Below are 47414 nucleotides of genomic sequence, written 5' to 3'. Positions count from 1 at the left end.
TGAACGCCAACGATATCGATCAGGCGGCCAAGATCATCGCCGGAACCGCGCGCTCGATGGGTATCACTGTCGACGGCTGAGGATCGATGATCCTGCATTCGGTGGGAGGGCCGGCCAGGCCCGATAACCACAGCTGGCCCGCCGCTTCGGCGCCGGGCGTGAGCCGGGAGAGTTCGAACTCCTGCTGGGCCAGGGCCGCATTGTGCGACCTCCCGTCGGCGCGTTTGCGGTCGTGGTAGCCGCGACTTGGGGGTCGCCCCGGCGGCGAAGGCGGACAGGAACCGGCATATTTGAACTTGCGGTTGCCGTATCGCGCGGGGGGTTCACCGTGGATGGACGAGCCGGATCGGTGGGTGACCGGGGCAAGGCCGGCTAACGCGACGAGATGTTCAGCGGTACACCGTTTTCGTGGACGGTCAGCATATGTCCCTCTTTCACTGGTCGCCCAGTACAGCGTCGAATAGACCGAGAGGTGGCGCCGGGCATCACCCCGAGGCCAGGTTAGCCTTGCCTATTCCACGGGTGTCAAGCGGGTTCGTTTCACTTGTCCGCGAGCGCGTTCGGCCACCACACCTTCGGGCCGGCAACGGTGAACAACGCCGGAATGACCACGGTGCGCACCAGGAACGTATCCAGCACGATGCCGATACCGACGATGATCCCGAGCTGGGTGAGCGTGATCAGCGGCAGCACGCCGAGAACACAGAACACCGCCGCGAGGACGATACCCGCACTGGTGATCACCGCACCCGTCGCCGAAACCGCGCGCACCATACCGCCGACGGTGCCGTGGTCCGGGGTTTCCTCGCGCGCCCGGGTCACCAGGAAGATGGTGTAGTCGACGCCCAGCGCCACCAGGAAGAGGAAGGCGAAAAGCGGTGTCGTGGTGTCCAATGCCGGGAAACCGAACAGATGGGTGCCGACCAGGCTGCCGAGCCCGAGCGCCGCGAGAGCGCTCAGCACGGTGACCGCGATCAGCAGCACCGCGGCGGGGACGGCGCGCAGCAACACCAGCAGCACCGCGAAAACCACCACCAGGATGAGCGGGATGACCAGGAACTGATCACCGCGGGCGGCATCGCGGGTATCGAGGGCTTGGGCGTCGCTGCCGCCGACCAGCGCTTCCGCCGCGGGCACCTCGGCCAGCGCCGCGCGCATCTGCTCGATCGTGTCGAAGGCCTGCGCGGATTCCGGCGCGGCCTCGAGTGTGACCATCCACCGGTCGGTACCCGCATGGCTACCGGCGGGGTTCACCGCCGAGATCGCCGGAACAGCCGACAAGGCCCCGCGCACCTCGTCGGCGGTGCCCGCGCGGGCCAGCACGATCGTCGGATCGGACGATCCGGACGGGAAATGCGCGGCCAAGGTATCGAAACCGTCGACCGATTCCGCCTCGACCCGGAATTGCTCGGTCTGCGACAACCCGATGGACACACCGAAAAGACCGGCGCAGCAGCCGAGCAGGACCACGATCGCGGCCGACGAGACGGCCACCGGCCGGGCCACCACCCAGGTCGCGATCCGATGCCAGAGGCCGCGCTCGGTGATATCGTCCTCGCGCAACCGGGGAACGAACGGCCAGAACACGTTCCGGCCGCACAGCGCGAGCGCGGGTGGCAGCGCCACCAGGACGAACACCACGGCGACCAGCAGACCGGCCGCTGCCATCAAACCCAGTGACCGGGTGTTCGGCAGGGTCGCCAGCAGGAGGGTGCACAGTGCGAGGACCACGGTGATATTGCTGGCCAGGATTGCCGGGCCGGCGCGGCGCACCGCTTCGTACAGCGCCTGCCGGTGGTCGCGGTAGCGGTGCAGTTCGTCGCGATACCGGGAGATCAGCAGCAACGCATAGTTCGTACCGGCGCCGAAGACGAGAACGCTGGTGACGCCCGAGGTGGAGCCGTCGAAACTCAGGCCGGTGAGCCGCGCCAGCGCGGTGCCGACCCCGATGGCGGTCCGGTCGGCGACACCGATCACCAGCAGCGGGAGCAGCCACAACACCGGGGACCGGTAGGTGATGATCAGCAGCAGCGCGACCACCAGCGCGGTGACCGCCAGCAAGGTGATGTCCGCGCCGGCGAACGAATCGGCGATATCGGCGCCGAAGGCCGGGCCGCCGGTGATCTGCATGATCAGTCCGGGTGGGGTCTGCTGCGCCGCCACTTCACGGAGCCGGTCGATCTCCGCGGTGAGGGTTTCGCCGCTGAGTTCCGCCGAGACGCTCGCCCGTCCCAGGGCGGCCGCACCGTCGGGCGAGGGGACGAGCCCGGGGCCGCCCTGCTCTGTACCGGCGACCTTGCCGACAGCCGACTCGGCCGCCGCGAGGTCGGCTTCGGATAGCCGGCCACCGTCGGCCCGGCTGATCACGATGATGACCGGGGCGTCCGCACCCCCGGGGAATTCGGCCACCGCAGACTTCACCCGCGCGGATTCCGACGATTCCGGTAGCGAGGTCGGCGCGCGGCCGGCGTCGTCGTTGCTACCGGCCCCGAGAATCGCCGCGCAGGCTGCCAGGACGACGGCGACGAGTAGCCACCACGAACGGCGGCCGGTGACCAGTTCGGCATAGCGCTCCCACGCATTCACCCGGCCGACTATTTCAGAAACTTAAATAATGCGCAAAACGCCGATACACTCGGTGCGCCGATCAGAACAGGGAGGACCACCGAGCGTGACACCAGCAGGCGAACCGGCCGATGTCGCGGCGCGCAACTCCGCCGAAACCGATATCGCCACCGATATTCGCGCGCTCACCGCGATCTCCGAGCAGATCGCCCACCTCTTCGCCCGTTCGCATGCCCTGCGCAGCACCGATTTCCGCGCGCTCATGCATATCGCCACCGCCGACGCCGAAGGGCGCCCGCTCACCGCGGGGCAACTGCGCGAACTCATGGGGCTGTCCGCCGCCGCCATCACCTACCTGGTGGAACGGATGATCGCCTCCGGCCATATCGAGCGCGAGGTCGATTCCCGCGACCGCCGGCGCGTCCTGCTGCACTACGCCGAACACGGGATGGCGGTGGCCGGCGATTTCTTCGGCCCGCTCGGCAGACGTACCCGCGCCGCCATGACCGCCCTGCCGACCGACGATCTGCGCGCCGCCCACCGGGTCCTCCAGGCGGTGGTCGCCGCCATGCGTGAACACCACACCGCGCTGACCGACGAGCGGCGGCCCGGCTGAACCCGCGATGGTCCCGAACTCCCTGCGTATACCGCGGTAGACGGGGTACAGCACTCCTATGAGGCACTTCAGGAGATGGGGGGGCCGTATATCTGCTGGCACTGTTGTTCGCGGGTTCGTGGGCCGCGCAGTTCGTCACCCAGTACTTCGATTACCGCAGCACGCAGCAAGCGCTCGGACAGCCGTTCGAATGGCCGGGGTATCTGCATGACTTCCTGTCCAGCACCTTCGAGAACTGGCAGAGCGAATGGCTGCAACTGATATTCCAGGCCATTCTGCTGCTCGGCGCCAAACACTGGTTGTTCGCGGTGGACGCGGAAGATCTCGAACGAATCGAGAAGAAGATCGATGGGGTGGCCGCGTCCCTCGCACGGTACGGCTGATTGCGACGGCAACGGCCGGGTATACGCCGACCGACAGGAGGTGTGTCATGCCGAAGGAATGGACCGGTAAACAGGAACGGCAGTACGAGCACATCAAGGATTCCGAGCAGGATCGCGGCGCGGGAACGAAACGGGCGAAGGAGATCGCCGCACGCACGGTCAACAAGAACCGGGCGCAATCCGGCCAGTCGAAAACCGCCAGTCGCTCGTCCACCCGGGATATGTCGCCGCAGCGCCGCGGTGGGAAACGGTCGCACAGCAGCGGACCGAAGGGCCAGACCCGCGATCAGCTGTACAACGAAGCACGGCGCCGCGGGATACAAGGCCGCTCGAAGATGAGCAAGGACGAACTCGCCGACGCGCTGGGCCGGTCGTAACGGCGATGGGTACCACCGCGAAACCGGTCGGTGCCGCCGAGTTCGTCCCCGCCGACGCCGATCTGGACACCGTCCGGGCGGCGGCCGCGGGCTGCCGCGGCTGCGATCTGTACCGCAACGCCACCCAGACCGTGTTCGGCGAAGGCCCCGCGGACGCCTCGGTGGTGATGGTGGGCGAACAGCCCGGTGATCAGGAGGATACGCAGGGCCAGCCGTTCGTCGGCCCGGCCGGCCGGCTCCTGGACCGGGCACTCGGCGAGGCGGGTTTCGACCGCGAGACGGTGTATCTGACCAACGCGGTCAAACATTTCAAATTCGCCGAACGCGGTAAACGCCGTATCCACAAGCAGCCCAGCCGTACCGAGGTGGTGGCGTGCTCGGCCTGGCTGGCGACCGAACTCGAGCTGGTGGCGCCGGAGCTGGTGGTATGCCTGGGTGCGGTCGCCGCCAAGGCAGTGCTCGGACCGTCCGCCACCGTCGGCGAACTCCGCGGGCAGATGGTGCAGCGGCCGGATTACCGGATCACTGCCACCGTGCACCCGTCGTCTGTACTGCGCGCACCCGACCGCAAGACCGCCTATGCGGATTTCCTCGACGATCTGGCGTATATCCGCGACACCACGCGGCAGTGATCGCTCAGCGGCCGGTTCCCAGATCCAGTCGCCGGGTGACCCGGTCCACCAGATCGGGGGGCATCCCCGGTTCGCGGCGCGCAGCCAAGGCCTCGCGCCGGCCTGCTTCGGCGAGTTCGGTCCTGATCCGCTTGACGGTGGCGGCCATTCGCGCCTCGCGTTCGGCCAGGGCCCGCGCCTGCTCGCCGGCGGCTTCGGGATCGGCCCGGGCCATCCGTTTGCGGACGCCTTCCCGTAACCGTTCGTAGAGTTCGACGGGAACATCCTCGGATTCGGCGAGTTCCTCGAGGCGGGCCAGCTCCGCGTCGACGACGCGTTCCCACAGTTGCCGTTCCAGCCGGCGTTCGGCGCGGGTATCGGCGTGGACACCGGTGAGCCGCACGATCAGCGGCAGCGTCGGCCCCTGAACGAGCAGGGTGAACAGCACCACCGCGAACGCGATGAACAGGATCTGGGTGCGGCCGGGGAAATCGGCGCCCGCTTCGGTGGACAAGGGAATGGCCAATGCCAGCGCGACGGTCGCCACACCGCGCATACCGGTCCACCAGGTGACCACGGTTTCTCGCCAGGTGTAGGGCTCGTCGGCGTCTTCGTCGTGCCACCAGGCACCTCGCAGCCACCAGGTCACCGTCAGCCAGATGAGCCGCAGGACCACGACCACGGCCACCACCGCGGCGGCGACGGCCACCAATTGCGGCCACTCGTCGCCGGTGGCGGCCAGGACCGCGCTCAGTTCGAGGCCGATCAGACCGAAGGCGAAACCGCTGATCAGCAGCTCGGTGATATCCCAGAACGATTCACCCGCCATGCGATAGGCGGTATCGCCGAATTCGGTCGCCGCGTCGGTCAGATACAGGGCGCACACCAGGACCGCCAGGACGCCGGATCCACCCCACGATTCGGCGAGCCCGTAGGCCGCGAACGGCAGCAGCAGGGTCAACGCCACCTGCCAGCTCGCCTCCGCGAGATATCGCGTGAGTTTGCTGCCCAGCATGCCGAGCAGCAGCCCGACGGCCACCGCCACCACCGCGGAGACGACGAATTCGAGGCCGGCGTGCGCTGCCGAGAAACGACCAGTGACCACCGCCTCGATCGCGACCGAATAGATCACGATCGCGGTGACGTCGTTGAACAGTCCTTCGCCGCCGAGTACGACCACCAGCCGCCGCGGGAGCCCGAGCCGGCCGGCCAAGGCGGTCGCGGCCACGGGATCCGGCGGCGCGACCACGGCCCCCAGCACAATGGCCGCGGCCAGCGGCAGACCGGGGTACCAGGCATGGAACACCGCGGCGACCGCCGCGACGGTGGCGATCACCAACCCCACCGCACGCAACACGATCGGTTCCCAGTTCTCCGCGAACTGCCGCCAGGAAGTGCGGCGGGCGGCGGCGTAGAGCAGGGGTGGCAGCACCAGCGGCAGGATCAGCTCCGGTGGGATCCGGATCTCGGGGACGAACGGCAGCAGCGCCAGCACGCAGCCGAACAGCGTCATCAGCACTGCGGAGGCCACGCCGATCCGGCGGCCCAGGGCCTCGGCGAGGACCGCGGCGAACAGCAGCGTGAACGTCAGCACCAACTGGTCCATAACGGTCCAGTCTGCGATGTGCGGGGCCTCCCGGCGTGGTGCAATGCCGGGGGCGCGGCGAAATCGGCCTCCGGGTGCGGATTTCCGGCCGGCGGCCGTTCGGGCAGCACACTCGTCCTCGTCGTCGGTACCAGGTCATACGATGCTGCGGTGACCGAATACGACCACCTCGACACCTCCGTCCTGCCCGACCGTCAGCGCCGTATCCTCGCGGCCATCCAGGAGTGGGTGATCCGGCACGGTTATCCGCCGAGTACCCGCCAGCTCGGCGACGCGGTGGGTCTGCGGTCGGGATCCTCGGTGTCCAGGCATCTGAAAAGTTTGGAGGAGAAGGGTTTCCTGCGGCGCGGTGACGGTATGGCGCGGCCCATGGACGTGCGGTTGTTCCTGAACACCGGGCAGGGCGGCGCGGCGGAGCGGGAGGATGCCGTCTCGGTGCCCGTGGTCGGCGATATCGCCGCGGGTACCCCGATCACCGCCGAGGAACATATCGACGATGTGCTGTCGCTGCCGCGGGAACTGGTCGGGCGGGGCACCGTATTCGGGTTGCGGGTGCGCGGGGATTCCATGGTGGAGGCCGCCATCTGCGACGGCGATATGGTGGTGGTGCGGCAGCAATCCGAGGCGCAGTCCGGTGAGATCGTCGCCGCGATGCTGGACGGGGAGGCCACGGTGAAGGTGTTGCGCCGCCGCGGCGGGCATATCTATCTCGAACCCCGTAATCCCGCCTATCCGGTCCTCGACGGCGACCACGCCGTGGTGCTGGGCAAGGTGGTTTCGGTGATGCGGCGGATGTGACGGCGCCGGAGGCGGCGACCGGCGCTTCCCGCCGATGGGGCATGATCGAATTCATGGCCGCCGACCCGGGACCTCGGGTCCCCGACAGTATCGACGAATTCCGCACGCTCGCCCGCGCCCGGCTGAACACGTTCGACCGCATCGCTGTTCCGGACGATCTGGCGACCCGGCGGGCGGCCGTGGCACTGTGCGTGGTGGACAACGGCACCGGGCCGGCGGTGATCGTCATCAAACGGGCCTACCGGGGTCGCAATGCCGGGCAGTGGGGTCTGCCGGGTGGCCGGGTGGAGCGTGGGGAAACCCTCGAACGCGCCGCCGCCCGCGAACTGCACGAGGAGCTCGGTCTCGTCGCCGATCCCGCCGATGTACTCGGCGTCCTCGACGATTTCCCGGCCGCCTCCGGGTTCGCCATCACGCCGATCGTCACGACACTGAGCGATATCGCGGATCTGGATCCCAGCGCCGACGAAGTGCACTCCGTACATTTCGTCGACCTGCACAGTCTGGCCGCCGAAGGAACACCGCACTGGGTACGCCGCGGTGATACCGATACCCCGGCGACCCCGGAGACCGGCCTGTTGCAGATGCGATTGGCCCCCGATATGACCATCCACGCGCCGACAGGCGCGATGCTCTGGCAGTTCCGGGAGGTCGTCCTGCTCGGGCGGCGGTCCGCGGCGGCCCGGGTCGCGCATTTCCTGCAGCCCGATTGGACCCATCACTGAGCTGGAACCGGATCACTCGCGGCCGCGGTCCCTGTCGGGGGCGGTCCCCGAACGCTCCCCCTCCGCGACGATATCCGGACGTTCCTCGGCCAGCCGGTCGCCCAGGGATTCCCCCTCGCGCTGTTCGCGGGGCGTGGTCGCGTAGCGGTCGGCCGCGGACCAGTCGTCGGGCGGGTCCATCCCCTCTTCCAGCGGGTCGGCGGCCAGTTCGTCCTCGTCCAGTTGTTCCTCGGTCGGCGGGACGCTCGCCCATTCGGAGACCTCGGCGGATTCCTGACCGGTGTCATCGGTTCCGTTCATGGTCGCCGGATTGCCCGGTGTGCCCGGTCGAAACAGGTTGTCACCGAATCACCGGCTCAGCCGGGGATCGTTCCGGTGGCCCGCCCGGTCTCGCGGTCCTCGGCGCCGCGGCCACGCCGGCTACCGGTGTAGGCGGCCTCGCGGAGGCGCTGCACCACCTGGGGTACCGGTTGCACGTCCTCGGGATGGTTGAGCATCGGATCGAAGAAATCCGTCCGGTGTTCCTCCGGGTCCGCCAGCCGCAGGGCCAGCTCACCGACCGTCCGCGGACGTGAGCGCAAACCCGCCGCGGTGATCTCGAAATCGAACGGATGCTCCTGCAGATGCTGTTCGAGTTCGCCGAGCGCGGCACTGCCGGGCTGCGGCCCGACCGGGTCGGCGAAGATCCAGCGCAGGCTCGAATCGGGGAAACGATACGGCAGCAGGGATCCGTAGCGGGCGTGCGACCACCCGCGCGCGGGGGTCACCACGAACCGGCCGGCCATACCGCGGCCGGTGGTGGCGAGGGCGAAATCCCAGGGGTGTTCGTCGCGGGCGAGGACGCGGAAGCCGATCCCGAGAATATCCGGCACGGTGCCGGGAGTGCCCGTGCCCTTGGACAGGCGGGCGATCACCGCACGGTCACCGCTGCCGAACAACTCCTCGAATTCGGGTTCGGCCCGGAACCGCCCGGCCAGACGGATGCCGCGGGGGTGGAAGAAGCGGGCGTGCCGCAACCGCGCGCCGGTATCGAAGGCGGTCCGCACCACAGGGGTGATCGGATCAAACATCGGCCACCTCCTGGGCCGCGCCCGGACGACGCCAGCTCTCGTCGCCGACCAGCTGACTGGTTTGCGGACCCATGAGCAGCATCCCGCCGTCGACGACGTAGGAAGCGCCGGTGACATAGCCGGCGGCCGGGGTGGCGAGGAACGCGACCACCGAGGCCACCTCGTCGGCGTGACCGGGCCGGCCCAGCGGTAGGCCCGGCCGGGGGTGCTCGCGCGGGTCGGCATCGTCCTGGCCGGTCATCGGCGTGGAGATCTCGCCCGGCGCCACGGAGTTCACGGTGATGTCGTGCTCGGCCAGCTCCAGCGCCAGCACTTTGGTGAGCGCACCCAGACCCGCTTTGGCGGCGCAGTAGGGTGCCGCCCCGACCTTCGGCGCATGCTCGTGCACGCTGGTGATATTGATGACCCGGCCGCCACGACCGGCGTCGATCATATGACGCACGGCACGCTGGGTGCACAGGAACGCCCCGTCGAGATCGACGGAGAGCACATGTCGCCAGGTGTCGAAATCCATATCCATTGCCTTCTGCGAGGATCCGGTGCCCGCGCAGTTCACCAGCACATCCAGCCCGCCCAGTTCGCCTGCGAGTTCGTCGATCGCGGCCGTGCTGGTCGGCAGATCGTCCAGGTCGAGCTGCCGGACGACGGCCTGGGCACCCCGCTCACGGGCCAGGCCGGCGGTATGCGCGGCCCCGGCTTCATCCGTGTGATACGTGATGCCCACATCGACGCCGCCACCGGCCAATGCCACCGCGACGGCCCGGCCGATACCCGAATCGGAACCGGTCACCACCGCGCGCAACGGCGCGCCGATACGTTCTTTCGGTAAGGGAGCGATAGTAGCCATGCGCGGCGGCTACCCGGTCCGGGCGCGGTGACACAGCTATTCGTCGACCGGATCGTGGCCGCCGACGCCGGAGCCGAATTCGCGGTGCCGGGCCGGGCCGCCGGCGTCCGGTGCCAGCGGCGGGGTCGGTCCGCCGGTGCCGCGCCGGAACGCGTCGAGGAAAAGCCGCAGGGTATCGGTGGCGGCGGTGCGGGGTGTCCAGCCGAGTTCGGTGCGTGCCCGGGTCGTATCCAGTACCGGGAGGTGCATGAGGGCGTCGAACAGGCCGGGGGTCGCGGGGGCCAGATGCAGATGCCACGCACCGGCCAGGGCGGTGCGGACCAGGCGCGGGGGCACCGATAGGGCACGAACACCCAGGGTGCGTTCGATTTCGACGCGGTCGAGGACCGGTTCGGCGGCCAGATTGAACGCACCCCGCACATCGGCCACCACCGCGGCCGCGTAGGCGGTGGCCACGTCGGCGCTGTGCAGAGTCTGGAAACGCAACCCGCGCGGGTACGGCAGCGCCGGAAGCAGTTCGGGGCGCACCAGCCGGTTGGGCACCAGTGGCCCGGCGAACAGGCGGCGCTGTTCGCTCGCCGAGGCGCGCTGGAAGATGAACGCCGGTCGCATCCGGACCACCCGGCATTCGCCGTGCTGCCGTTCGAACAGGTCGAGGACCCGCTCGACATAGGCCTTCTCGACCATGTAGGACGCCTCGGGCCAGCCTTCGGTGGGCCAGGTCTCGTCGACCGGTGTATCGCCGGCACCCGGCGAGTACGCGCCGATCGACGACGCGTAGACGAGGGCCGGCACCCCGGCGGCCGCCACGGCGTCGAGGACGCGTTCGGTACCACCCACGTTGGTGCGCCAGGTGTCCAGTGGCCGCCGGGTGGGCTGGAACGCCCACGCCAGATGGATCACCGCATCCGCACCGCGGAAGATCGCCGCGAGATCACTCGACCGGACATCCGCGGCCACCCATTCCACCCCCGGCCGTTCCGCGGCGGGTTTGCGCCGGGCCAGGCCGGTGATCGAGGTCACCTCGGGTGTGGTGGACAGGGCGTCGAGCACCGCGGTCCCCACGTTGCCGGTCGCCCCCGTGACGACTACGCGCATCGGTTCTCCTCGCCGTATCAGGTGGAGCTACCGGCTTACCCCGATCCGGCCGCGCAACACCCGCCGATCACGGCAAACTCCTACGGCACCGGTCGGTACCATCTGTTCCGGCACGATAGCGCGGCCTCGGCGCCCGAGAACGCCGCTCCGACGACCGGCGGCACCACGACCCGCAGGAGCCCGGCGCACGCCCCGCCGGCACTCATGCGAGTAGGGATGGATTCGACCAACCGACTCCGTAACCACGGTCCCTGCGGTGAACAGGACAAAAGTCGACGTCACCGACGAACATGCGGTGCGTGCCCTCTTCGACCCGCCCGTTCCATCGCCGGTTTGGGACCGGCGCACGTCGAGTCGGTCCAGCCGGTGCAGTGGGGACCGACGGGGCAGAGCGGCGCGCTCGGCTCAGCCACCTGCAGTGCGGACAAGGGTTTCGCTGCCGGCCTGTGCGGGCGCTCCCCCGGCTGTCCGCTGCACCGAATCGTCCAGCGGCGCCGAGGCCGTGTTGGTCGGCGCGGGGGCCGGGCCGGTACCGCGGTCGAGACGACGCAAGGCGGCCGCGGCGGTCTTGTACAGCGGTTGTTTGGACACCGGGTCCCAGTTGGTGATCGTGAGTTCGTTGGCCGCACGGTCGTGACCCCGGCCGTCGGCGTCCCAGTACCCGTAGTGGAACGGTACGAACAGCACACCGGGGCGGACCCCGCTCACCCGGGCGCGCCCGCGGAGCACACCGCGTGCCGTGCTGACCTCCACCTGATCGCCTTCGGCGATACCGTCCCGTTCGGCGTCGGCACCGGAGATCTCCACCCACACCTCGGGTGCGGCGGCCTGCAGTTGCGGGACTCGGCCGGTTTTGGTCCGGGTGTGGAAGTGGTACAGCGTACGGCCGGTGATCAGCGCGAAGGGTCGCCGGTCGTCGGGCTGCTCGGCGGGTGGCAGGTAGCCGGCGGATCTGATGATCGCCTTGCCGTCCGGATTCAGCGCCCGGTATTCGCCGGGTTTCAGCGGTGTGCCGGTGATCAGGTCTTTGCCGTAGGACTCGCAGTAATCGGGGGCGCTCCAGAATTTGCCGTCGGTATACAACCGTTCGGTCCCGTCGGGTGCGGTCGCGGTGCACGGCCATTGGATCCCCGAATCGCCGCGTAGTTTCTCGTAGGTGAGGCCCGTGTAGTCGCAGGGGCGGCCCGCCGAGCACTGTTTCCATGCGTCGAACGCGGATTCGGCGTCGCGCCAGCCGGGCAGGGGTCCGCCGTCGCGGTCGCGGAAATCCATTCGCCGGGCGTAATCCAGCAGGATGTCCAGGTCGGCGCGGGCTTCGCCGGGCGGGTCGACCGCACGTTCGGACAGGTGCACGGTGCGGTCGACGTTGGTGAACGTGCCGGTCTTCTCACCCCAGCCCGCAGCGGGTAGCACGATATCGGCCAGTTCGGCGGTTTCGGTGCGGAACATGTCCTGCACCACGAGAAACAGCCCCGCACTGGACAGGATGTCGCGGATGCGGGCGAGTTCGGGCAGCGAAACCGCGGGGTTCGTCGCGCTCACCCACAACATTCGCAGGCTGCCCTCTTCGGCGAGGTCCATCATCTTCATCACATGGGTCGGTGGCCGGTCGTGCGGAAGCTGCTCGGGGTCCAGGTTCCAGATCCGGGCCAGGTCGGCGATATGGGTGTCGTTGGCCCAGTTGCGGAATCCGGCGATATCGCCGTCGGCGCCGCATTCGCGGGTGTTCTGGGCGGTCGGCTGGCCGTTCATCTGCAGCACGCCGCAGCCGGGGCGGCCGAGCATGCCGCGCAGTAGATGGATGTTGTTGACCTGCACCGCGGCGGCCGTCGCCTGGTGGGACTGATAGAAGCCCTGCAGCACGGTGGACAGCAGGCGGCGCGCGGAGCCCAGCAGGCGGGCGGCGGCACGGATATCGGCGGCGGGGATATCGCAGATCCGTTCCGCCACTTCGGGCGGGTACTCCGCGACCTGCTCGCGGAGGCGGTCGAAACCGACGGTATGTGCGTCGATATAGGCCATGTCGATCCAGTTGTTGACGACGATCTCGTGCAGCAACGCGTTCATGAGGGCGAGGTTGGTGCCGGGCAGCGGCGCCAGATGCATCGTGGCGTATTCGGCGACCTGCGTGCGCCGCGGATCCACGCACAACAGTGCCGGCGGATCGTCGCCCGCGAGCCGGTCGAGCATGCGCGACCAGAGCACCGTCTGGGTTTCGGCGACATTGTGACCGAACAGGGCGATCGTATCGGCGTGGTCGATATCGGTGTAGGAACCGGGCTGGCCGTCACAGCCGAAGGATTCCTTCAACGCGGCCGCGGCCGTCGCCGTGCACAGGCGGGTGTTGCCGTCCAGATGGTTGGTGCCGAGGGCACCGTGCGCGATCACGCCGAGCGTGTAGTACTCCTCGAGGAACAACTGCCCGGAGGTGTAGAAACCGATCGAGGCGGGGCCGTGCTCGGCGAGCAGATCCGAGCTGTGCCGCACCACGCGCTGCATCGCGGTATCCCAATCGGTTTCCACCAGTTCGCCGTCGACCCGGATCAACGGCCGGGTGAGCCGGTCGGCCGCGGAATTGGCCTGCCAGCCGAACAGATCCTTGGGGCCGAGCCGGCCGCGGTTCACCCGGTCGGTGCCCCGGCCCCGGACCCCGACGATGCGGTCGTCACGGACCGCGATATCCAGGGCGTCGCCGTTGGAGTGCAGCACCGACGCCGACGGCACCCAGCGCACGGTCGCCGGGTCCACGCCGTCGGCCAGATAACTGTCCACCCGGGCCGGCCAGGTGTCTCCCGGGGCGTACGGGGTCCGGTCGCCCCAGGGATCGGCGATACGGTCGCGTTTCTCCATACCCCGCGCGTACCCAGCGCGGGCGAATTCAACAGTGCCGGGTCAGGCACCGGGCCGGGCGCCCGCAGCGCCGCCGGAATGCCCTGGTAGTACACAGACCGCGTCGAGTCCGAGCACATGATTGAGCCGGCCGAACGCGAGCCACGAACCCAGGCACATGCTGAGTTCCACGATTTCGGCCTGGCTGTAGTGCGCGGTCATCCGGGACCAGAAATCCTCGTCCAGATTGTGGTGATCGAGGGCGTAGCGTTCGGCGTATTCGGCGGCCAGCCGGGTCCGGTCGTCGAGTTCGGCGGAGACGCGCCAGTCGGTCACGGCGTCGGCGAAACCCTCCTCCACCTTCTGCCCGTCGCGTTCGGTACGCCAGTCCAGGCAGAAGATGCAGCCGTTGATCTGGGCGATCCGCAGCCGCGCCGCCTCGAATTCGCGCAGTCCGAGCGTGGTGTGCTCATAGACCGCCAGCGAGAACTTCGAGGCGGCGGTCCCGATACCCGGCACCATCTCGCCCCACACATAGCCGATGGGATCCTTACCTTCGGGGATATCAACTCGCATGGCTGTTCCTTCCCAGCTTGCCGGCCGCCGGCCGCAGCGGTATGTCGAGTGCGTCGTAGAGGCCGGGCGCGGCGCCGACGAGCCAGTCGATGGCGCCGACGAGGCGCCCGACTGCGGTGGCGTTACCACCGGCCGCGTAGTTGCCGCCCTCGTCGGTGGCTTCGACGGTGACCTCGATACGCGGTCGCCCTTCGATGATCACCCGGTGCGCGCCCGACCCGTTGGGCGGAGCAGGCCATTCGGCGGCGCAGGACGGGTGGATACGGGTGATGTGCTCGACGATGATGCGCGGCTCCCCCGCCACGATGCCCTGGACCTCGAAGCGCATCGCGCCTTGCGTCCCGGCCGCGAAACTGCCCATCGTCGCGGTCTCGACCGTGGATTCGAGCGGCAGTCGCTGTACGTCTTCGCGGATCTCGTCCAGGTCGACCCCGAGCGCGCGAGCCATGAGCCGCACCTGCCCGCCCCACACCATGGTCGGCACACCGGGCGCCACCATGGGTGGCAGCTGGTCCATGGGCTGCCCCATACCCACCAGGTAGCGGACGGAATCGGGCTGGTCGTAGGTCGAATAGTCGAAGATCTCCTGGCAGCGCACCACATCGACCACGCTGCCGAGACCGCTGATCAGCACCGGCAGGACGTCGTTGCCCCAGCCGGGGTCTATGCCGGACACGAACAGGGATCCGCCACCGGATTCGATGGCGGCCAGTACCGGTTCGCGGATTTCCGGCGGTGCGCCGCGCTGGTCGTAGAGGGCATACAGGGCCGGTGTCACCACCACGGCACCGGCGCCCACCGCGCGGACGATATCGGCGAGGGCCTCGGCGGGCCGGATATCGCCGGACGCGGCATAGACCACGGCATCGGGGCTGTCCGCGAGCACGGCCTCGATATCGGTGGTGGCGGCGATGCCGAGCTGCCGGTCCAGCGCAGCGAGTTCACCGGCGTCACGCCCGTGCTTGGCCGGATCGTGGACGACCACGGCCTTCAGTACGAGCTCCGGATGGGCGTCGACCGCGCGTATTGCGGCGCGACCTACATTGCCGGTCCCCCAGACGACCGTCGAGATCATCGACGAATCGTAGCAAGCGCTTGGTTGCGGAGGGCCCGGAATCGTCGGTTTCCGCGCGAACGGAATCGCCCGCTGTGCAGGCCCGGGCAAGGCGGTGGCCGATTCCGCCGGAATCCTTACCGAACCCTCACCGATGCCAGGCTGTTCTGTCAAAAAGCAGCCGTACTGTCCGTTCCGTGATCAGAACCCACGCCCGGGCGGCATCCGTGAGTCTCGTAGTCCTCATCGGTGCGGCCGCCGGCGTCACCGCATGTACCCGTGTCTCCGCGGCGCCGACCGGCATCGCCCTCGTGAACGCCGATACCGGGCCGACGGGCGACCGGGTTCTCGAATCGGTTCAGCAGGCCGGCGGCTACGACTGGCACATCCTGCCCGCCGAGGCCGCGGATACCGGCGATTACGCGGCGGTGATCACCCTGCCCGCGGACCTGTCCGACGCCATGACGACCCTGGCCGGTAACTCGCCGCGCCGCGCCCGGCTCACCGTCGAAATCCACGACGACGCCGAGAACGCCACTGTCGAGGGCGCGATCACGACCGTCACCCGGCAGATCGGCGCCGCCGGGATCGCGACCGCGCTGGAGGCCACCGCCCGCGCCCGGACGCATATCTCGTCGGCACAGTTCACCGCCCAACTGCTGGGTACCGGGTTGGACGCGGCGGTGGCGGGCACCGAACAGTTCGACGCCGGTTCGGAACAGCTGCTGGATCTCGTCGAGGTCACCGAAACCGGTGTGGCCCAGCTGTCCTCGGCGATCGACTCCCTGACCGCCACGCTGGACGGTGTGGCCGGGCAAGCCGGGATGCTCGCCACGGCCCTCGACACCACGGAGATCACGCTGGGCGAGGCGCGGCAGGCGGCGGCCGCGACGACCACCGGACTCGACCGGATACTCCCGTTGCTGCGCGGCCTGCCCGGCGCGGGCGCCGCGCCGATCGCCGATATCATCGCGAAACTGCAGGCTGTCCGTGACGTATCCGGGCAGGTCACCGCACAATTGGACGATCCCGCCGAACAGCTCGGCCCCGGCACGGACCCGGATGCGGGGCTGGGCACCACCCTGCACGACCTGGCCGGCCGCCTCGCCGCGATCTCCGATCAGCTCGATCAGGGCGGCGCAATGGCCGCGGATATACCCGCGCGCGCCGACGAGGGCGTCGCCCAGCTCCTCGACGCCGCCGAACTCCTGGAAAGCGGGATCGGCCGGCTCCAGCACATGGTGTCGCTACTCGGCACCCATACGGCAGCGGCCTCCGCCGCGATCGCACCCGCCGGTGCCGCGCAACAGGCGGCGCTGGCCCAGGCACTCAGCGACCCGGTGGAGGTCATCCGCGAATAACGCGCTACCGCTCGATGATGCGCAGCTCTCCCCCGATCCGGGTGAATGCCGTGGGGGTGAGCCCGAACATCGCCCGGAAGGTATCGCTGAAATGCGACGGTGACGCGAACCCGGCGTCCGCTGCCGCCCGGGTCAGGTCGTGGCCGGCGGCGTAGGACCGGGCGATATGCACCATTCGTGCCCACTGGACGTAGCGGCGGAAGCTGGTCCCGGTCTGCCCGGCGAAGGTGCGCAGGAAATATGAGGTGGAAAGCCCTGCGGCGCGGGCTGTTTCCCCGGCCCGGTGCGGATGCGCGGGATCGGCGCGGATCCGGGTCGCAGCGGCGGCGATCCGGGCATCGCTGATGGTGGGCAGCGGGATACTGGCCAGGTCGAGCAGGCGCTCGATATCCGGCTCCGGTTCCCGGCACAGTGCCACGAGATCGGCTTCGCGGCGGTGCGCGTAGGGATAGTCCCCGGCCAGGCGGGTCATTCCGCCGAGGCAGCGAGCCAGGGCGGTGCTGGTCGGGTCGAAGAAACAGAACAGCATGCGGCCCCGGGTCTGCACCACGTGATGCGTGATCCGGGCGCGGAACAGGAAGCTGCGGGCGGTGATATCGGGCCGCCCGTCCACACGGACCCGAAACGGCGCGTCGATCCCGATACCGAGCGATGGGATGGCGGTCGAATGCGCGTCCAGCCCCAGCCCCGGCCCGAGATAAACGGCGTGACCGAGCCGCACCCACAGCCGGGCGGTGGCCGGTGTAGCGCACGTTTCCGGAAGTGCCACCTGGGTCATATGCGCGACGATACCGGCGCGGGATCGAGTAGCGGCAGGGTTCCGGTGCCGGTGACGAGTCGGCACCCTGGCCGCCGGGATTCTTTCGGCACAGTCTGCCCCGGGAACGAGAAAGGCATGCAGCGATGACCATGAACCGGATCGATCGGACAGCAGCACCGGAACTGAAGGAGACGACCGTCGACGGTGCCCGGTTGTGCTACGCCGAGGCCGGTACCGGCGACCCACTTGTGCTGTTGCACGGCTGGCCGGAATCGCATCGGGCCTGGCAGCATCAGATCGGCCCGCTGTCGGCGCGGCGACGAGTACTGGCACCCGACTGGCTCGGCTGGGGCGACTCCGCCCGCGATACCGCCCTGTCCTGCGATTACGACAGCGAGGTCGACCGGATCGCGCGGATGTTCGATGCTCTGGGAGTCGACCAGGTCGATCTGGCCTGTCACGATTACGGCGGCTTCCTCGGACTCGGTTTCGTGCAGCGCCATCCCGATCGGGTCCGAAGGCTGGCGCTCCTGAATTCGCGAGCGCACCGCACGTTCACGCCACCGTATCGATTGTTGTTCGGCGCGTTCACCGTCGGCTCCCGGCACCGCCCGACCCGGCGTCTGCTGGCCACACCGCCGGTGTACCTGGTCCACCGGATCGGGTTGGCGCGCTATCTGCGCAACGGCAGCTTCGACCGGGAACAGCTGGCGCGCTACCTCGAGGTACTGCGCACCCCCGAGGGCCGCCGCTGGTACACGCATTTCTGGTCAGGTTACGAGGTCCGCGTGCGCCCCGAACTAGGTGCGCGGCTGACCGCGATCACCTGCCCCACCACCGTCATCTGGGGTAGCCGCGACCCCGCCATCCCGATGCGCACCGCCGAGGAGCTCGCCGACCGGATACCCGACGCCGAGCTGGTACGGGTGGACGCCGATCACTTCCTCATGGAAGAGCAGCCGGACGAGGTCACCGCGGCCCTGCTGCGCTGGCTGAACCGCCCCGCGCTGACGTGACCGACACCATCGCTCAGGCGACCCGGCCGGTACGGTCGCGAAGCGACCTCACCGACACCGACACGGAACCAATCGGCAGGCAGAGGTCGGTGTGGCGCTGCGGCGCCGGCCGGCCCTCGCCTACTCGACCCATACCGGCGCGAGAACATGGTGTCCGGCACCGTCACCGGGGCTACCCGGCACCGTCAGGGGGCCCGTTGTCCGCCCACGTCGTGGAGCGACCCCACCGTCGCCGGCCGCCCCACCGGCACAATCGCGTAGCAACCTGGTGCTCGGGCCCGTTCCGGAATGCACTACCGGTTCCGGGGTAGTCGCTCCCTGTGACGACGACCCGGTCCCTTAACCGGCTCCCCGCGGCCGGCCACGGCAGGCAGTGACACCGATGCCGTGGCACATCGGGACCTCCGGCTGGCAGTACCGGGATTGGCGTGGGGTGTTCTACCCCGATCCCTGTCCACAGCGACTGTGGCTCGAGCATTACTCGGCCAACTTCGCGACCGTCGAGAACAACAACGCCTTTTATCGCCTGCCCAGCCGGGAAACCTTCACCGCCTGGCACGATCGCACCCCTGCCGATTTCGTCTGCGCGGTGAAGGCGAGCCGTTTCCTGACCCATATGAAACGGCTACGCGACCCAGCCGAACCTGTGGCGCGGCTGCTCACTCACGCCGAGGGACTCGGTGCGAAGCTGGGCCCGGTGCTGCTGCAATTACCCGGCACACTGCAAGGCGATCCCGGCTTGCTGGAAGCGTGCCTGCGCTGTTTCCCGGCCGGAATCCGGGTCGCGGTCGAACCGCGGCACGAATCGTGGTGGACCCCCGAAGTACGCGCCGTCCTCGAACGCAACGAGGCCGCCCTGTGCTGGGCCGACGCCGGGTCACGGCCGGTGACACCGCTGTGGCGTACCGCCGAGTGGGGCTACCTCCGGCTGCACCACGGCCGCGCTGATCCGCGGCCCCGCTACGGCCGCCGGGCATTGCACACCTGGACCGACCGACTCACCGACGCCTGGCCGGGCGAGCACGATATCTACGTCTACTTCAACAACGACCCCGGCGGCGCCGCGATCCACGACGCGATCGCCTTCGCCCACCTCGCCACCGCCGCGGGCGCCACCGTCACCCGCACACCCGACCGGATTCCCGCGGCCGACTGACCCGATCCGCGCGCCGGGTACCGCGGGACCCCGGCTCGGGCGCGGCGCGCGTTTCACCGACCAACGCTCGGGTACCGCGCCCCTGCCCGGTATCTGCGCGCGACTGTTGTCCGTGCGCACCCGCCACTACAGCTTCCGGAGGAACCATGCAGATCGGATACAAGCTGGCCGCCGAAGCCTTCGGGCCCGGCGAACTGGTCCGCCAGGCCGTACGCGCCGAAGCAGCCGGATTCGATTTCGTCGAGATGAGCGACCACTATCACCCCTGGTTGGACAATCAGGGACATTCGCCGTTCGCCTGGTCGGTCCTGGGCACCATCGCCGCCGAAACCGAGCGGATCGGGCTGGCCACCGGTGTCACCTGTCCGACCGTGCGATACCACCCGGCGATCATCGCTCAGGCCGCCGCCACCGTGGCCCTGCTCTCCGACGGCCGGTTCACTCTCGGTGTGGGCGCCGGGGAACGTCTCAACGAGCATGTCGTCGGGGAGGGATTCCCTGTCGATGTGGCCGGCCGGCACGCGCTGCTACGGGAGGCCCTGGAGATCATCCGGTTGCTGTGGCAGGGCGGCTACCAATCCTACGAGGGCCGGCACCTTCAGCTTTCCGACGCCCGCGTCTTCGATCTGCCCGACGAGCCGCCGGTGATCGCGGTCGCCGCCGGCGGCACCCAGGCCGCCGGAATCGCCGCCGAACTGGGCGACGGCCTGTTCGCCACCGAACCGAAACCGGAACTCGTCTCCGGCTATCGGGAGGCGGGCGGCGACGGACCGCGCTACGCCGAGGTCCCGATGGCCTGGGCACCCGACGAACAAACCGCGGCCCGCGCCGCCCACGAGACCTCACGCTGGGCGATGACGGGCTGGAAGGTGATGAGCGAACTGCCCAACCCGGTGAATTTCGCCGCCGCCTCCGCCACCGTGCGGGAACAGGACATCCTGGAGAAGTTCGCCTGCGGCCCGGACCCGCAGCGTTACCTCGACGTGGCGCAGCCGTTCGTGGACGCCGGATTCGACCATCTGGTCATGCAGAACGCCGGTCCCGACCCTGACGGTTTCTTCGACTTCTTCCGCGCCGAACTCGACGAACCGCTGCGCAAACTGACCGCCCAGCCGGGCTGATGTCCCTGTTCGAACGCTGTTTCCGGGGCGGCCGCAGATCGATTCCGGACGCCGCGATTCGATCCGGCCGCGCCGGGTACGCGCCCTCACGTGGCTGATATGACGATCCGAGAAGTAGCGCAACGACCCGGCCCGTTCGCCTCGCTGTACATCGACGCCCAGCACGACACGGAGGACGCCGAGCAGCAGCGCACCCTGCGCTGGCGGGCCCTCGCCGAACGCCTCGAGGCCGCGGGCGCCACGGAGGGAATGATCCGGTCCCTCGCGGCGGCGGTCACCGGCAGCCCACCCGAACCGGGACGTGCCGGCCGCGTCCTGATCGCCGACTCCGAACGAATGCTGATCGACCGGCGGCTGCCCCGGCCGGTGCAGCCGGAGATCGTCCGGGTCTCGCCGTTGCCGTATCTGCTGCCGCTCATCGAATGCGAGACCGAGGAGGTGCCGCACGCGGTGGCGGTGGTGGACAAGGTGGGGTCGGAACTGTACGGGGTCGACGACGAGGGCAATGTGGTCGGCGAAACCGTGGAGGGCGAGGGGCATCCGGTGCACAAGGTCCGCCACGGCGGCGGCTGGTCGCATCTGTCGATGCAGCGGCGCGTGGAGGAAACCGTCCGGCGCAATGCCGACGATATCGCCGCGGAGCTGAAACGCCTGACCGAGCGGATCCGGGCCAGGATCGTGGTGCTGGCCGGTGATGTCACCGCCCGCGCCGAGGTCCGCCGGGCGCTCGGCTCGCTGCCGGCCCGCGTCGTGGAAGTCGAGTCCGGTGGCCGGGCGGCCGGCACCGATACCGGCGGATTCGATGACGACGTCCGTGAACTGGTCACCGCCGAGGCGCGCGAGGTACGGGACGAAACGGTGGCGCGATTCGACCAGGCCCGCGGCCGCGACGACGGACCCGCCGTCGCCGGGCTCTCCGCGACGGTTTCGGCGCTCTTGGCGGCCAATACCGAGAATCTGCTGATCAACGCCGCCGCCCTCGGTGACCGCACCGTACAGCTGGATCCCGAACCCGTCCGCGACCCGGCCGCGCTCGGCGCCCTGTCCGAAACGGCCGCGCAGACCTGCCGGGCCGACGAAGCACTACCGGTGGGTGTCCTGGTGCGCGGCGGAACAATCACCCCGGTCGACGCGGAAACCGCCCCCAGCGAGGGCGTCGGCGCCCTGCTGCGGCATACCTGAACCCCGCCGCCGGAGGCAGGAGGACACGATGGAACGAGGAAGCAGTAAGCACGGCCCCGCCCGCGACGACGAACTCGCCCACGAAATGGAGGGCACGCTGCGCGGTAACCGATCGAGCCGGGCCGAGGAATGGCACGATCCCGAACCGCCCGCGGACGACGACGACCTGGCCAACGAGCGCGTCGACCGCACCGAGCGCCCCGGCGACGCGGGGACATGACCTAACCCTTTCGATGCCGGGCGCGGAGGGGTATCCGGCCGCCGCGCGTCCGGCATGCGCCGACGCGCCGGTGAGCAAACCGGTGCCTTCCGGACGATAACGCCTGTATCGGGCGGTGCGGGCCACTCGGGCTGCCGAGTTCCGCGACCACCCGATACAGGCGTTGTTCGCGGTGCGGAAAGCAGCGGCACGTCTCGCGGCGCGCGGCCGATGCGTCCTACGCGGACGCGATGGACGTGTCGTCGGCCGGAAAAGGCCATGCGGCGACCTGCTCGGCGATCCCGAACACCGAAACCAGTGCGGCGTCGAACACGCGGTGGCCCGGCCGTAGGCAGGCCTCTGCCGGCGCCCCCCGCGTGGTCGTCGAGCAGCGATACGACGGTCAGCGGAGCGGACACAATCGCCCCGGCACGAGGTACTGCGCGCACCGAGATCGAGCAGGAACCCGAGCTTCGCCGCGGTCCGGTTCCACACGAACGGCTCCCTCGAACGGCAGTTGCAAGGGACCGCCCCTCGACCGGCAGGCCAACCTCCAGACGAAGACCGCCACTCGAGGCAGCGCCAGAAATGTATACATCCCTCCTGGCTTCACTTCATCTAGCTGGCATTATTGCGGAACTTTTGCCAATGCACGCGCTTTATGCATACAGTATGGGGGCGGTTGTGCTTCGAGTCACAGCACCGCGGAAGCAAGCATCCGCCTCAGCAGCACCGTGCCGGCACGGCACATCACCGGCGGGCCGTCGTATGCGGTCTCCCGCCGCCAGTCAGGAGTGACCATGAGTACTCGGGCACCTGCTCGCCCGCCGAGGCGCGTCCGCGCCATCGTCGGAGCCACCATCGGCCATACCATCGAATTCTTCGACTTCACGGTGTACGGCTTCCTCGCTGTCCACATCGGGGCTACGTTCTTCCCGTCCGAGGACCCCACGGCCGAACTGCTGAGCAGTTTTGCCGTATTCGGCCTGGCATTCCTGGCCCGCCCGCTCGGTGGTGTGGTCCTCGGTCCGCTGGCCGACCGGATCGGCCGGAAACGGGTCCTCGTACTGGTCCTCACCGTGATGGCCGCCTGCTCGGTCGGCATCGGGTTGCTACCCGGCTACGACTCGTGGGGTATCGCGGCACCGTTCGTACTGGTCGCCCTGCGCACCCTGCAAGGGTTTTCCGCCGGCGGCGAATACGGCAGTGGCAGTGCCTTCCTGCTCGAATACGCCGGGCGTAACCGCCGCGCCTTCGGGATCAGCTGGCTCACCTTCGGTACCACGGCCGGTCTGATGCTCGGCATCACCGTCGTCACCGCGCTCACCGCCGCACTCGGCGACGATCGGATGGCGGAGTGGGGCTGGCGGATTCCGTTCCTGCTCGCCGCCCCGCTGGCCGGTATCGCGCTCTATATCCGGGCGAAGCTCGAGGAAACCCCGGACTTCCAGACCATGAGCGAAACCGGCACCTTGAGCCACTCCCCCGCCCGGGAGGTCCTCGGCCGCGGCCGCCGGTTCGCATTGATCGTCGGAATCGGCGCCATGCACGCGACCTGCTTCTACGCGGTGTTCACCTATATGCCGACCTATATCGGCACGGTCAACGAATACGGCGCGACCTTCTCCTTGGTCTCCACCATGTGTGCCGGAGCAGCCACGATGGTGGCCCTGCCGCTCGTGGCCCGGCTCTCCGACCGGATCGGCCGCCGCCCGGTACTGCTGTTCGGTTCGATCGGCTTCGCCGTCATCGTCTTCCCGGTGTTCGCGGCGATCACCGTGGGCAATCCGGTGCTCGCGCTGGGTAGCCAATTGCTGCTCGGCGTATTCACTGCGATCTACCTGTCCGCTTCTGCCGCCACCATGCCCGAGTTGTTCCCGGCGGCAATCCGCTCGACCGGTGTCTCGATCGGTTTCAATATCCCGGCGGCCGTGTTCGGCGGCAGTGCGCCGTTCGTCGCCACCTACCTGATCCAGCAGACCGACTGGACCCCGTCGCCCTCGATCTACCTGCTGCTGACCGCGATCTGTGGCGCGGTGGCTTCCTTCCTGCTCACTGGGGATGATCTACACGGCGACGATCTCGTCGACAGCGAGAAGATCGCAACCTCCGCTGCGGCCCCGGAACCGGGCCGGGTGCCCGACCCGATCGGCTGACCGGCCCGTACCTCATCAGCAAGGACAAGAATGCCCACATCGCGAGCAAGTGAACTGACCCGTAACGCGGCCGAGGAAATCCGGCGCTGGGTGTTGAACGGTGAGATCGAGCCGGGCGAACGGCTCCGTGAGGTCGATGTCGCCGCGCGCCTCGGTATGAGCCGGACCCCGGTGCGCCAGGCCTTCCAGCTGCTCAGCGGGGAAGGAATTCTCGACGCCCGGCCGGCCGGCGGGTTCGAGGTGCCACTGTGGTCGCGAGAGGAAATCGACGAGATCTACCAGCTGCGCGCGGTGCTCGAATCGTTCGCGGCCCGCCGCGCGGCGATGCGCTCCGAGCATGTTCCGATCGCGGCGCTCGCCGATCTGGCGGCGGAGATGACCCGTATCGGCGCCGGCGACGATCCTGATCTGCACCTGCTGGGTGAGCTGAATCTGCGATTCCACAATCTCGTCTTCGAGGCGTCCGGAAGTCCGCGACTGGTGGCGGCGCTGACGGGCGTCACCCACGTCCCGCTGATGCACCGGATCTTCTTCCTGTACACCCGCACCGAAATGGAGAAAACGCTGCAGGAACATCATCTGCTGGTCGACGCGCTGAATGCCGGCGACCCGGATTGGGCGGCCGGGGTCCAGCACGCGCATATTCTCGCTGCCCGCTCTGTCCTGCTGAATCGCCTGGCCGGCCAAGACCGGGCCACGCCGACCGGCCGACCGGCGGGATATGCGAATACCAACGAGGAGTTACTGTGACCACCGGCGCCGAAACAGCAGCGGAGCGCTCCGACGCCCGCCCGGAGAACCCGTTGGATCCGCGGCATTTCGTACCCGGTGCGGAAAGCGCAGCGGTCCCGCTGGTTGTCGCCGGGTCCCCCCGCTGGGTAGGCGAAACCACCGAGATCGTCTCGCCGGCCTACGAGCACGACCGTTTCCGCTGTGCGGTGGCCGATCCGGGCCTGGTCGCCGAAGCCGCGGTGGCCGCGCATGCCGCACGGGCGCGCTGCGCGGAATGGGACCGGTCCGGCCGCGCCCGAATCCTGGAGACCATGGCGACCGCGATCGCCCGGGACCGCGACGTCCTCGCCCGGGTGCTCACCCGCGAAGTGGGTAAGGCTCTGCGGGATTCGCTCGGTGAGGTCGACCGGGCTGTTGCCACGCTCCGCGCCGCCGCCCACGCCGCCGCCGGGCTCACCGGCCGGGAGATACCGGTCGATGCCGTACCATCCGGGCGCGGCCGGTACGCCCATACCGTCTGGGAACCGGTGGGCGTCGTCGCCGCGATCTGTGGCTTCAACTTTCCCCTGCTGCTGGCTGTACACAAGGTGTCCGCGGCCATCGGTGCAGGCTGCCCCGTGCTGATCAAACCCAGCGATCGGACTCCGCTGGCCACGGTCGCACTGGCCGGTTATGCCGTCGCGGCCGGTTGGCCGGCCGGCGCGATCAGCGTACTCAGCGGCGATGCTCTGGTGGGGAAAGCCCTGGTGGAGCATCCCGCGGTCCGGCTCGTCTCGTTCACGGGCAGCACCGCGGTGGGCGCCGCGATCGCGGCAACGGCAGGGGCGCAACTGAAACGCACAGTCCTGGAACTGGGTTCGAATGCCGCGACGATTGTGGCCGCCGACGCCGATCTCGACCTCGCGGCGCGGCGCTGCGCCCACGGGGCGATGGCATCGTCCGGACAGTCGTGCATTTCGGTGCAGCGCGTATTCGCCGAGAGTTCGATAGCCGCCGGTTTGGCCGAGGCCATGGCGGAGTACGCGGCGGGGTTGCGGATCGGCGATCCGTACGACCCGGCTACCGAACTCGGCCGGGTGATCTCCGCGCAGGCCGCCGAGCGGCTGGCGGCGATGATCGAGGATGCGGTCACCGGCGGCGCGACGCTGCTCACCGGCGGTGTCCGCGACCGGACGGTGCTGCCGACCGTGCTCTATGCCCCCGCCGACGACGCGGAGATCAGCCGGCACGAAGCCTTCGGCCCGGTGGTCGCCGTCTATCCCGTCGATTCGCTCGACGATGCCGTCGCGGCCGCCAACAGCCTCGAATTCGGTCTCATGGCCGGAGTTTTCACCTCATCCATCGATACAGCGACCCGGGTGGCGGCGGCACTCGAAACCGGCGGTGTGCACATCAACGAATGCTCCAACTTCCGCGCCGACAACATGCCGTACGGCGGCGTGAAGGGCAGCGGGTACGGCAAGGAAGGGCCCGCCTCCGCCATTCGGGAGATGTCGGTCGAAAAGGTCGTCACCTGGGCGCGGTAGCCGCGCCGGAAGGAATCGAAAGTGAACCAGGGCAAATGAAACGATCCGATCCGGTCGATGTGATCATTGTCGGCGCCGGGCTCTCCGGCGGTATCACCGCGGCCGAACTCAGCAAGGCGGGTATGTCCGTCGTCTGCCTGGAGCAGGGCGATTGGCCCGACTACGCCAACGCCCGCGCGGATTTCGACGATTACGAAGTCACTGCCGACCTGCACTGGGGTCGTAACCCGAACCAGCGCAGGAGTGCGGCCGACTATCCGGTGGACGACAGCGATTCCGATATCAGCCCGCTGATGTGGAATGGCGTCGGCGGTGGCACGGTGTTGTATTCCGCGAAGTGGCATCGGATGACACCCAGCGATTTCCGGGTCCGCTCGCTCGACGGGGTTGCCGACGATTGGCCCCTGAGTTACGAAGACCTCGAACCCTTCTATGTCGAGGCCGAACGACAGATGGGTGTGTCCGGGCTGGCCGGAAATCCCGCCTACCCGGCCGGCGAAGGCCCGCCCAATCCACCGGTGCCGATCCGGGCCGCGGGACGGCTGATGGCGAATACGCTCAACGAGCTCGGCTGGCACTGGTGGCCGGGGTCGAATGCGATCTCCACGCGCGTGTACCGCGATCTCAAACCGTGCCGGCAGCACGGGACCTGTATGTCCGGATGCCCGGAGGGCGCCAAGGCATCGACCGATATCACCCATTGGCCGGCGGCACGCAGCCGTGGCGCAAGGTTGGTCACCGGGGCACGGGCGAGCCGGATCCTCGTCGAGAGCGGTCGCGCGGCGGGCGTCGAGTACATCGACCGGGAAGGCCGGACGGACGCGGTTTACGCGCACGCGGTCGTGCTGTGCGCGAACGGCCTCGGCACGCCACGGCTGCTGCTGATGTCGGCGACGGCCGAACACCCCGACGGGCTGGCCAATTCCTCCGGTCTGGTGGGAACCCACCTCATGATGCATCCGTTCGGCGCGGTGGCGGGCGTCTTCGACCAGGACCTCGGCACCACCGCCGGGTCATGGGGGCAGCAGATCCACAGTATGCAGTTCTACGAGACCGACGAATCACGTGGTTTCGTGCGCGGAGCGAAATGGGGTCTGCAACCGACCGGTGGCCCGCTCGGGATCACCCGGTCCTATCCGTGGGCGCAGTCCGATGCCCCGATGTGGTTCGCCGATTTCCACCGGACCCTGCGCAGCCGGCTCGGGCACACACCGATGTGGAGTATCGTCGCCGAGGATCTTCCGGTCGCGGAGAACCGGGTGACGCTGTCGGGCACCCTGACCGACCCCAGTGGCCTGCCGGCCCCGAAGGTCACCTACCGCACCGACGAGAACTCCCGCGCCATGCTGGACTGGCATACCCGCAAGGCAGTCGAATCCTTCGAGGCCGCGGGCGCGGTGGAGACCATCGTCGGACCGATGGTCAAAGAGAGCGGCTGGCATCTGATGGGCACGGCCCGGATGGGTTCCGATCCACGGACCTCGGTCACCGATCGCTATGGCCGCTCCCACGATATCGACAACCTGTTCGTGTTCGATTCGAGTACCTGGGTGACCAGTGGCGGTGTGAATCCGGCGGCAACCCAAGCGGCGCTTGCGCTCTGGGGCAGCAAACACCTGATCGAAACGAAGGGCCGGATCCGATGACCGCGGCGCAACTCACCGACGACGAACGCGAGACCGCCTACCTGCTCGGCGAGGAGCTCATCCCGCCGCAGGACGGTGAACTGTCCGCGGACCAGGCAGGCGTATCGGCGGAGTTCCTCGATCGGGTACTCGCGCTTCGGCCGGATCTGGTGCCCCCGTTCCGCGAACTGCTGGGCCGGGCCCGTGATCAGGAGCCCAGGGACTTCTGCGAACGCCTCATGGCCGACGAACCCGCGGAATTCCAGAAGCTGACATTCGTCCTCGCCGGCGCCTATTTGATGAGCCCGCGGGTGCGTACCCGGTTGAAGTACCGGGGACAGATCGGCGAACCGCAACTGGGCGAACCGCAACCCGAGTACACCGAAACCGGAATCCTGACGCAGGTCCGCGAGCGCGGTCCGATCTATCGACCCACACCCGACTGAGCACATCTTGCTTATATTGTGGGTCTCTGCTCATAATATGAGCCTGCTGTGGCCTGAGTCACGGCGAATGGGCCCCGCGTGCGGCGTGGGAACAGCGCTCACCCGAGTGCGACTCGATGGGAAAGCACATGTCAGACCTTGCAACGATGCTCAACACCGCGGCGGCGATCCTCGCCGTCGTCGTGCTGATCACCCGGTTCACAATCAATCCCGCGGTATCGCTGGTGATCGGCGCGGCCTATCTGGGTCTCACCTCCGGGCTGGGCGTCACGAAAACCGTGGACACCATCAGCACCGGCTTCGGCGACATCATGGCCGAGGTCGGCCTGCTGATCGCCTTCGGTGTGCTGATGGGCGCGATGCTGCAGGAAACGGGCGCGATCCAGCGCCTGGTCGGGGCGCTGGTGCGGCTGCTCGGCGCCGACCGGATGCCGTACGCGATGTCGCTGACCCTTGCGACCTTCCTGCAGTCGATCTACCTCGACGTGCTCATGGTGATCTCGGCCCCGCTGGCCCGCAGCACCGCCGCCAAGATCGAGAAGAAGGGCACCGCCAAGATGGCGACCGCCCTGGCCATCGGCGGGGAATGCGGCATCGTGCTGACGGTGCCGGGCGTCGGAGCGCTGGCACTGGCCGGCCTGCTGGGTGTACCGCTGGGCAAAATGCTGCTCTTCGGGCTCGTTCTGGTGATCCCGACCGTGGCGATCGCGGTGGCGGTGATGTGTTTCCTGTTCGACCGCGGCTGGTGGGACGAGGAGCGCGACGAACAGCAGAGTGCCGTGGAGCCGGTCTCCGGCGGCAACCCCGAGCTCGAATCCGCGCCGGGCGCAGTGGCCACCAGGACCGCGGCCGAAACCCGCACCGAGACTCCCCTGCCGCTGCTGTTCGCGCCGCTGTGCACCGCGCTGGTCCTCATCGCCGTCGGCGCGATCCTCGATGTCGCCGAAGTGCACATCCCGGTGATCGAATTCCTGTCGACCCCGGTCGTCGCCCTGCTGATCGGCCTGGTCGGTACCAGCCTCGTCGGACGGCGCGCCATCGGTGCCGAACGCGTCCAGCAGTCCATCGCCACCGGGTTCCGCGAAAGCGGCCAGATCCTCATCCTCACCGGTGTCGGCGGTTCGCTGGCGGCCACCATCTCCGCCATCGGGCTCGGCGATATCCTCGGCGAATATTTCACCGCGAGCACGGCCGCACCGCTGCTGATGGTGTGGGTGATCGCCGCCGTCCTGCATATCGCGGTCGGCTCGGTGACGATCTCGGCGATCACCGCCGCGGGTATCCTCGCCCCGGTCGCGCCCGCCCTCGGTATCGATCCGGTGCTGATCGCGCTGGCCGCCGGTGCCGGGTCGCTGTTCGCCGTGCACGTCACCAGCAACACCTTCTGGCTGCTGCAGTCCCTGATGGGCCAGACCACCCGCGGCACCCTGAAATCCTGCTCGGTCGGCGTCTCGATCGCCTCGGTGGTGGCGATCCTGCTCATCATGCCGCTGAGCCTGGTTCTCTGACCCGCAACGATAGGAAGATATGAGCAACGAGGCTGTTCGCCCGCTGGCCGGTATCCGCGTCCTCGAACTGGGCAACTACATCGCCGCACCGACCGCCGGCCGGATGCTCGCCGATTTCGGCGCCGAGGTGATCAAGGTCGAACGGCCGGTCACCGGTGACGAACTGCGCCGGTGGCGGCTGTACGACGGTGATACCTCCATGCTGTACCGCACGATCAACCGGAACAAGAAATCCATCGTGCTGGACCTGAAGACCGAAGCGGGCCGGGCGCTCGTTCTGGACCTGGTCCGCGAATGCGATGTGCTGCTGGAGAACTTCCGGCCCGGGACGCTGGAGAAATGGGGGCTCGGCCCCGAGGAGCTGCAGCAGGTGAACCCCGATCTGGTGCTCACCCGGATCTCCGCGTACGGCCAGACCGGCCCGCAATCCGCGCGCCCCGGATTCGCCGCCGTGGCCGAAGCGGTCGGCGGGCTGCGCGAACTGGTCGGCGATCCCGACCGGCCGCCGGTACGCACCGGGGTCTCCATCGGTGATTCCATCGCCGGTATCTATGCCGCCTTCGGCACGGTGATGGCGCTGTTCCAGCGGGCCCGCAGCACGTCGCCGATACCGCTGCCGGAACGCATCATCGATGTGGCGCTCAACGAATCGATCCTGTCGGTGATGGAATCGCTGGTTCCCGACTACCTCGCCTACGGGGTCGAGCGGCAGCGGGTGGGCGGCCGGATGGAAGGTATCGCCCCGTCGAACGCCTACCCCTGTAGCGACGGCTACAGCATCATCATCGCCGGGAACGGTGACGGAATCTTCCAGCGCTATATGGAGATCATCGAACGCCCCGATCTCGCCGCCGACCCGGATCTACGCGATAACGCCGGCCGCTGGCGCCGCCGCGAAGAACTCGATGCGGCGATCTCCGACTGGACCGTACGGCACACCCGCGAAGAAGCCGTGAAAATCCTGGACGAGGCCGGGGTCCCGTCCGGGCCGATCTACACCGCCGCCGATATCTGCGCCGACGAGCAGTACGCCGCCCGGAACATGATCCAGCAGTTCCCGGTCGACACCGGTGCCGCCGAACCGGCCACCGTCGGGTTCCCGGGCATCGTCCCGGTGATCGGGGGCGAGTCGCTGCCGATCCGTACAATCGGACCCGACCTGGGCGAACACACGCGCGAGGTACTCGCCTCGGTGCTGCGCCTCACCGACGACGAAATCGATGCCGTCACAGGCACGGCCGAAACAGGGGTTGCGGTATGACCTTCACCTACACACCGGCCGCGCGATTGCGCGATGTCACGCTGCGCGACGGTTTGCAGCTCACCGGAAAGATGCTGCCGACCGAGCGCAAAGTGGAGATCGCCCGCGAACTGCTCGCCTTGGGTGTCCCGGAACTCGAAATCGGCTCCATGGCACGCCCGGACCTCGTACCGCCGCTGGCCAATACGCTCGAGGTCATCGCCGAGCTGACGCCGGCGGAACTCGAGAAATGCTGGGTGTGGGTGGCCACGCCCCGGCATATCGAGAAGGCCGCTGCCGCGGGAGCGCGGAACTTCCAATACTGTTTTTCCGCCTCGGATTCGCACAATCAGGCCAATATCGGGCGCAGTACCGAGGACAGTGTGGCCGCCATGCCGCGGGCCGTGGAGCTCGCCCGGGATTGCGGCGGCGCCATCCAGCTCTGTATCGCGACCTCGTTCACCTGCCCGATCGAAGGCATGGTCGATCCGGAGCGCGTCCTCGGTATCGCGGCCGACCCGCGCACCGACGGCGCCGCCGATATCGTCATCTGCGATACCCTCGGCCAAGCCGTACCCGCGCAGGTCTCCCAGCTCATCAAGGCGGTCGGCAGCAGCACCCCGGACCGCCGGATCGTCTTCCACGGCCACGACACCTGGGGGCTGGGGGTGGCCAATACGCTGGCGGCCATCGATGCGGGCGCCGGTATGGTCGACGGCTGCCTGGGCGGTCTCGGCGGCTGCCCGTTCGCGCCCGGCGCCAGCGGTAACACCGCCAGCGAGGACATCCTGTTCGCCACCCGCCCGGACTGGCTCACCCCGGACACCCTCGCGCGGATGGTGGATATCAGTGAACGGATGCTCGCCGAACTCGGCGAACCCAACCGTTCCAAAACCGCCCAGGGCGCACGCTCGGAAGCCCGCGCCTTCGAATGGGTGATCGCGTGACGGCCACCGATTTCCTCGTCACGACCCCGCTCCCCGGTCCGGGTATGGGCCTGCTCGAAGCGGCGGGAACGGTGACGGTCGCCGAGAACGGGATGACCCACACCGAATTGGCGGATGCGTGTGCCTCGGGCGACTACCGGGTGGTGGTGGCCCAGTTGCGTGACGAGTTCGACGCACCCCTGCTGGCCCGCGCGAAAATCGCCGGGATCAGCAATTTCGCGGTGGGCTACAACAATATCGATATCGCGGCGGCCACGGCGAACTCCATCGTCGTCGGCAACACCCCGGGTGTGCTCACCGATGCCACCGCGGATATCGCCCTCCTGCTGATGCTGGCGGTCGCCCGGCGGTGCGTCGAGGCCGATGCGTTCGTCCGTGCCGGGAAATTCCACGGCTGGGAACCGGAATTACTCCTGGGCCATGATGTCAGCGGGAAAACACTGGGACTGGCCGGTTTCGGCCGGATCGCCCGGGCCACCGCCCGGCGTGCCCTCGCGTTCGGGATGACGGTCGCGTTCTGCCCGCGGCCCCCCGGTGATCGCCCGGTGAGCGAGGAGGAACTGGGGGAATTCGCCGGCAAGGTCCGCCACGTGTCCTGGCCGGAACTCATCGAGACCAGCGACTACCTTTCGGTGCACGTACCGCTGAACGACCAGACCCGCCACCTCGTCGACGCCGGTGTTCTGAACGCGATGAAACCCTCGGCGATCCTGATCAATACCGCCCGCGGGCCGATCGTCGACGAGCAGGCGCTGGTGGCGGCCCTGCGGGACGGGACCATCGCGGGCGCCGGACTCGATGTCTACGAGAACGAACCGCGACTGGCACCCGGGCTGGCCGAACTGCCGAATACCGTGCTACTCCCCCATGTCGGCAGTGCGACCGTGCCGGTGCGCTCCGAAATGGCCCGGCGTTGTGCGGAGAACGCGATCGCGATGGCACGCGGGGAACTGCCGCCGTATCCGGTCAACCCGGAGGCACTCGCCCGCTGAGAACGACCGGCTCCGCCGCCCGGCCGACCGCGCAGCACCGGGGCCGGTTCGTACGCAATATCCCGAAGGGCCCTCAAGCGGGGATCCGGCCCCCGAGCGTGCGCGTGACCTGCTCGGCGTAGCCGACGAGCAGATCCACCCATTCCTCGCACCGTTCGCGCGGCATCCGGATCGTCGGGCCGCTGATCGTCAACGCCGCCACCACTTTCCCGGCCGCGTCGAACACCGGCGCCGACAGCCCGGACGCCGAATCCTCTCGTTCGCCGGCGCTGATCGCATAGCCGTCGGCCTTCGCCTGCGCGATGAGTGTGCGCAGATCCGCCGGGCTGGTCACCGTGCCTTCGGTGAGCGGTTCCAGGGGTGCGGACAGCACCTGCTCGGCGAGATCCGGATTCCAGGCCAGCAGAATCCGGCCCGCCGATCCGGCGTAGAGCGGAATGATCTTTCCCACGTACATGTCCCGGCGCAGGGCGTGGCGGGTCTCGGCGATCGCGACGCATACCCGGAAACCGTGTTCGGCCCGGAACACACACGCCGTCTCACCGGTCTCGTCGCGGATCTCGCGCAGGACCGGGTCGACGATCGACAGCAGATCCAGCCCTTTCACCGCCGTCGCCGCCCAATAACTCATCCGCAGCCCGATCCGGATCTGGTCCCCCGCGCGATCCAGCAGCCCCTGCGCGACCATATTCGTCACCAGCCGCTGCACCGTGGAGGTAGGGAAACCGGTGGCCTGCTGGATCTCGCCCAAGGTCAGCGACGGCCGGGCCAGTGAGAAGGCGTCGAGTATCTCGGTGATCTTCACCAGCACCAGCAGCGGCTGATGGTTCGCGGCCGCCCCGCCGTCATCCCTGGACATACGCCGAATCTACGCCGCGGTCGCCCTCGCCCCGATCTCGGCGTTCTACAGCGCGTTCCCGGCGTCGACGATATGGGTGGTGCCGGTGATGTATTTCGCGGCATCGGATACCAGGAACAGCACCGTATTCGTGATGTCCTCCGGCGCGAGGGCGGTCACCGGCAGCCGGTTCATCTTTCCCGCCACCGCTTCGAAATCGGCGCGGCCCGGGTTCTCCAGATCCGGCCGGAACAGCCGATAGGTGGATTCGTTGTAGACCATATCGGTGCCCACCGTGCCCGGGTGGACCGTATTGACCCGGATACTCTGCGGGGCCAGCTCCTTGGCCAGCACCTTCATCAGGCTCACCAGACCAGCTTTCGCGGCGGCGTAGTGCGCGATGTTCTCCTGGGCCACCATCGCCGCCACCGAACTGGTGATGACCACCGAACCGCCGTGCCCGGATTCGACGATATGCGGCACCGATGCCTTCAGCGTTTTCCAGACACCGGTCAGGTTGATATCGATCATCTCCTGCCAGGTGTCCTCGCTCATGCCCAGCGTCGGCGCCGGACTGGAGATGCCGGCATTGGCGACCACGATATCGAGGCGGCCGAGTGCCTTCACCCCTTCGTCGACGGCGGCGGTCAGGGCGGCGAGGTCACGGACGTCGGCGTCCCGGGCGAAGATCCGCCGTCCTTCGGCCTCCACCAGGCGCGCCGTTTCGGCCAGATCCTCGGCGGTGGCCAGGGGGTAGGGCACACTCTTCGCCTCCGCCGTGGTGTCGACGGCGATGATATCGGCGCCTTCCCGCGCGAAACGCACCGCGTGGCTTCTCCCCTGACCGCGACCCGCCCCGGGGACGATCAGGCCTCGACCAACTCCGCCTCGGCCTTCTCGCCGATATCGTCCTCCTCCGGTGCGCTGGACCGGTTCGGCAACAGGACCGCCATGACGATCACGACCAGCGATAGCACCGCCGAGACCGCGAACGCCCACTGCATCCCGCCCAACTGTGCCGACACCGCATCGGCGCCGCCGTCCTCCAGCGTGCCCGCCCGGGTCGCCATCACGGTCACCACCAGGGCGGTGCCCAGCGCGGCGGCGACCTGCTGGAGAGTGCCCAGCATCGAGCTGCCGTGCGAATAGAGATCCTCCGGTAGCGCGCCCAGCGCGAGGGTGAACACCGGTGTGAAGGCCGCAGCCAGCCCGATCATGAGCAGGATGTGCAATCCGAGCAACTGCCAGTACGGCGTGCTGATCGAGATCTGGGTGAAGCCCGCGAGCGCGGCGGTGATCGCGATCGATCCCGGAATCACCAGGACGCGGCCACCGAAACGGTCGAACATCCGGCCGATCACCGGCCCCAGCAGGCCCATCGCAAGCCCGCCCGGCATCACCAGCAGGCCGGTGAGCAGCGGCGACAGCTCGCGCAGGTTCTGCAGATACAGCGGCAGCAGCATCATCGAACCGAGCATCGCCAGGAACGCCACCGCCATGAGAACCAATCCCTTGGCATAGGTCGCGGCCCGCAGGACTCGCAAATCCAGCAGCGGCGTCCCGGTGCGCTGCAACCACAGCTGACGGGCCACGAACAACCCGATGAGCGCGATCCCGGCCACGGTGATCAGCGCCGGTGTCGTGACACTGCCCGCCTCGAACTGGCTCAGGCCATAGACCAGGCTGCCGAAACCGAGTGCCGCGAAGACCACGCTGAACCAGTCGATCGAGCCGGCCTCCGGTTCACCGACGTTCTCCAGGCTGCGCAGACCGAACCAGGTGACCACCCCCGCGATCGGCAGCACCAGCACGAACAACCACCGCCACGACGCGACCTGCAGCACCAGCCCCGAGATGACCGGACCCATGGCCGGCGCCACCGAAATCGCCAGCGTCACGTTGCCCATGACCCGGCCGCGATCGCGTTCGTGCACCACCGTCATCAGCGTGGTCATCAGCAGCGGCATCATCACCGCCGTACCGCCCGCCTGCACGATCCGCCCGACCAGCAGCACCGCGAACGACGGCGCGACCGCGGACAGCGCCGTACCCGCGAGGAAGATCCCCATGGCCATGGCATAGGCCCGCCGGGTCGTGACCCGCTGCAGGAACCAGCCGGTTACCGGGATGACCGCGGCCATGGTGAGCATGAAGGCGGTGGAGACCCACTGCGCCGCGCGTTCGGTGACCTCGAGGTCGTTCATCAACCGCGGAATCGCGTTGATCATGATGGTCTCGTTCAAGATCACCACGAAGGTCGCGATCACGAGCAGCTGGATCACCGCGGGGGTACCCCCGCCGGCCCGGCGAACAGACTTCAGTGCGGGCATCGGCTACCTCCGGGGTCGTGAACGAACTGTGCGTGGCATCGGGCGGTCGTCGTCGACCGGGCCCGGGCCCCATATGAAAGCAGACGGGTACGACCCGTCCGGCTCATCGGTGACGCGCCAGTCTTTCCTACGGCTACGCACGAGATCAATCGATTTTCGGGCCGCACTATTCCCCGGACGCCGCCGAGAACCAGCCGTACGCCCGCCGAGAACCAGCACTTCCGTGGCCACCTCTCGCATACCGACCACTTCCGCTGTGACCGACGTCATGCCGGCACCGGGGCAGAGTCGACGCGATCGGCACCGCCATGCGCTTGGCGACCCGGGCCACGAGCAGCAGCCCGAGCCGAACAGGCGGATCCGCCGGCACTCTGGCCCGCCAACCGGCTGTGGTCCGGCCCCGGTCCGGCGAATGGGCAACGGCGCCCGGTTTGGCGCAGCTGACCGATGCGGAGCGGGCCGAGCACGAAGCCGCCTACGAGGAGGCGGGTTGGCGCCGCGGATGGCCGAATTGTTCTATGCCGGACGTACCGGCGCCGGACTGACCCAGACCGAGCTCGCCCGCCGCATGGGGACCACACAACCCACAATCGCCAAGATCGAGGGCGGCGGGTGCGTACCGACCGTCGACATGCTCGACCGGCCGGCCCCCTGCCCGGTCAACCGGCTATAGTTCAGTCTCGCCGAGTTGCCCAACGACGGACCGCGCTCGAAGCGGTCCGGGATGGCCCGCCGTGACCTCACCGCCGGCGAACTCGGACGGCTGGCTCAGCGTGTAGGCGTGGTGTCGTAGCGCGACGCCGAAACCCCACCGGAACCCGATACCTGTTGTCCGACCACACGCGGAGTCCAGAACCGAATACGCTGCACAGCGCGGTCAGCCTAGTCCCAGCCGCTGCGCGGCGACCTCCAAGTCCTTGTCCCCACGGCCCGAAAGACACAGCAGCACAAGGGAATCCTTCGAAAGACGGCCACGCTCGGCTATATCCAGGAGGTGGCCCACCGCATGGGCCGATTCGAGGGCCGCGATGATCCCCTCACTCTGGCCGAGTGCCTGCAGGCCACGCAGGGCCAGCGCGTCGGTCGCGGCCGCGTACTGCACGCGGCCGGTCTCCTTCAGGTGGCTGAGCTCCGGTCCGACTCCCGGATAATCCAGACCGGCGGCCACGCTGTGGGTCACTGCGATCTGCCCGTCCTCGTCCTGCAGCAGGTAGCTGAAACTGCCATCCATTTCGCCCGGCGAACCGGCGCTCAGCGATGCCGCATGCGCGCCGGTATCGACGCCGTGACCGGCCGCCTCCACGCCGATCAGCCGGACCTGCGAGTCCGTGACGAAAGGATGGAACGTGCCGATGGCATTACTTCCCCCGCCCACACACGCGAGCACGACATCGGGCAGCCGGCGTTCCGCGGCCAGGATCTGCGCCCGCGCCTCCATACCGATGATGGTCTGGAAATCGCGCACAATGCGCGGATAGGGAGCGGGTCCGGCCACCGTACCGAAGAGGTAGTGGGTGCTGTCCACATGCGCGACCCAGTCGCGAACGGCTTCGCTGATCGCTTCCTTGAGCCGCCGGTTCCCCATTTCCGCCACCCGTACCTCTGCCCCCAGCAGACGCATTCGCACGACATTGTGCCGCTGCCGTTCCATATCGTCGGCACCCATATATATGGTGCAGGCCATTTCGAGCATCGCGCACACTGTCGCGACCGCGACCCCGTGCTGCCCGGCCCCGGTTTCGGCGACGATCCGGCGCTTCCCCATCCGCTTCGCCAGTAACCCCTGGCCAAGCGCATTGTTGATCTTGTGCGACCCGGTGTGCGCCGTATCCTCGCGTTTGAGATAGACCGTCGCGCCCGGCACTCCGAGCCGCGCCGCGAAACTCGGCACCGGGTGGAGCAGAGTCGGCCGCCCGACCCGGCTGCGCATCAGCTCCCCCAGCTCACTCACGAATCCGTCGTCGGCGCGAGCCTGTTCGTACGCGCTGTCCAGTTCGATCAGAGCGGCCATGAGCCCTTCGGGAACATATCTGCCGCCGAAGCGCCCGAACCGGCCCCGTTCATCAGGTAGGTCCTCCTGGCGATCGGGACTCTGATCCACCCCATTACCGACGACCATCCTGCACCCGCATTCTCTGATTCCTGATTACCGGAAGAGATTCTGTGCCGCCGGCGCAAACACCGGATCTCCTCCTGGCAACGGATGTGTCAACAGTAGAAAAGGTGTTGGCAGTGTCGATTCCCGTCACCGGGAACGGAAGCGGTACGGCATTCACGTCTCACGGCCCCTTCGGTGCTGCTCGTTCGGGAGCAGGGGGAACCGACGGACCTGGACACTCGCCGTACCGCCACACCGAGGCGGCCACTATTGTAGGATTGTCGACAATTCAGCCCAGGGTATGACCGGGCGCCGAGAGGGAGGAGCCGTCGCCGTGCTCACCGAAGAGACACTCACCGACGCCGAACGCGACGCCGTGCAGTCCGTACCCGACGGCCTCTACATCGGGGGCCGATGGCGCCCGGCTGCGGCCGCCATGTCGGTGATCGATCCGGCTACCGGGCGACAGCTGCGTACGGTCGCCGATGCCACGCCCGAGGAGGGGATGGCCGCGCTCGACGCCGCCGCGGCGGCTCAGGCGCAGTGGGCACGGACCCCTGCTCGCGAGCGCAGCGATATTTTGATGCGCGCCCATCGCCTGCTCCTCGACGACGCCGACCGCCTGGCCCTCATCGCCACCCTCGAAATGGGCAAACCGCTTGCGGAGGCCCGCGGCGAAATCGCTTACGCCGCCGAGTTCTTCCGGTGGTTCGCCGAAGAGGCCGTGCGCCTCGACGGCGGATATATGCCCGCACCCGGCGGCGGCTCGCGGTTCCTGGTCACCAAACAGCCCGTGGGCCCGAGTTTGCTCATCACGCCCTGGAATTTTCCGATGGCCATGGGGGCCCGCAAGATCGGCCCGGCGCTCGCGGCCGGCTGCACCTGCGTCGTGAAACCCGCCGAACAGACACCGCTGTGCACGCTGGCGCTCGCCGAAATCCTGCACCGGGCGGGCGCACCCGCGGGCGTGGTGAATATCGTGACGACCTCGGACCCGGGCCCGCTGATGACACCCCTGATCCTCGACCCCCGGTCCCGCAAACTGTCCTTCACCGGGTCGACGGCGGTGGGCAAAACCTTGCTGGAGCAGTGCGCACGCACCGTGATGCGCACCTCCATGGAGCTGGGCGGTAACGCCCCCTTCCTCGTGTTCGACGACGCCGATCTGGACGCGGCCGTCGACGGCGCGCTGGCCGCGAAAATGCGGAATATCGGGCAGGCGTGCACGGCGGCGAACCGATTCTTCGTCCACCGGCACGTGGCAGCCGATTTCGCCGAACGACTCACCGCTCGAATGGCTCAGCTGCCGCTGGGCCCCGGCACAGAACCCGGAGTCGTCGTCGGGCCTCTGATCGATACCGACGCCGTGGCGAAGGTGACCGAACTGGTGGCCGACGCCCGCGCCCGGGGCGCTCAGGTCCTGCTCGGCGGTGAGGCCCTCGACGGCCCCGGCAACTTCTATCCGGCAACGGTACTCACCGACGTGCCCGACGACGCACTGATCTGCCATACCGAAGTCTTCGGCCCGGTCGCCTGCCTGAGCACCTTCGACACCGAAGACGAGGCGCTCGACCGGGCCAACGACACACCATACGGCCTGGTCGGGTATGTCTACACGGAGAACCTGCGGCGCGGGCTGCGGGTCAGCGAGGCCCTCGACACCGGGATGGTCGGCCTGAACCAGGGCGTGGTGTCCAATCCGGCGGCCCCGTTCGGTGGAGTGAAAGAATCGGGTCTCGGTCGCGAAGGCGGCCTGGTCGGTATCGACGAATTCCTCGAAATCAAATACATCGGAGTGCCCCTGTGAATTCCTATCGGATCGCGACCATTCCCGGCGACGGCATCGGCGTCGACGTCACGGCGGAGGCGGTCAAGGTCATCGACCGGGTACTGCCCGGTATCGAATGGACCGAATTCGACTGGTCCTGCGAGAACTATCTGCGGACGGGCGCGATGATGCCGGCGGACGGCCCGGAGCAGCTCGCGGGGTTCGACGCGATCCTGCTGGGTGCGGTCGGGTTTCCCGGCGTCCCGGACCATATTTCGCTGTGGGGGTTGCTGATCCCGTTGCGGCGCGCTTTCGCCCAGTACGTCAACCTGCGTCCCGTCCGATTGCTGCCCGGCACCGAATCGGCCCTGCACGACCGCACCGCCGAGGATCTGGACCTGCTGATCGTGCGGGAGAACTCCGAAGGCGAATACTCCGAGATCGGCGGTAAGCACAACCCGGGCCGGCCCGACGAATTCGTCCTGCAGGAATCGGTGTTCACCCGCGTCGGCTGTGAGCGCATCATCCGCTACGCCTTCGAACGGGCGAGTGAGCGCACGGGCCGGTTGTGCTCGGCGACGAAATCGAACGGCCTGATCCATTCCATGCCGTACTGGGACGAGATCTTCGACCGGGTCGCCGCCGACTACCCGGCGGTGCAGACTCGGCAGATGCATGTGGACGCGCTCGCCGCCGAAATCGTGCTGCATCCCGACCGGCTGGACGTGATCGTCGGCTCGAACCTGTTCGGTGACATCCTCTCGGATCTGGCCGCCGCCGTCACCGGCGGACTGGGCCTGGCGCCCTCCGGCAATATCAACCCGGCCGGTGACACTCCCTCGATGTTCGAGGCGGTGCACGGCAGCGCGCCGGATATCGCCGGGCAGGGGATCGCCAACCCGGTCGCGCAGATCCTCGCGGCCGCCATGCTGCTCGACCACCTCGGTGAGCACACCGCGGCCGCGGCCGTGGACCGGGCCGTCACCGATGTCCTCGGAAACGGCGGCCCGCGCACACCCGATCTGGGTGGCACCGCCACCACCACCGAGGTCGGCACCGCTATCGCCGACCGGGCGTCGGTGCTGCTCCCAGCCGGCTGACGCAGGGCACCGAGTGATCGCGCCGGCCGGCGGTGGTGCGGCCTCCGGATGCCGTGACGTGCCGCATGGTGTTTCTCATGCGGCACAATCCTGCTCAGGCCGCGGGTCACCGGACGATGAGCAATCCGCACGCCCTCCCGCAGCGGGTTGCCGACGGCGGTGGCGACAACGGCAAACAGGCCGGCATCGTGGGATCGACGTGCACACCGTTAGCGTTGCGGTTCGCGGTGGATCGGGGCGCCGCGCACGGTAGGCCGGGCTCTCCGAGTGTGGCCCGCCGCCGGCGCCGATAGGGTTACGTCCATGAATGCCTGCGGAATCCGAGCCCTCGCCGATTCGCCGGAACGCGGCCCCGAGCGGGGCCTTCTCGCGGAAGCGGCCTGCCACGGGCGGCCCCGGACGGCCCGGGCCACGGGTGCAGTCCGTTCGCGCTGCGCAGGGGCGCCGTCGTGACCGTGCTCATCGCCCCGGACAGTTTCAAAGGCACCTATACCGCGACGCAGGTCGCCGAGGCCATCGGCCGTGGCGTCGAGGAGAGCGGAGGCCGCGCGCTGCGGCTGCCGGTCGCCGACGGCGGCGAGGGGACCCTGGACGTACTCGTCGAGCCGCTCGGTCTGGACCGGGTGACCGTCGAGGCACGCAACCCGTGGGGTGCGCCGTGTACCGCCACGATCGGCCTGTCGGACGACGGGGTCGCCGTGGTCGAGGTCGCCGCGGCCAGTGGGGTCACCACCCCGCACGACGGCCCGCGTGATCCGGTCGCCGCCGACACCTACGGCACCGGCATGCTCATCGCCGCGGCCGCGCGCCGGGGTGCCCGGCGGATCGTGGTCGCGGCGGGCGGTTCGGCCACCACCGATGGTGGTACCGGCGCCATCGCGGCGATCGAGGACGGCGGTGGTCTGCGTGGCGCGGCGATCACCGTGCTCACCGATGTCACCACCCGCTACGTCGACGCCGCCCGCGTCTTCGGCCCGCAGAAGGGCGCCGATCCGGCGACCGTGGAACTACTGACCCGCCGCCTCGCCGATACCGCGCGCCGGCTGCCGCGCGACCCATCCGGTGTCGACGCCACGGGCGCGGCGGGCGGGTTCTCCGGTGGGATGTGGGCGCAGTACGGCGCGGAGTTGCGGTCGGGTGCCGAGTACGTCCTGGATGCCGGCGGATTCGACAAGCTGGCCGCCGGCGCCGGCGCGATCGTCGTCGGGGAGGGACGACTCGACGGCCAGACTCGCGCCGGAAAAATCATCTCGGCAATCCTGGCGCGGGCCGACGATATCCCGGTGTACGCCGTGGTCGGTTCGGTGGGCGAGGATCTCGGCGACTACCGGTCACGGTTCGCCGAGGTGATCGTCGCCTCCGATACCGCCGCCATGCGGGCGGCGGGCCGGGTTGTCGGGACCCGGAACTCCTGAAGTCGCGCCGACGCCATATCGGCCGATGAGACCCGTGGTTCACCGACGCCCACCGGCTTCATCGGCGGCGCGGCTGGAGAACCGGCGCAACCACCCCGGCGCCGGTGGCGGCTCAGTCGGCCGGATCGTGTTCGGGCGGGAAACCACCGGTGGCGATCGGGCCCCAGCGTTCGATGGTGATGCGGATCAGCGATTTGTTCTGCCGGGCCATGGCCGAGCGGTACTCGTCCCAATCCGGATGCTCACCGGCAATCCCCCGGTAGTAGTCGACCAGACCGTCCAGCGCCTCCGGCATATCGATCACCTCGCCCCGCCCGTCGATCTGCACATACGCCTCGTCGAAATCGTCGGACAGCACGCAGATCGATACCCGCGGATCGCGCCGGATATTGCGGGTCTTGGCGCGACCGGGATAGGTGGAGACGACGATTCGGCCTTGCGGGTCCAGGCCGCAGGTCACCGGGGATATCTGCGGTGACCCGCCGGACCGGTTGGTGACCAGGACGCCGCGGTGGCGGGACTGCAGGAACTCCAGCAAGGCGGCACGGTCGACGGTGGTGGCGCTGGCGATGCGGGGCATGGAGGCCTTTCTCTGCGTTCGCTGCGGTGAACTTTCTCCGCAGCATAGCCAGGGCCGGCGAGGCTGGGCCGCGCACCGGATTCAGCATTGCGCGAACGGGTAGCCGCCGGGTATCCGGGCCGGAACGAGAGCACGAAGTCCGCGCCGGAACGCCTGACAACAAGGACCAGGAAGGAGTACGCGATGCCGAAGACGACTGCTCGCGGCAGCGTCCGGAAATCGGAACTGCCGAGCACATTGCAGCGTTCGGACGAGAAAGCGCAGCGCACCTTCGCCAAGGCCCACGATTCGGCACTGCAGACCTACGGCAGCGAACAACGCGCGCATCGGGTCGCCTACGAGGCACTCAAGCACAGCTTCGAGAAGGTCGGCGACCACTGGGAGCCGAAGAAGAAGCGGGGCCCGTCCGATGAACGCGCGGCCGGCGGTGGCCCGAACCCGAAGGGCGCCAGCGCCGGAGGTGTGGACGCCAACGCCTCCAAACAGCATCTGCTCGACGTCGCGGGGCGGCTCGATATCACCGGCCGGTGGAAGATGACCAAGGACGAACTCGTCACCGCCATCGAGAAATCCAACCGCCGCGAAACGGCCCGGCGCAGGAAGTGAGCGCCGCCGCAGCCGGGGGTTCGCGTAATCCCGCCGCACCGCGGTTTCGCCGGCGGTGCGGCGGGTAGGGCGGCGGTGACGGTAGGGACACCGTCGGCAGAGCAGGCGCCCGCTACCGGGCGCGAACAAGCGAACAGGAGGCCGTAATGAGCATCCAGCAGGAAACCGGCCAGTTCACCGGCACCAAGGACAAGGACTACAACCTCATCTGGTTCACCGAGGCATGTCTGAGCAACGCATTGCGGATGGAGGTGTACAGCCGGGATGCCGAGCGCGCCGGGGACGCCGAGATCGCCGAATTCTTCAAACGTGCCCAGCACGAGAGCCAGAAGGGCGCCGAGCAGGCCAAGGCACTGCTCGCCCAGCGCCTGAGCTGATCCCGCCCCGGCACGCTCACCGGCCACTGGTCTTCAACCGGTGGCCGGTGGTCCCGGTGCCCGTGGATGACGACCGGCCGACGCCGGCGCGCGGAGCAGGCTCCGACCGGAGAGCCCCGTTCCGGTAACGGCACCCGCTGCGCGGCGCCGAGGAAGAAATCCCCCGCGCAGGACGTCCGGAAGGAAGATCATGCGTGCTACCGACCCGCGGCCGTCGCCGGAGCCCCCACCACCCGACCCCGGCCCCTGGCCCACTCCCCCGCCACCGCCACCGGATCCCGGACGGCCGCCACCCGAACCAGAGCCGGACAGGCCGCCGTCCCCGGTACCGGATCCCGGACGACCACCACCCGAACCGTGGCCCACACCCCCGCCGCCTCCGCCCGATCCCGGTCGCCCGCCCGACCCGGCGCATCCACCGGTCCCGGATCCCACGCACCCGCCCCCTCCGCCCGATCCGGGGCGCCCGCCGCGCATGACCGTGGTGACGGCGGGGGCGCAGGAGCCGATGCCGAGCCCGGGGTAGCGGCCGGCGCGGGACCGGTGATTCAATCCCCGATCAGCGGGTATCCGGACCGAAGTCCCTGGTCGGAAGGTCGACAGGAAGGACATGATCATGGTCTCCGGACCCGACGAACCGCAGCGACCCAGTAGTGCGCCGGCGCACCCCAGCGGTGGCCTGCAGCGCGGCAGCACCCCGCAGCAGCCTCCCGGAAGCAGCCTGCAGTCCGGCGGCACTCCCCAACCGCCCCCCGGCAGTGACCCGCAGCGCGGCAGCACCCCGCAGCAGCCTCCCGGAAGCAGCGGTCCGCACAACATTCCCTACGAACACCGTTTCCCCGACGATTCACGGACCACCCGTTCGCATGCCGGGGAGTCCATCGAGGTCGCCCGGAACTGGCCGGGCATCATCGTGACCGCGATCGGCATCGTGCTGGTCGCGCTCACCCTCACCGCGGCCGGCTACGGCTTCGAGGGCTGGGCCGTGATCGCGGGTATCTGCGGCGGGATATGCCTGGTGGCCGGTATCGGGATGGTGGCCGCCGCGCACAGCCGGGTGAAAACAGGTGAAGGAGCGACTCTGCGGGAGCAGCGTGGGCACTGAGGACGGAACGCGGGAGACGAGCACGCAGGACAGCGCCCGGAAGCGCCTCGACCAGTCCCGGGCGCCGATGCTGGACGCTCTCGCCGACTACCAGCGGCTGGGCCGTTACGGGTTCACTCCCCCGGGGCACCGGCAGGGCCGTGGTGCCGACGATCGCGTACTCGCCGTGATCGGCCGGGACGCGTTCGCCGCGGATGTGCTGGCGGCGCCGGGCCTCGACGACCGGTTGTCGCAGGGTGGCTACCTCGCGCACGCCGAAGAGCTCATGGCCGACGCGGTCGGCGCGGAACGCACGTACTTCTCCACCTGCGGTAGTTCGCTGTCGGTCAAGGCCGCGATGATGGCTGTCGCCGGCGGTTGCGACGGGGGTCTGCTCGTGGCCCGCGACTGCCATAAATCCATCGTCGCCGGCCTGATCTTCTCCGGGGTCCTGCCGCGCTGGATCACGCCGCGCTGGGATACCGAACGCCATTTCACCCATCCCCCCTCACCCGAGCAGGTTCGCCGGGCCTGGGACAAATACCCGGACGCCGCGGGTGCGCTGATCGTGAGCCCCAGCCCATACGGCACCTGCGCGGATATCGAAGGGATCGCCCGGGTATGCCATGAACGCGGGAAACCGCTGATCGTGGACGAGGCGTGGGGCGCGCATCTGCCGTTCCATCCCGATCTGCCGACCTGGGCGATGGATGCGGGCGCGGATGTCTGTGTGGTGAGCGTGCACAAGATGGGCGCCGGGTTCGAGCAGGGGTCGGTGTTCCACCTGCAGGGTGATCTGGTGGACCCGGTGCGGCTGCGGCATTGTGCGGATCTGCTGATGACGACCAGCCCGAATGTGCTGGTCTACACCGCGCTCGACGGCTGGCGCCGGCAGATGGTGCAGCAGGGCCGCGAGATCTTCGACAAGGCATTGCGCACGGCCCGGCAGGCCCGCACCGAACTCGACCGGATCCCCGGGATCGACGTTATGGAGGACGATCTGCTGGGAGTCGAGGCCTCACACGACCTCGACCGCCTGCAGGTGCTGATGGATATCTCCGAAACCGGGGTCAGCGGTTACGAAGCCGACGCCTGGCTGCGCAACAATCGCCGGATCGATATGGGGCTCAGCGATCATCGGCGGCTGCTGGCCACCTTGTCCTTCGCCGACAACGCGGAGACGGTCGATACCTTGGTGGCCGCGATGAACGAGTGGCGGGCGCAGGCAAGTCCGAGCGATACACCGCAGGAGATTCACGTCCCCGAACCGGACGAATTGCTGCTGGAGACCGCGATGCTGCCGCGTGATGCGTTCTTCGGCCCCACCGAGATGGTGCCGATCGGCAAGGCGGCGGGGCGGATCGTGGCCGAACAGCTCACGCCGTACCCGCCGGGCATTCCCGCGGTGATCCCCGGCGAACGGCTCGGGGAAGGCGTGCTGGAGTATCTGCGCACCGGTCACGATCACGGGATGAATCTGCCCGACGCCTCGGATCCCGAGTTGCAGCAGATCCGGGTCGTGGCCGGCTGATCCAGCGCGCCCCCGCCGCCCTGGGCCTGCGGCCGCAGCGCACGCCGCCACACTTTGGGAGGGCCGGACGGCCCCGTTCGCCCGGTTGAACACGTCCGGTACCGAACGGAGAGCCGGGCGGCGCTTGATTCAGCTGTGTGTTGCCGGGTACGCGCCCCCCATGGAGATACTCGTGATCATCGGGATCGCGATCCTCGTCGCCGCAGTCGTCGGCTACCGGCGATTGACCGGGCGACGCCCGGACGAGCCCGAATCCCCCGAGAACGACGGCCGATGAGTCCCTCGCCGCGCCTGGGCATCGGTCCCGGCGCGGCATTACCGCCGGCGCACTCGGGCCGTTTCGCCGCCGAGCCTGCTCGCGGCCGGCGGGCTCGACGTTGCGCTACGTCCCAACAGTCGGGGGGCCCGCGGCCGCCCCCCCGCGCGGGCCGCGGGGGTTTTCTTTGTCCGCGCGGCTTACGCGGGGGGCGGGTTTTCGCCACCGGCGGGCCACGAGGAGGGCTAAAAGCAGGAGCACCGTGGTCATCGACCGCGGCTCGGTGATCCGTGCCACCAGGTAGAACAG

44 protein-coding genes and 2 pseudogenes are annotated in these 47414 nt (G+C 68.7%); 30 read left to right on the top strand and 16 right to left on the bottom strand.

Annotation, left to right across the window (positions count from 1 at the left end):
• Window positions 1–80 (top strand): annotated as a pseudogene (locus QH196_RS16370) (50S ribosomal protein L11); the annotation flags it as partial.
• A gap of 110 nt (window positions 81–190) precedes the next feature.
• Here the strand turns inward: QH196_RS16370 and QH196_RS32550 are convergent.
• Together QH196_RS32550 and QH196_RS16360 are read right to left on the bottom strand one after the other, a co-directional pair.
• Window positions 191–397: pseudogene (locus QH196_RS32550) on the bottom strand (transposase); the annotation flags it as partial.
• 143 nt (window positions 398–540) lie between these two features.
• On the bottom strand, window positions 541–2586 hold the full coding sequence (locus QH196_RS16360; protein ID WP_280416654.1) for an MMPL family transporter: 2046 nt from the start codon (window positions 2584–2586) through the stop codon (window positions 541–543).
• 85 nt (window positions 2587–2671) lie between these two features.
• Here QH196_RS16360 and QH196_RS16355 point away from each other — a divergent pair, with 85 nt between their 5' ends.
• From QH196_RS16355 to QH196_RS16340, 4 genes are all read left to right on the top strand, one after another.
• On the top strand, window positions 2672–3181 hold the full coding sequence (locus QH196_RS16355) for a MarR family winged helix-turn-helix transcriptional regulator (protein ID WP_280416653.1): 510 nt from the start codon (window positions 2672–2674) through the stop codon (window positions 3179–3181).
• 104 nt (window positions 3182–3285) lie between these two features.
• Window positions 3286–3564: a DUF6766 family protein gene (locus QH196_RS16350; protein ID WP_280416652.1), complete on the top strand. Its 279-nt coding sequence runs from the start codon at window positions 3286–3288 to the stop codon at window positions 3562–3564.
• 47 nt (window positions 3565–3611) lie between these two features.
• Window positions 3612–3941: a plasmid stabilization protein gene (locus tag QH196_RS16345; protein ID WP_280416651.1), complete on the top strand. Its 330-nt coding sequence runs from the start codon at window positions 3612–3614 to the stop codon at window positions 3939–3941.
• A gap of 5 nt (window positions 3942–3946) precedes the next feature.
• Window positions 3947–4573: a UdgX family uracil-DNA binding protein gene (locus QH196_RS16340; RefSeq protein ID WP_280416650.1), complete on the top strand. Its 627-nt coding sequence runs from the start codon at window positions 3947–3949 to the stop codon at window positions 4571–4573.
• Window positions 4574–4577: 4 nt separating this feature from the next.
• Here QH196_RS16340 and QH196_RS16335 read toward each other — a convergent pair whose 3' ends face one another.
• A complete protein-coding gene (locus QH196_RS16335) occupies window positions 4578–6158 on the bottom strand; it encodes a Na+/H+ antiporter (protein WP_280416649.1) in 1581 nt (526 codons plus the stop codon).
• 150 nt (window positions 6159–6308) lie between these two features.
• Here QH196_RS16335 and lexA point away from each other — a divergent pair, with 150 nt between their 5' ends.
• Entirely contained in the window at window positions 6309–6956 is a 648-nt protein-coding gene (gene lexA / locus QH196_RS16330) for a transcriptional repressor LexA (RefSeq protein WP_280416648.1), read from the top strand.
• 53 nt (window positions 6957–7009) lie between these two features.
• Window positions 7010–7681, top strand: a complete 672-nt coding sequence (locus tag QH196_RS16325) for an NUDIX hydrolase (protein ID WP_280416647.1) — start codon at window positions 7010–7012, stop codon at window positions 7679–7681.
• Between the two features lie 12 nt (window positions 7682–7693).
• Here QH196_RS16325 and QH196_RS16320 read toward each other — a convergent pair whose 3' ends face one another.
• The 7 genes from QH196_RS16320 to QH196_RS16290 all read right to left on the bottom strand — a co-directional run bounded on the left by QH196_RS16320 (window position 7694) and on the right by QH196_RS16290 (window position 15176).
• Complete coding sequence (locus tag QH196_RS16320) at window positions 7694–7981, bottom strand: hypothetical protein (RefSeq protein WP_280416646.1); 288 nt, start codon at window positions 7979–7981, stop codon at window positions 7694–7696.
• Between the two features lie 56 nt (window positions 7982–8037).
• A complete protein-coding gene (locus QH196_RS16315; protein WP_280416645.1) occupies window positions 8038–8751 on the bottom strand; it encodes a phosphodiesterase in 714 nt (237 codons plus the stop codon).
• The gene (locus QH196_RS16310) at window positions 8744–9598 is read right to left on the bottom strand and encodes an SDR family oxidoreductase (protein ID WP_280416644.1); all 855 of its coding nucleotides are present in this window, start codon (window positions 9596–9598) and stop codon (window positions 8744–8746) included. The genes QH196_RS16315 and QH196_RS16310 overlap by 8 nt, the downstream gene beginning before the upstream one ends.
• A 36-nt stretch (window positions 9599–9634) precedes the next feature.
• On the bottom strand, window positions 9635–10696 hold the full coding sequence (locus QH196_RS16305) for an NAD-dependent epimerase/dehydratase family protein (protein WP_280416643.1): 1062 nt from the start codon (window positions 10694–10696) through the stop codon (window positions 9635–9637).
• Window positions 10697–11101: 405 nt separating this feature from the next.
• Window positions 11102–13546: a molybdopterin oxidoreductase family protein gene (locus QH196_RS16300; RefSeq protein ID WP_280416642.1), complete on the bottom strand. Its 2445-nt coding sequence runs from the start codon at window positions 13544–13546 to the stop codon at window positions 11102–11104.
• A gap of 42 nt (window positions 13547–13588) precedes the next feature.
• Entirely contained in the window at window positions 13589–14101 is a 513-nt protein-coding gene (locus tag QH196_RS16295) for a carboxymuconolactone decarboxylase family protein (RefSeq protein ID WP_280416641.1), read from the bottom strand.
• Complete coding sequence (locus tag QH196_RS16290; protein WP_280416640.1) at window positions 14091–15176, bottom strand: NAD(P)H-dependent amine dehydrogenase family protein; 1086 nt, start codon at window positions 15174–15176, stop codon at window positions 14091–14093. Before QH196_RS16290 ends, QH196_RS16295 begins: the two co-directional genes overlap by 11 nt.
• Window positions 15177–15352: 176 nt before the next feature.
• Between QH196_RS16290 and QH196_RS16285 the strand changes: the two genes are divergently transcribed.
• Window positions 15353–16516, top strand: coding sequence for a YhgE/Pip domain-containing protein (locus QH196_RS16285; RefSeq protein WP_280416639.1), 1164 nt, complete (start codon window positions 15353–15355; stop codon window positions 16514–16516).
• 4 nt (window positions 16517–16520) lie between these two features.
• Here QH196_RS16285 and QH196_RS16280 read toward each other — a convergent pair whose 3' ends face one another.
• Window positions 16521–17294, bottom strand: coding sequence for an AraC family transcriptional regulator (locus QH196_RS16280; protein ID WP_280416638.1), 774 nt, complete (start codon window positions 17292–17294; stop codon window positions 16521–16523).
• 125 nt (window positions 17295–17419) lie between these two features.
• On the opposite strand from QH196_RS16280, the gene QH196_RS16275 reads away from it, so the two are divergent.
• The 14 genes from QH196_RS16275 to QH196_RS16210 all read left to right on the top strand — a co-directional run bounded on the left by QH196_RS16275 (window position 17420) and on the right by QH196_RS16210 (window position 33122).
• Window positions 17420–18292: an alpha/beta fold hydrolase gene (locus QH196_RS16275; protein WP_280416637.1), complete on the top strand. Its 873-nt coding sequence runs from the start codon at window positions 17420–17422 to the stop codon at window positions 18290–18292.
• Between the two features lie 382 nt (window positions 18293–18674).
• Window positions 18675–19448, top strand: coding sequence for a DUF72 domain-containing protein (locus tag QH196_RS16270; RefSeq protein WP_280416636.1), 774 nt, complete (start codon window positions 18675–18677; stop codon window positions 19446–19448).
• Between the two features lie 146 nt (window positions 19449–19594).
• The gene (locus tag QH196_RS16265; protein WP_280416635.1) at window positions 19595–20569 is read left to right on the top strand and encodes a TIGR03557 family F420-dependent LLM class oxidoreductase; all 975 of its coding nucleotides are present in this window, start codon (window positions 19595–19597) and stop codon (window positions 20567–20569) included.
• Between the two features lie 99 nt (window positions 20570–20668).
• Entirely contained in the window at window positions 20669–21751 is a 1083-nt protein-coding gene (locus QH196_RS16260; protein ID WP_280416634.1) for a Vms1/Ankzf1 family peptidyl-tRNA hydrolase, read from the top strand.
• 28 nt (window positions 21752–21779) lie between these two features.
• Entirely contained in the window at window positions 21780–21971 is a 192-nt protein-coding gene (locus QH196_RS16255) for a hypothetical protein (RefSeq protein ID WP_280416633.1), read from the top strand.
• A 779-nt stretch (window positions 21972–22750) separates the two neighbouring features.
• The gene (locus tag QH196_RS16250; RefSeq protein ID WP_280416632.1) at window positions 22751–24106 is read left to right on the top strand and encodes an MFS transporter; all 1356 of its coding nucleotides are present in this window, start codon (window positions 22751–22753) and stop codon (window positions 24104–24106) included.
• Between the two features lie 30 nt (window positions 24107–24136).
• Window positions 24137–24856, top strand: a complete 720-nt coding sequence (locus QH196_RS16245) for a GntR family transcriptional regulator (protein ID WP_280416631.1) — start codon at window positions 24137–24139, stop codon at window positions 24854–24856.
• Complete coding sequence (locus QH196_RS16240) at window positions 24853–26364, top strand: aldehyde dehydrogenase family protein (RefSeq protein WP_280416630.1); 1512 nt, start codon at window positions 24853–24855, stop codon at window positions 26362–26364. Before QH196_RS16245 ends, QH196_RS16240 begins: the two co-directional genes overlap by 4 nt.
• Window positions 26365–26399: 35 nt before the next feature.
• The gene (locus QH196_RS16235; protein WP_280416629.1) at window positions 26400–28010 is read left to right on the top strand and encodes a GMC family oxidoreductase; all 1611 of its coding nucleotides are present in this window, start codon (window positions 26400–26402) and stop codon (window positions 28008–28010) included.
• Window positions 28007–28435 (top strand): hypothetical protein, encoded by a 429-nt coding sequence (locus tag QH196_RS16230; protein WP_280416628.1) that lies wholly within the window; start codon window positions 28007–28009, stop codon window positions 28433–28435. The genes QH196_RS16235 and QH196_RS16230 overlap by 4 nt, the downstream gene beginning before the upstream one ends.
• Before the next feature lie 128 nt (window positions 28436–28563).
• Window positions 28564–29943, top strand: a complete 1380-nt coding sequence (locus tag QH196_RS16225) for a GntP family permease (protein ID WP_280416627.1) — start codon at window positions 28564–28566, stop codon at window positions 29941–29943.
• 19 nt (window positions 29944–29962) lie between these two features.
• Window positions 29963–31204, top strand: a complete 1242-nt coding sequence (locus tag QH196_RS16220) for a CaiB/BaiF CoA transferase family protein (RefSeq protein WP_280416626.1) — start codon at window positions 29963–29965, stop codon at window positions 31202–31204.
• Window positions 31201–32130 carry a hydroxymethylglutaryl-CoA lyase gene (locus QH196_RS16215; protein WP_280416625.1) on the top strand — a complete coding sequence of 310 codons (930 nt, stop codon included), beginning with the start codon at window positions 31201–31203 and terminating at the stop codon, window positions 32128–32130. The genes QH196_RS16220 and QH196_RS16215 overlap by 4 nt, the downstream gene beginning before the upstream one ends.
• Window positions 32127–33122 carry a 2-hydroxyacid dehydrogenase gene (locus QH196_RS16210; RefSeq protein ID WP_280416624.1) on the top strand — a complete coding sequence of 332 codons (996 nt, stop codon included), beginning with the start codon at window positions 32127–32129 and terminating at the stop codon, window positions 33120–33122. The genes QH196_RS16215 and QH196_RS16210 overlap by 4 nt, the downstream gene beginning before the upstream one ends.
• 73 nt (window positions 33123–33195) lie before the next feature.
• On the opposite strand, the gene QH196_RS16205 is transcribed toward QH196_RS16210, so the two are convergent.
• Genes QH196_RS16205 through QH196_RS16195 form a run of 3 tightly spaced genes read right to left on the bottom strand, consistent with a single transcriptional unit; the run spans window position 33196 to window position 36290 of the window.
• On the bottom strand, window positions 33196–33981 hold the full coding sequence (locus QH196_RS16205; protein WP_280416623.1) for an IclR family transcriptional regulator: 786 nt from the start codon (window positions 33979–33981) through the stop codon (window positions 33196–33198).
• Window positions 33982–34026: 45 nt separating this feature from the next.
• The gene (locus tag QH196_RS16200) at window positions 34027–34830 is read right to left on the bottom strand and encodes a mycofactocin-coupled SDR family oxidoreductase (RefSeq protein ID WP_280416657.1); all 804 of its coding nucleotides are present in this window, start codon (window positions 34828–34830) and stop codon (window positions 34027–34029) included.
• On the bottom strand, window positions 34827–36290 hold the full coding sequence (locus QH196_RS16195) for an MDR family MFS transporter (RefSeq protein ID WP_280416622.1): 1464 nt from the start codon (window positions 36288–36290) through the stop codon (window positions 34827–34829). Before QH196_RS16195 ends, QH196_RS16200 begins: the two co-directional genes overlap by 4 nt.
• 490 nt (window positions 36291–36780) lie before the next feature.
• Here QH196_RS16195 and QH196_RS16190 point away from each other — a divergent pair, with 490 nt between their 5' ends.
• Complete coding sequence (locus QH196_RS16190; protein ID WP_280416621.1) at window positions 36781–36963, top strand: helix-turn-helix domain-containing protein; 183 nt, start codon at window positions 36781–36783, stop codon at window positions 36961–36963.
• 204 nt (window positions 36964–37167) lie between these two features.
• On the opposite strand, the gene trpB is transcribed toward QH196_RS16190, so the two are convergent.
• Complete coding sequence (gene trpB, locus QH196_RS16185) at window positions 37168–38409, bottom strand: tryptophan synthase subunit beta (RefSeq protein WP_280416620.1); 1242 nt, start codon at window positions 38407–38409, stop codon at window positions 37168–37170.
• 382 nt (window positions 38410–38791) lie between these two features.
• Between trpB and QH196_RS16180 the strand changes: the two genes are divergently transcribed.
• From QH196_RS16180 to QH196_RS16170, 3 genes are all read left to right on the top strand, one after another.
• Window positions 38792–40195: an NAD-dependent succinate-semialdehyde dehydrogenase gene (locus QH196_RS16180; RefSeq protein WP_432279503.1), complete on the top strand. Its 1404-nt coding sequence runs from the start codon at window positions 38792–38794 to the stop codon at window positions 40193–40195.
• Window positions 40192–41256, top strand: a complete 1065-nt coding sequence (locus tag QH196_RS16175) for a tartrate dehydrogenase (protein ID WP_280416618.1) — start codon at window positions 40192–40194, stop codon at window positions 41254–41256. Before QH196_RS16180 ends, QH196_RS16175 begins: the two co-directional genes overlap by 4 nt.
• 449 nt (window positions 41257–41705) lie before the next feature.
• Complete coding sequence (locus tag QH196_RS16170) at window positions 41706–42671, top strand: glycerate kinase (protein WP_280416617.1); 966 nt, start codon at window positions 41706–41708, stop codon at window positions 42669–42671.
• A gap of 112 nt (window positions 42672–42783) precedes the next feature.
• Here QH196_RS16170 and QH196_RS16165 read toward each other — a convergent pair whose 3' ends face one another.
• A complete protein-coding gene (locus QH196_RS16165; protein WP_280416616.1) occupies window positions 42784–43251 on the bottom strand; it encodes a PPOX class F420-dependent oxidoreductase in 468 nt (155 codons plus the stop codon).
• 183 nt (window positions 43252–43434) lie between these two features.
• Here QH196_RS16165 and QH196_RS16160 point away from each other — a divergent pair, with 183 nt between their 5' ends.
• From QH196_RS16160 to QH196_RS16145, 4 genes are all read left to right on the top strand, one after another.
• Entirely contained in the window at window positions 43435–43857 is a 423-nt protein-coding gene (locus tag QH196_RS16160; RefSeq protein WP_280416615.1) for a ChaB family protein, read from the top strand.
• A gap of 146 nt (window positions 43858–44003) precedes the next feature.
• Window positions 44004–44234 (top strand): hypothetical protein, encoded by a 231-nt coding sequence (locus QH196_RS16155; RefSeq protein ID WP_033245578.1) that lies wholly within the window; start codon window positions 44004–44006, stop codon window positions 44232–44234.
• Between the two features lie 616 nt (window positions 44235–44850).
• Entirely contained in the window at window positions 44851–45339 is a 489-nt protein-coding gene (locus QH196_RS32545) for a hypothetical protein (protein WP_432279502.1), read from the top strand.
• 67 nt (window positions 45340–45406) lie between these two features.
• On the top strand, window positions 45407–46849 hold the full coding sequence (locus QH196_RS16145) for an aminotransferase class I/II-fold pyridoxal phosphate-dependent enzyme (protein WP_280416655.1): 1443 nt from the start codon (window positions 45407–45409) through the stop codon (window positions 46847–46849).
• Window positions 46850–47414: the final 565 nt, after the last annotated feature.

It is taken from the genome of Nocardia carnea, from assembly GCF_029868325.1.
GTDB classification, from domain to species: Bacteria; Actinomycetota; Actinomycetes; order Mycobacteriales; family Mycobacteriaceae; genus Nocardia; species Nocardia carnea_C.
Note: the sequence above shows the minus strand (reverse complement) of the source record. Positions and strands in the feature narration are given on the sequence as shown.

Excerpts from the sequence above, each read along its gene's own strand:
- QH196_RS16345 (WP_280416651.1), top strand. The coding sequence starts at position 3,612 with ATGCCGAAGGAATGGACCGGTAAACAGGAACGGCAGTACGAGCACATC.
- QH196_RS16340 (WP_280416650.1), top strand. The coding sequence starts at position 3,947 with ATGGGTACCACCGCGAAACCGGTCGGTGCCGCCGAGTTCGTCCCCGCC.
- QH196_RS16335 (WP_280416649.1), bottom strand. The coding sequence starts at position 6,158 with ATGGACCAGTTGGTGCTGACGTTCACGCTGCTGTTCGCCGCGGTCCTC.
- QH196_RS16325 (WP_280416647.1), top strand. The coding sequence starts at position 7,010 with ATGGCCGCCGACCCGGGACCTCGGGTCCCCGACAGTATCGACGAATTC.
- QH196_RS16320 (WP_280416646.1), bottom strand. The coding sequence starts at position 7,981 with ATGAACGGAACCGATGACACCGGTCAGGAATCCGCCGAGGTCTCCGAA.
- QH196_RS16315 (WP_280416645.1), bottom strand. The coding sequence starts at position 8,751 with ATGTTTGATCCGATCACCCCTGTGGTGCGGACCGCCTTCGATACCGGC.
- QH196_RS16310 (WP_280416644.1), bottom strand. The coding sequence starts at position 9,598 with ATGGCTACTATCGCTCCCTTACCGAAAGAACGTATCGGCGCGCCGTTG.
- QH196_RS16305 (WP_280416643.1), bottom strand. The coding sequence starts at position 10,696 with ATGCGCGTAGTCGTCACGGGGGCGACCGGCAACGTGGGGACCGCGGTG.
- QH196_RS16300 (WP_280416642.1), bottom strand. The coding sequence starts at position 13,546 with ATGGAGAAACGCGACCGTATCGCCGATCCCTGGGGCGACCGGACCCCG.
- QH196_RS16295 (WP_280416641.1), bottom strand. The coding sequence starts at position 14,101 with ATGCGAGTTGATATCCCCGAAGGTAAGGATCCCATCGGCTATGTGTGG.
- QH196_RS16290 (WP_280416640.1), bottom strand. The coding sequence starts at position 15,176 with ATGATCTCGACGGTCGTCTGGGGGACCGGCAATGTAGGTCGCGCCGCA.
- QH196_RS16280 (WP_280416638.1), bottom strand. The coding sequence starts at position 17,294 with ATGACCCAGGTGGCACTTCCGGAAACGTGCGCTACACCGGCCACCGCC.
- QH196_RS16275 (WP_280416637.1), top strand. The coding sequence starts at position 17,420 with ATGACCATGAACCGGATCGATCGGACAGCAGCACCGGAACTGAAGGAG.
- QH196_RS16270 (WP_280416636.1), top strand. The coding sequence starts at position 18,675 with ATGCCGTGGCACATCGGGACCTCCGGCTGGCAGTACCGGGATTGGCGT.
- QH196_RS16265 (WP_280416635.1), top strand. The coding sequence starts at position 19,595 with ATGCAGATCGGATACAAGCTGGCCGCCGAAGCCTTCGGGCCCGGCGAA.
- QH196_RS16260 (WP_280416634.1), top strand. The coding sequence starts at position 20,669 with ATGACGATCCGAGAAGTAGCGCAACGACCCGGCCCGTTCGCCTCGCTG.
- QH196_RS16255 (WP_280416633.1), top strand. The coding sequence starts at position 21,780 with ATGGAACGAGGAAGCAGTAAGCACGGCCCCGCCCGCGACGACGAACTC.
- QH196_RS16250 (WP_280416632.1), top strand. The coding sequence starts at position 22,751 with ATGAGTACTCGGGCACCTGCTCGCCCGCCGAGGCGCGTCCGCGCCATC.
- QH196_RS16245 (WP_280416631.1), top strand. The coding sequence starts at position 24,137 with ATGCCCACATCGCGAGCAAGTGAACTGACCCGTAACGCGGCCGAGGAA.
- QH196_RS16235 (WP_280416629.1), top strand. The coding sequence starts at position 26,400 with ATGAAACGATCCGATCCGGTCGATGTGATCATTGTCGGCGCCGGGCTC.
- QH196_RS16230 (WP_280416628.1), top strand. The coding sequence starts at position 28,007 with ATGACCGCGGCGCAACTCACCGACGACGAACGCGAGACCGCCTACCTG.
- QH196_RS16225 (WP_280416627.1), top strand. The coding sequence starts at position 28,564 with ATGTCAGACCTTGCAACGATGCTCAACACCGCGGCGGCGATCCTCGCC.
- QH196_RS16220 (WP_280416626.1), top strand. The coding sequence starts at position 29,963 with ATGAGCAACGAGGCTGTTCGCCCGCTGGCCGGTATCCGCGTCCTCGAA.
- QH196_RS16215 (WP_280416625.1), top strand. The coding sequence starts at position 31,201 with ATGACCTTCACCTACACACCGGCCGCGCGATTGCGCGATGTCACGCTG.
- QH196_RS16205 (WP_280416623.1), bottom strand. The coding sequence starts at position 33,981 with ATGTCCAGGGATGACGGCGGGGCGGCCGCGAACCATCAGCCGCTGCTG.
- QH196_RS16195 (WP_280416622.1), bottom strand. The coding sequence starts at position 36,290 with ATGCCCGCACTGAAGTCTGTTCGCCGGGCCGGCGGGGGTACCCCCGCG.
- trpB (WP_280416620.1), bottom strand. The coding sequence starts at position 38,409 with ATGGTCGTCGGTAATGGGGTGGATCAGAGTCCCGATCGCCAGGAGGAC.
- QH196_RS16165 (WP_280416616.1), bottom strand. The coding sequence starts at position 43,251 with ATGCCCCGCATCGCCAGCGCCACCACCGTCGACCGTGCCGCCTTGCTG.
- QH196_RS16160 (WP_280416615.1), top strand. The coding sequence starts at position 43,435 with ATGCCGAAGACGACTGCTCGCGGCAGCGTCCGGAAATCGGAACTGCCG.
- QH196_RS16155 (WP_033245578.1), top strand. The coding sequence starts at position 44,004 with ATGAGCATCCAGCAGGAAACCGGCCAGTTCACCGGCACCAAGGACAAG.
- QH196_RS32545 (WP_432279502.1), top strand. The coding sequence starts at position 44,851 with ATGGTCTCCGGACCCGACGAACCGCAGCGACCCAGTAGTGCGCCGGCG.
- QH196_RS16145 (WP_280416655.1), top strand. The coding sequence starts at position 45,407 with ATGCTGGACGCTCTCGCCGACTACCAGCGGCTGGGCCGTTACGGGTTC.